Origin of the sequence: Azospirillum sp. B510, from assembly GCF_000010725.1 — a bacterium.
In the GTDB taxonomy this organism is placed as follows: Bacteria; Pseudomonadota; Alphaproteobacteria; order Azospirillales; family Azospirillaceae; genus Azospirillum; species Azospirillum lipoferum_B.
In genome coordinates, this window is record NC_013858.1 from 391,341 (window position 1) to 448,610 (window position 57,270).

The 57,270-nt window shown below is 62.9% G+C and carries 53 protein-coding genes and 1 tRNA gene (2 of these 54 running past the window's edge); 29 read left to right on the forward strand and 25 right to left on the reverse strand.

Features of this window, described 5'->3' with window-relative positions; translation table 11 throughout:
• The 9 genes in view from AZL_RS29140 to AZL_RS29180 are tightly spaced (at most 41 nt apart) and all read right to left on the reverse strand, a layout consistent with a single transcriptional unit that may run on beyond the window.
• Positions 1–1,245, reverse strand: partial view of a chemotaxis protein CheA gene (locus tag AZL_RS29140; protein ID WP_012977976.1) — the 5' portion only. It extends 981 nt beyond the left edge of the window; 1,245 of the gene's 2,226 nt are visible here — the first part of the coding sequence; it begins with the start codon at positions 1,243–1,245; its stop codon lies beyond the left edge, outside the window.
• Entirely contained in the window at positions 1,242–1,637 is a 396-nt protein-coding gene (locus tag AZL_RS29145; RefSeq protein WP_012977977.1) for a response regulator, read from the reverse strand. The genes AZL_RS29140 and AZL_RS29145 overlap by 4 nt, the downstream gene beginning before the upstream one ends.
• The gene (locus tag AZL_RS29150) at positions 1,634–2,509 is read right to left on the reverse strand and encodes a CheR family methyltransferase (protein ID WP_012977978.1); all 876 of its coding nucleotides are present in this window, start codon (positions 2,507–2,509) and stop codon (positions 1,634–1,636) included. Before AZL_RS29150 ends, AZL_RS29145 begins: the two co-directional genes overlap by 4 nt.
• A 6-nt stretch (positions 2,510–2,515) precedes the next feature.
• Complete coding sequence (locus tag AZL_RS29155; protein WP_012977979.1) at positions 2,516–3,181, reverse strand: HEAT repeat domain-containing protein; 666 nt, start codon at positions 3,179–3,181, stop codon at positions 2,516–2,518.
• A gap of 11 nt (positions 3,182–3,192) precedes the next feature.
• Complete coding sequence (cheB, locus tag AZL_RS29160; protein ID WP_148219713.1) at positions 3,193–4,314, reverse strand: chemotaxis-specific protein-glutamate methyltransferase CheB; 1,122 nt, start codon at positions 4,312–4,314, stop codon at positions 3,193–3,195.
• Positions 4,315–4,340: 26 nt separating this feature from the next.
• Positions 4,341–6,002, reverse strand: a complete 1,662-nt coding sequence (locus tag AZL_RS29165; RefSeq protein WP_247894510.1) for a chemotaxis protein CheW — start codon at positions 6,000–6,002, stop codon at positions 4,341–4,343.
• 41 nt (positions 6,003–6,043) lie between these two features.
• Positions 6,044–8,041 carry a methyl-accepting chemotaxis protein gene (locus AZL_RS29170; protein ID WP_012977982.1) on the reverse strand — a complete coding sequence of 666 codons (1,998 nt, stop codon included), beginning with the start codon at positions 8,039–8,041 and terminating at the stop codon, positions 6,044–6,046.
• A 40-nt stretch (positions 8,042–8,081) separates the two neighbouring features.
• Positions 8,082–8,747 carry a chemotaxis protein CheC gene (locus AZL_RS29175; protein WP_247894511.1) on the reverse strand — a complete coding sequence of 222 codons (666 nt, stop codon included), beginning with the start codon at positions 8,745–8,747 and terminating at the stop codon, positions 8,082–8,084.
• Between the two features lie 11 nt (positions 8,748–8,758).
• A complete protein-coding gene (locus AZL_RS29180; RefSeq protein WP_012977984.1) occupies positions 8,759–9,142 on the reverse strand; it encodes a response regulator transcription factor in 384 nt (127 codons plus the stop codon).
• A 227-nt stretch (positions 9,143–9,369) separates the two neighbouring features.
• On the opposite strand from AZL_RS29180, the gene AZL_RS29185 reads away from it, so the two are divergent.
• Positions 9,370–13,059, forward strand: coding sequence for a tetratricopeptide repeat protein (locus AZL_RS29185; RefSeq protein WP_042446170.1), 3,690 nt, complete (start codon positions 9,370–9,372; stop codon positions 13,057–13,059).
• On the opposite strand, the gene AZL_RS29190 is transcribed toward AZL_RS29185, so the two are convergent.
• The 5 genes from AZL_RS29190 to AZL_RS29210 are packed head-to-tail and all read right to left on the reverse strand — an operon-like array spanning position 13,031 to position 16,624.
• A complete protein-coding gene (locus AZL_RS29190) occupies positions 13,031–13,822 on the reverse strand; it encodes a MetQ/NlpA family ABC transporter substrate-binding protein (RefSeq protein WP_042446173.1) in 792 nt (263 codons plus the stop codon). The two genes, AZL_RS29185 and AZL_RS29190, sit on opposite strands and share 29 nt — an antisense overlap.
• 38 nt (positions 13,823–13,860) lie before the next feature.
• Positions 13,861–14,529 (reverse strand): methionine ABC transporter permease, encoded by a 669-nt coding sequence (locus AZL_RS29195; RefSeq protein WP_042446175.1) that lies wholly within the window; start codon positions 14,527–14,529, stop codon positions 13,861–13,863.
• Entirely contained in the window at positions 14,507–15,559 is a 1,053-nt protein-coding gene (locus tag AZL_RS29200; protein WP_012977988.1) for a methionine ABC transporter ATP-binding protein, read from the reverse strand. The genes AZL_RS29195 and AZL_RS29200 overlap by 23 nt, the downstream gene beginning before the upstream one ends.
• 43 nt (positions 15,560–15,602) lie before the next feature.
• Positions 15,603–16,394, reverse strand: coding sequence for a MetQ/NlpA family ABC transporter substrate-binding protein (locus AZL_RS29205; protein ID WP_012977989.1), 792 nt, complete (start codon positions 16,392–16,394; stop codon positions 15,603–15,605).
• 29 nt (positions 16,395–16,423) lie between these two features.
• Positions 16,424–16,624, reverse strand: coding sequence for a hypothetical protein (locus AZL_RS29210; protein ID WP_042446177.1), 201 nt, complete (start codon positions 16,622–16,624; stop codon positions 16,424–16,426).
• A 526-nt stretch (positions 16,625–17,150) separates the two neighbouring features.
• On the opposite strand from AZL_RS29210, the gene AZL_RS29215 reads away from it, so the two are divergent.
• The 5 genes from AZL_RS29215 (at position 17,151) to AZL_RS29235 (ending at position 20,996) form a co-directional block, all read left to right on the forward strand.
• On the forward strand, positions 17,151–17,792 hold the full coding sequence (locus AZL_RS29215) for a glycoside hydrolase family 25 protein (protein WP_052293802.1): 642 nt from the start codon (positions 17,151–17,153) through the stop codon (positions 17,790–17,792).
• A gap of 119 nt (positions 17,793–17,911) precedes the next feature.
• On the forward strand, positions 17,912–18,682 hold the full coding sequence (hisG, locus tag AZL_RS29220; RefSeq protein ID WP_247894542.1) for an ATP phosphoribosyltransferase: 771 nt from the start codon (positions 17,912–17,914) through the stop codon (positions 18,680–18,682).
• Complete coding sequence (hisD, locus tag AZL_RS29225; RefSeq protein WP_012977992.1) at positions 18,666–19,970, forward strand: histidinol dehydrogenase; 1,305 nt, start codon at positions 18,666–18,668, stop codon at positions 19,968–19,970. The genes hisG and hisD overlap by 17 nt, the downstream gene beginning before the upstream one ends.
• 50 nt (positions 19,971–20,020) lie before the next feature.
• Positions 20,021–20,506, forward strand: coding sequence for a UPF0262 family protein (locus tag AZL_RS29230; protein ID WP_012977993.1), 486 nt, complete (start codon positions 20,021–20,023; stop codon positions 20,504–20,506).
• 16 nt (positions 20,507–20,522) lie between these two features.
• Complete coding sequence (locus AZL_RS29235; protein WP_012977994.1) at positions 20,523–20,996, forward strand: low molecular weight phosphatase family protein; 474 nt, start codon at positions 20,523–20,525, stop codon at positions 20,994–20,996.
• A gap of 48 nt (positions 20,997–21,044) precedes the next feature.
• On the opposite strand, the gene AZL_RS29240 is transcribed toward AZL_RS29235, so the two are convergent.
• Positions 21,045–21,284 (reverse strand): hypothetical protein, encoded by a 240-nt coding sequence (locus tag AZL_RS29240; RefSeq protein WP_012977995.1) that lies wholly within the window; start codon positions 21,282–21,284, stop codon positions 21,045–21,047.
• A complete protein-coding gene (locus tag AZL_RS29245; RefSeq protein WP_148219714.1) occupies positions 21,281–21,976 on the reverse strand; it encodes a hypothetical protein in 696 nt (231 codons plus the stop codon). The genes AZL_RS29240 and AZL_RS29245 overlap by 4 nt, the downstream gene beginning before the upstream one ends.
• A gap of 250 nt (positions 21,977–22,226) precedes the next feature.
• On the opposite strand from AZL_RS29245, the gene AZL_RS29250 reads away from it, so the two are divergent.
• The 8 genes from AZL_RS29250 to AZL_RS29285 all read left to right on the forward strand — a co-directional run bounded on the left by AZL_RS29250 (position 22,227) and on the right by AZL_RS29285 (position 30,252).
• Positions 22,227–24,620: a hybrid sensor histidine kinase/response regulator gene (locus tag AZL_RS29250; protein ID WP_012977997.1), complete on the forward strand. Its 2,394-nt coding sequence runs from the start codon at positions 22,227–22,229 to the stop codon at positions 24,618–24,620.
• A gap of 112 nt (positions 24,621–24,732) precedes the next feature.
• Positions 24,733–25,932, forward strand: a complete 1,200-nt coding sequence (locus AZL_RS29255) for a lytic transglycosylase domain-containing protein (RefSeq protein ID WP_042446184.1) — start codon at positions 24,733–24,735, stop codon at positions 25,930–25,932.
• A 166-nt stretch (positions 25,933–26,098) separates the two neighbouring features.
• The gene (gene infA, locus AZL_RS29260; protein ID WP_012977999.1) at positions 26,099–26,317 is read left to right on the forward strand and encodes a translation initiation factor IF-1; all 219 of its coding nucleotides are present in this window, start codon (positions 26,099–26,101) and stop codon (positions 26,315–26,317) included.
• 25 nt (positions 26,318–26,342) lie between these two features.
• Positions 26,343–26,981, forward strand: coding sequence for a Maf family protein (locus AZL_RS29265; RefSeq protein ID WP_012978000.1), 639 nt, complete (start codon positions 26,343–26,345; stop codon positions 26,979–26,981).
• Complete coding sequence (locus tag AZL_RS29270) at positions 26,978–28,213, forward strand: ribonuclease E/G (RefSeq protein ID WP_012978001.1); 1,236 nt, start codon at positions 26,978–26,980, stop codon at positions 28,211–28,213. Before AZL_RS29265 ends, AZL_RS29270 begins: the two co-directional genes overlap by 4 nt.
• 30 nt (positions 28,214–28,243) lie before the next feature.
• Positions 28,244–28,486 carry a DNA gyrase inhibitor YacG gene (locus AZL_RS29275; protein ID WP_012978002.1) on the forward strand — a complete coding sequence of 81 codons (243 nt, stop codon included), beginning with the start codon at positions 28,244–28,246 and terminating at the stop codon, positions 28,484–28,486.
• A 118-nt stretch (positions 28,487–28,604) separates the two neighbouring features.
• Positions 28,605–28,680, forward strand: a tRNA-Phe gene (locus AZL_RS29280).
• Between the two features lie 318 nt (positions 28,681–28,998).
• On the forward strand, positions 28,999–30,252 hold the full coding sequence (locus AZL_RS29285; protein WP_042446186.1) for a tyrosine-type recombinase/integrase: 1,254 nt from the start codon (positions 28,999–29,001) through the stop codon (positions 30,250–30,252).
• A 48-nt stretch (positions 30,253–30,300) separates the two neighbouring features.
• Here AZL_RS29285 and AZL_RS29290 read toward each other — a convergent pair whose 3' ends face one another.
• Entirely contained in the window at positions 30,301–30,750 is a 450-nt protein-coding gene (locus AZL_RS29290) for a hypothetical protein (RefSeq protein ID WP_012978004.1), read from the reverse strand.
• Between the two features lie 196 nt (positions 30,751–30,946).
• On the opposite strand from AZL_RS29290, the gene AZL_RS29295 reads away from it, so the two are divergent.
• From AZL_RS29295 to AZL_RS29300, 4 genes are all read left to right on the forward strand, one after another.
• Positions 30,947–31,138, forward strand: coding sequence for a hypothetical protein (locus tag AZL_RS29295; RefSeq protein WP_042446188.1), 192 nt, complete (start codon positions 30,947–30,949; stop codon positions 31,136–31,138).
• Positions 31,139–31,149: 11 nt separating this feature from the next.
• Positions 31,150–31,611: a hypothetical protein gene (locus tag AZL_RS35955; protein WP_148219715.1), complete on the forward strand. Its 462-nt coding sequence runs from the start codon at positions 31,150–31,152 to the stop codon at positions 31,609–31,611.
• 351 nt (positions 31,612–31,962) lie between these two features.
• Positions 31,963–32,166, forward strand: coding sequence for a DUF6626 family protein (locus AZL_RS37725; RefSeq protein ID WP_371304258.1), 204 nt, complete (start codon positions 31,963–31,965; stop codon positions 32,164–32,166).
• Between the two features lie 73 nt (positions 32,167–32,239).
• Positions 32,240–33,580, forward strand: coding sequence for an IS1380-like element ISAzs3 family transposase (locus AZL_RS29300; protein ID WP_012973088.1), 1,341 nt, complete (start codon positions 32,240–32,242; stop codon positions 33,578–33,580).
• A 426-nt stretch (positions 33,581–34,006) separates the two neighbouring features.
• Here the strand turns inward: AZL_RS29300 and AZL_RS35965 are convergent, their stop codons facing one another.
• Positions 34,007–34,516 (reverse strand): hypothetical protein, encoded by a 510-nt coding sequence (locus AZL_RS35965; protein WP_148219717.1) that lies wholly within the window; start codon positions 34,514–34,516, stop codon positions 34,007–34,009.
• A gap of 124 nt (positions 34,517–34,640) precedes the next feature.
• Between AZL_RS35965 and AZL_RS37245 the strand changes: the two genes are divergently transcribed.
• The 3 genes from AZL_RS37245 (at position 34,641) to AZL_RS34935 (ending at position 39,332) form a co-directional block, all read left to right on the forward strand.
• Positions 34,641–36,494, forward strand: a complete 1,854-nt coding sequence (locus AZL_RS37245) for an ATP-binding protein (RefSeq protein WP_012978006.1) — start codon at positions 34,641–34,643, stop codon at positions 36,492–36,494.
• 7 nt (positions 36,495–36,501) lie between these two features.
• Positions 36,502–36,870, forward strand: a complete 369-nt coding sequence (locus tag AZL_RS29310; protein ID WP_012978007.1) for a response regulator — start codon at positions 36,502–36,504, stop codon at positions 36,868–36,870.
• Between the two features lie 188 nt (positions 36,871–37,058).
• Complete coding sequence (locus AZL_RS34935; RefSeq protein ID WP_012978008.1) at positions 37,059–39,332, forward strand: CHAT domain-containing protein; 2,274 nt, start codon at positions 37,059–37,061, stop codon at positions 39,330–39,332.
• A 30-nt stretch (positions 39,333–39,362) separates the two neighbouring features.
• Here AZL_RS34935 and AZL_RS34940 read toward each other — a convergent pair whose 3' ends face one another.
• A complete protein-coding gene (locus tag AZL_RS34940; RefSeq protein WP_012978009.1) occupies positions 39,363–39,794 on the reverse strand; it encodes a MarR family winged helix-turn-helix transcriptional regulator in 432 nt (143 codons plus the stop codon).
• A 656-nt stretch (positions 39,795–40,450) separates the two neighbouring features.
• Here AZL_RS34940 and AZL_RS34945 point away from each other — a divergent pair.
• The 4 genes from AZL_RS34945 (at position 40,451) to AZL_RS29320 (ending at position 44,094) form a co-directional block, all read left to right on the forward strand.
• Positions 40,451–41,443 carry a hypothetical protein gene (locus AZL_RS34945; protein WP_012978010.1) on the forward strand — a complete coding sequence of 331 codons (993 nt, stop codon included), beginning with the start codon at positions 40,451–40,453 and terminating at the stop codon, positions 41,441–41,443.
• On the forward strand, positions 41,440–42,579 hold the full coding sequence (locus AZL_RS34950; protein WP_012978011.1) for a hypothetical protein: 1,140 nt from the start codon (positions 41,440–41,442) through the stop codon (positions 42,577–42,579). The genes AZL_RS34945 and AZL_RS34950 overlap by 4 nt, the downstream gene beginning before the upstream one ends.
• A 2-nt stretch (positions 42,580–42,581) precedes the next feature.
• Positions 42,582–43,304, forward strand: a complete 723-nt coding sequence (locus AZL_RS34955; protein ID WP_012978012.1) for a hypothetical protein — start codon at positions 42,582–42,584, stop codon at positions 43,302–43,304.
• Between the two features lie 217 nt (positions 43,305–43,521).
• Positions 43,522–44,094: a tyrosine-type recombinase/integrase gene (locus AZL_RS29320; protein WP_012978013.1), complete on the forward strand. Its 573-nt coding sequence runs from the start codon at positions 43,522–43,524 to the stop codon at positions 44,092–44,094.
• Here the strand turns inward: AZL_RS29320 and AZL_RS35970 are convergent.
• Positions 44,091–44,852 (reverse strand): hypothetical protein, encoded by a 762-nt coding sequence (locus AZL_RS35970; protein WP_148219720.1) that lies wholly within the window; start codon positions 44,850–44,852, stop codon positions 44,091–44,093. The two genes, AZL_RS29320 and AZL_RS35970, sit on opposite strands and share 4 nt — an antisense overlap.
• Positions 44,853–44,927: 75 nt before the next feature.
• On the opposite strand from AZL_RS35970, the gene AZL_RS34960 reads away from it, so the two are divergent.
• The gene (locus AZL_RS34960) at positions 44,928–46,373 is read left to right on the forward strand and encodes a hypothetical protein (protein ID WP_148219721.1); all 1,446 of its coding nucleotides are present in this window, start codon (positions 44,928–44,930) and stop codon (positions 46,371–46,373) included.
• Here AZL_RS34960 and AZL_RS29335 read toward each other — a convergent pair whose 3' ends face one another.
• Both AZL_RS29335 and AZL_RS29340 read right to left on the reverse strand, forming a co-directional pair.
• Complete coding sequence (locus AZL_RS29335) at positions 46,374–48,056, reverse strand: hypothetical protein (protein ID WP_012978015.1); 1,683 nt, start codon at positions 48,054–48,056, stop codon at positions 46,374–46,376.
• A gap of 319 nt (positions 48,057–48,375) precedes the next feature.
• On the reverse strand, positions 48,376–49,716 hold the full coding sequence (locus AZL_RS29340) for an IS1380-like element ISAzs3 family transposase (RefSeq protein WP_012973088.1): 1,341 nt from the start codon (positions 49,714–49,716) through the stop codon (positions 48,376–48,378).
• A gap of 243 nt (positions 49,717–49,959) precedes the next feature.
• Between AZL_RS29340 and AZL_RS35975 the strand changes: the two genes are divergently transcribed.
• On the forward strand, positions 49,960–50,862 hold the full coding sequence (locus tag AZL_RS35975) for a HEPN domain-containing protein (protein WP_148219722.1): 903 nt from the start codon (positions 49,960–49,962) through the stop codon (positions 50,860–50,862).
• A gap of 817 nt (positions 50,863–51,679) precedes the next feature.
• Here AZL_RS35975 and AZL_RS29345 read toward each other — a convergent pair.
• Positions 51,680–52,723, reverse strand: coding sequence for a LacI family DNA-binding transcriptional regulator (locus AZL_RS29345; protein WP_042446196.1), 1,044 nt, complete (start codon positions 52,721–52,723; stop codon positions 51,680–51,682).
• Positions 52,724–52,904: 181 nt separating this feature from the next.
• Between AZL_RS29345 and AZL_RS29350 the strand changes: the two genes are divergently transcribed.
• A complete protein-coding gene (locus tag AZL_RS29350) occupies positions 52,905–53,831 on the forward strand; it encodes a dihydrodipicolinate synthase family protein (RefSeq protein WP_012978017.1) in 927 nt (308 codons plus the stop codon).
• Positions 53,832–53,997: 166 nt separating this feature from the next.
• Positions 53,998–55,413: an MFS transporter gene (locus tag AZL_RS29355; RefSeq protein ID WP_012978018.1), complete on the forward strand. Its 1,416-nt coding sequence runs from the start codon at positions 53,998–54,000 to the stop codon at positions 55,411–55,413.
• A gap of 136 nt (positions 55,414–55,549) precedes the next feature.
• On the opposite strand, the gene AZL_RS29360 is transcribed toward AZL_RS29355, so the two are convergent.
• Together AZL_RS29360 and AZL_RS29365 are read right to left on the reverse strand one after the other, a co-directional pair.
• Positions 55,550–56,974 (reverse strand): aldehyde dehydrogenase family protein, encoded by a 1,425-nt coding sequence (locus tag AZL_RS29360; protein WP_012978019.1) that lies wholly within the window; start codon positions 56,972–56,974, stop codon positions 55,550–55,552.
• 14 nt (positions 56,975–56,988) lie between these two features.
• Positions 56,989–57,270, reverse strand: the 3' end of a protein-coding gene (locus tag AZL_RS29365; RefSeq protein ID WP_012978020.1) for an MBL fold metallo-hydrolase. The gene runs 453 nt beyond the window's last position; only the last 282 of its 735 coding nucleotides appear in the window; the start codon falls outside the window, past its right edge; the stop codon is at positions 56,989–56,991.

Below are 57,270 nucleotides of genomic sequence, written 5' to 3' on the forward strand. Positions count from 1 at the left end.
CAGATCGCCGACCAGACCATCCAACCGGGCGGCGAAGAGTTTCAGGTCACGGGCGAGCTCGCCGTCCCCGGCGCGGCCGACCAGCGGCCCCAACTGTCCCTTCACCACCGACAGCTCGCCGACCAGCGCCATCAGGGCGTCCATCCGCTCCGGCTCGACCCGCAGGGCACGGCGCGGGACGGGTGTGGCGGCGGCGAGGGCGGCAGGAAGGGCGGCAGGAAGGGCGGCAGGAAAGGCGACGGACTGCGGCTCGGCCATGGCAGGCTTTTCCACCGGACCCTCGGCCAGGAAACGGCGCAACGCCGCGGCGTCGCCACAGGCGCTCACCACCGCGCCCCGGTCGGTCGGCCGTCCCGAGGCCGTCAGGATCGCGGCGACCGCGCGGGCCACCGCGGCGCGACGGGCCTCGCGTTCGGCGGTGCCGCCGGGCAGGTCGAGGATGCGCGCCTGTTCCTCCAGCATCGCCGCCGCCAGCGAACCCGGCGGCGCCGCCAGGGGGTTTGTGGCCGGGGGCGCCAGCGTCACGGCGCCGATCCGCACCTGATCGGGCACGCTGCGAAAGGCGGGCGCCACCGCCTCCACCCCGGCACCGCTCAGCGCGCGGAAGCGCAGGACACAGCGGTAGGGATCCAATTGCGCCAGGGGCGGCAGCGGTTCCGCCGGCTCGATCCGCAGCAGCCGCAGATCGGGAACCCGGCGGAACAGCGCCAGCGGGTCGTCGCCGGTGAAGAAGCACTCCGGGTCCGGCCGGTAGTCGATGGCGGTCAGCCGGCCGGCGCCAACCGTCTCCCGCTCCTCGCCGGTCAGCTCCACGACCCAGGGGAAAGCCTCCGCCGCGCCATGGGACGCCGGGGCGGCAGCCCCCACCTCCTCCCCGAACAGCCCGCGCCGCAGCCCTTCCGCCACCTCCGCCGCGTCGGCGGGCAGCGCGCCGGCCTCCTCCAGCGCCGCCACCCAGCGGGCGCACTGGTCGAGCACGCGGAACAGCCGGTCGGCCAACTCCGGCGTCATGACGCGCCGGCCGTCGCGCAGTTGCGACAGCGTGTCCTCCCCGGCATGGACCAGCCGGGTGAAGGGCGGCATGTCGAACAGGGCGCTCGCCCCCTTCAGCGTGTGGAAGGCGCGGAACAGCTCGTCCAGCGCCGCGCGGTCGGCCGGGTCGCGCTCCAGCGCCAGCAGGGCGGCGCCGGCACTCTCCAGCAATTCCCGCGCCTCGACGACGAACTGGTCGAACAGCTCGCTCACGGCGTCTCCTCCTGGACGGGAGGCCGTCCCGTCAGCAGCCGCGCCGCCTCCACCAGACCCTCCGGGCGGGGCGGCTTCACGATGTACCAGTTGGCCCCGGCCAGCAGAGCCTGGTCATGGTCGCTGTCCTTCGATTCCGTGCTGATCATGATGGCGGGCACATCGCGCAGGCTCGGGTCGCGGCGCAGGACGCGGAGCATGGTGTAGCCGTCCATCTTGCGCATGTTGACATCGACGATCACCAGATCGGGCGGGGCGGCCATGGCGCGTTCCAGCCCCTCGATGCCGTTCACCGCCTCGTCCACGACGAAGCCGTCGGCCTCCAGCACGCGGCGGCTGAAGGCGCGCACGGTCACGGCGTCATCCACCACCAGCACACGCGGCCCGCTCACGGCGTCCCTCCATCCGGCTTCTGGTAAAGAATGGCGTCGGGGAAGCGGCGCGGGATGAACAGCGAGGACATGCGGCTCATGCTTTCCGAATGGCCGAGGCAGATGAAGCCGCCCGGCGCCAGGGCGTCGTGGAACATGGCCGCCGCTTCCCGTCGGCCCAGATCGTCGAAATAGATCAGCAGGTTGCGGCAGAAGATCACGTCGATCCCACGGAACGCCCGCACCTGCCGCGGGTCGGCGATGTTGACCAGCGAGAAATCGACCGACTCCCGCAGCTCCTCCATGATCCGCCAGCGCGGCCCGCCGTCCTCATCCGCCCCGCGCAGGGGCTGGAAATATTTGACGCGGAGATGGGCCGGCAGCCCCTGCAAGGCGCGCTCGTCATAAACGCCCTCGCGGGCACGCTCCAGCACCGCGCTGTCGATGTCGGACGCCAGCAGCTCGATCTCGTAATCGTCCACCCGGCCCCACCTCTCCAGCAGCATGATGGCGATGGAATAGGGTTCCTCCCCGCTGGCGCAGCCGGCCGACCAGATGCGCAGCCGCGATCCCGCCGGCCGCCCCCGCACCAGCTCGTCGAGGACGGAATTCACCAGGCAGTCGAGCTGGTAGGTCTCGCGGAAGAAATAGGTCTCGTTCACCGTCATCAGGTTGACGAGCCGCTGGAGCTCCTCCCCCGACGCCTGGAAACGCAGCAGGTTCATATAGACGGTGAGGTCGGCCGCACCGACCGACCGCATGCGGGCGGCGACCCGGCGGTCGACGAAATAGCGCTTGGCCTCGGTGAAGGACAGGCCGGTGCGCTCCCGCAGGAATCCGCAGAGCGTCGCATAATCCTCCGGGGACAGGCCATCCGGCTCGGCGTCGATCACCTGGGATCACCTGTCCCGGAAGCTGGATCGGGCGGCATCGACGGCGAAGGCGACGAACGCGTCATCGGGAAAGCGGCGGGCGAGCCCCTCCAGGCTGGAGAGCGCTTCGGGACTGCCGGCCTCGGCCAGCGCCTCCACGGCGGCGAGGCCGACATTCACATCCCGATCCCCCTCCATCACCCGCGCCAGCCATTCCGCCCGCGCCGGATGGGCGAGGCCGCCCAGCCCCTGCACCGCGAAGATGCGCAGATCGGGGTCGGCATGGTCGAGCAGCGGCAGCAGCGCCGGGGCGGCGACCGCCGCCGGCATCTGTTGCAGGCTCTCCAGCGCCGCGTTGCGCAATGCCGCATCCTCGCGATCGAGGAAGGGAACCAGCGCCGCCGCCGCGTCGGGGGTGGCGATGCGGGCAAGCGCCGTCAGGATCGCCTCGCGCACGCCGGCATCCCCCTCCACCGCGAGCCGGCGGGCGAGCGCCGCTTCCGCTCCCGGCGGCGGCGCGCCCGCCGTCCCATGGCCCAGCGCGTGGGCGGCATCGCGGCGGACCGAAGACTCCGGATCCTCGAGCGATGCCAGCGGATCGCGCGGGCCATCGGTCGACACCGGGACGGGCGACACCGGGGCGGGCGCCTCAGGAACTGGCGCCGAACCGGTCTTCTTCTTCAGCAGTCCCATGGCGTCACTCCCTACTCCACACCGAAACGCCGCGCGGCGGGCGGCAGCCAGCGGGTCAGCTGGCCGGCGATCCGGTCCGACGGCAGCACGACACCGGCCCCGCCGCGCCGGATCAGCTCCTGCGGCATGCCGAAGACGACGGCGCTGTCCTCCGACTCGGCGATGGTGCGGCCACCGCGGGCGTGAAGCTCGGCCATCGCCGCCGCGCCGTCATTGCCCATGCCGGTCAGCAGCACCCCGACCAGCCGGTCGGGCGGCAGCAGCCGCAGGGCGCTGGTCACCAGCCGGTCGGCGTTGGGATGCCAGGGCCGCTCGGGCGAGGCCGGAACGCGGATCGCCTGCAAGCGGCCGCCACGCCGGGCCAGCTCCACATCGGCGCCGCCGCGGGCGATGCAGACCATGCCCGGCTCCAGCGCCACCGCCCGCTCCACCTCCACCACCCGCAGCGCGCACAGCTCGTCCAGCCGGCGCGCCAGCGTCGCGGTGAAGGCGGCCGGCATATGCTGCGCCACCACCACCGGCCAGCGAAGATCGGCCGGCAGAAGCGGCAGGATGTCCTCCAGCGTGCCGGGGCCGCCGGTGGACACGCCGACCAGCACCACCCCCTCGCTCTCCCGGCTCGCCGCCGCTGCCGCCGGGGATGGCGGCGCCAGGGAAGACGGCGCCGGCCGCGCCGGGGCGGCGAAATCCTCGCCGGCGATGCGGGCGCGGGCCAGCCGCAGCCGTTCGCGCAGGCCATGCACCCGGCGCGGGCGGGAGGACGCGGCGGCCCGCACCGTCTCCACCAGCTCCTCGCCGATACGGCCGATGGAGCCGGCGGCCGGCTTGCGCACCGCCTCGACCGCCCCCAGCCGCAGCGCCTCCAGCGTCTCCTCCGCCCCCGCCCCGGTGAGGGCGGAGACCATGACGACCGGCTTGGGATGTTCCACCATGATGCGGGCGAGGCAGGTCAGGCCATCCATGCCGGGCATGGTGACATCCAGCGTCACGACATCCGGATCGACGGCCGGCAGGCGCGCCAGGGCCTCCTCCCCCGTCGCGGCGGTCTCCACCCGGAATCCGGCCTCGATCAGCAGATCGGCGATGCGCCGGCGCATCAGCGCGGAATCGTCCACCACCAGCACCGTCGGCACGCCATCCCCCGATCCCGCCCCGGCCGTCACGGCGCAACAGCGGGCAGGGGCAAAGTGGGCAGGGAGAGGGCGGCCAGCCGGTCCATGTCGAGCAGGCCGTCCGCCTCCATCAGCAGGATCAGGCGGGAGCCGTCTCCCGTCCCCGGCTCCAGCGTCGCCACCCTTCGGATCAGCCGGCGCTGCGCCGCCGACACCGCCGGTGCCGGACCGATCCGCTCCGGCGGGACCGTCAGCAGGCCGGACAGCCCGTCCACCAGCAGCCCGACCAGCAGCCCGTCCCACCCGACCACCACCACCCGGCCGCGCTCCGGCCCGGCAGCGGACTCGGCGGGGGCCCCGGCGGCGCAAAGCCCGAGCAGCCGGCGCTGGTCGATCAGCGGCAGCACCTCGCCGCGCAGGGTCAGCAGGCCGGCGACGAAGTCGGGGGCGTTGGGCAGCGGCGTGACGCCGTCGGGCCGGCGCAACACCTCGCGCACGGCGGCGACCGGCAGGCCATACTCCGTCCCGGCAAGGCGGAAGACGACGAAGCGCTCCCCCGCGCCGCCGCCGCCCGCGGCCTGTCCCGGCTCCATCCCCTCCCCCTCTCCGCCCGCATCGCCGCCCATATCGCCACCCATATCGCCACCGAGCGCGATGCCATGGCGGAACAGCCGCTCCGCCGACAGCACCGACACCAGCCGCCCGCCAACCGCCGCGTCGCCACCCCCGACACGGGCGATGCCCTCCAGATCCTCGAATTCCGCTTCGCGGGCCAGCAGCGGCGGCACCGGGTCGATGAGGGCCGAGTCGAGCCGCAGGATCTCGCGGACCTCGTCCACCAGCAGCCCGACAGGGGCCTGACCGTCCCCGGACCGCACCACCACGACACGGCACCCGGCCGCCTGTTCGCCGCCGCCCTCCAGCCCGAACAGGGCACGCAGGCCGACCAGCGGCAGAAGCCGGTCGCGCACCGCCATCACCCCCAGCAGATGCGCCTTGGCCCGCGCCATGCGGGCGATGTCGCGCGGGGCCGGCAGAACCTCGCGCACCCGGTCCACCGGCAAGGCGAAGTCCTGCCCGGCGACCCCGAAGACCAGCAGGGCCCGCCGGTCTGCTCCCTTCCCGCCCCCGGCGCCCGCGTCGCCGCTCATCGGCGCCGCGAATCCGACAGAGGCCGGAGCGGAGCGCCGCTCCGCCTCCGCCACCTCCCCGAACTGGCGGTCGATCAGAACCTCCAGCCTCAGGATGCCGGCCGGCCCCCCGCACAGCGGGCCGTCGCGCAGCAGGCCGGCGAGCATGGCGGGGTCGATGCCGCCGCCCTCCGCCGGCGTCACCGGGTCGATGCGGTCGGGGGCGCTGCGCAGGATGCCGGCCATCGCGTCGACCCGCAGCCCAACCGTTTGCCCGCCGACCGTTTGGCCGCCAACCGTTTCACCGCGATGCCCGACCAGCACCACGCGGGCCTCCCGCGACGCGGGTGCCGTGCCCGCCGGCCCCGTTGCCGAGGCCCCCAACGCCCCGGCGAGATCGAGGACCGGCACCGCCTCGCCATGCCAGTGCGCCAGCCCGTCGAGACTGGGCGGCCCCAGCGGGACGCGCACCAGCTCCGGCGGCCGGATCACCGCGCGGACCACGGACAGAGGCAGGGCGAGCCGCAACTCGCCGACCGCCACCATGACGAAGGCGAGGGCGTCATCGGTCCCGGCCATCGCCCCCCCGGCCATCGCCCCATGGTCCCCGGCCACGGCGGTCAAACCGCGCCCAGCAGGTTGTCGGCCATCGCCGCGATCTCCTCGATCGCCGACGCCAGCTCCTCGGCCCCGGTCGCCTGTTCGCGGGCGGCCTTGGCGGCCTCGGATCCGGCGAGATTCGCCGCGGCGGCGGCGGCGGCCACCCGCTCCACCCCGACGCGGGTCTCGCGCAGGGCGCCGGAGGTCTCGCCGGCGGCGTCCAGGATCTCGCGGCTGCCGGCGGTGACCACCCGCAGTTCCTGCGCCCCGGCGGTCAGGGTGACGCCGAAGGCGCGGTGGCGCGCGATCTCCGTCACCGCGGTGGCCGCCCCCTCCTCGACGTCGCGGCGGACCCGCTGCATCTGGTCCTGGATGTCGCGGACGATGTCCTTCACCCGTTCGGCGCTGTCGGCGCTGTCGCCGGCCAGCTTGCGGATGTCGCCGCTGACCACGGTGAAGCCGCGGCCGAACTCGCCCGCCCGCGCCGCCTCGATGGACCCGCTGACCGCCAGCATGCCGGTCTGGATGGCGACGGTGGCGATGGCGTCGACCACCTTGTCGATGCGCCGGCCGATCCGCTCCAGCGCGTCCAGCCTCTCACCGGCCCGGCGGGAGGAATCCACCGCCTCCATCATGCCGTCGGCCAGCCGGCCGATGGTCTCGCGGGTCTCGCCCAGCAGCCCCTCCATCGCGGTACAGCGCTCCACCGACTCGCCGGCCCGGCCGGCGGCCAGCGTCGCCGCGGCGTCGATTTCGGCGATGGCGGAGGCGAGCTGGTGGGTGGCGGCGCTCTGCGAGCGCCCCCCGGCGGAGATCTGGCCGATGGCCGTCATGATCTGGGCGGCGGCGCGGTTGATCTCCTCGATGGCGGCGGACAATTCCTCGGCGGCGGATGCCAGCTCGTCGGCGGTGGCGGCGAGGTTGACGGCGCCGCCCGCGTCCCTGGCCAGATCCTCGGCCAGTTCCGACAGCTGCCCGGCGGCGCGCTGGCTCTGGCCCAGGGCGACGGCCTGCTCGCCGGCGGTCCTCAGCGCCTCCTCGGCGGCGGCGGACTGCTCCTCGGCGCTGGCGGCGATGGTCTCGGCCCCGCGCAGGGCCTCGCGCGCCGCCTGATCGGCTTCCACGGCGGCGCGGATGGTCTCCTGCGCGCCCTGGACGATCGACGTCATGTCCGACCGCACGCCCTCCAGCTGCTGGACGACCTCGCGCCCGCGCTCCACCTCCATCTTGGCCGCCTCGGAGGCGGCGACGATGCCGGCGGCGATCGCCGCGACCGCCTCCTGGATTTCGCCGACCATCGCCTGGATGCCGTTGGCGCTGCGCTCCGACCGTTCGGCCAGCGCCTGCACCTCGTCGGCGACCACGGCGAAGCCCTTGCCCGCCTCGCCGGCCCGCGCCGCCTCGATGGCGGCGTTCAACGCCAGCAGGTTGGTCTGGTCGGCGATGGCGGCGACGCTCTGCACGATGGCGCCAATCTCCCGCGCCTGCGCCTCCAGGTCGCGCACCAGCCGCACCGACGCCTCCTGCCGTTCGGCGGCGCGGACGATGCCGTCGATGGAGGACAGGATCTGGCCGCTGACATCCTTCAGCGTCGCCTGGAGCGCCTCGACCCGCAGCACCGCCTGCTCCGCCGTGCCGCGCGACCGGGCCAACAGTTCCGACGCGCGGGCGATCATCCGCTGGGACTGCTGGGTGGCTCCCGCCGAATCCTCGGCCCCGGCGGCGATCTGTTCCATCGCCCGGCGCAGCTCCTCCGCCGCCGCGGCCGCCTGGGTGACGCCGCCCGCCAGCTCGGTGGCGGCGGCGGCGATGCCGTTGGCGGCCTGGAGACGCCGGGAATCGGCCCGCGCCCGGCGGCGCTGCGGCGTGCTCCGCCTTTCCGGCGCGCCGTCCCCGGCGGGAGCTGTCCCGCCCGCACCAGCTCCGGCGGCGGCGGACCGGTCGGGACGCTCCTCGCCGCCGGACCCGGCGCGGGCGGTGCGCGCCGTGTCGATCCTGGTCTTCTTGATCAGTGCCATCTTTGTAACCCGCCTTTCCAGCCGGTTGTTCTCGTTGCCGTCACGCCACCAGCCGCCCGATATAGCGGCCGAGCGTCGCCCGCAGCGCCCCGGCGGAGCCGGCATCGAGCAGCAGGACCACCCGCCCTCCGATCTCGACCCCATCGCCGCCCGGCCCATCGCCGCCCGGCAGGCTGGTGCGCAAGTCGATGTGGAACAGAACCGCGGCCCCCTCCGCCGCCGCATCCGCGCATCCGCGCAGGATGTCAGCCGCCCCGCCCCGGACCACCGCCGGCAGACCCGTCTCCACCGGCTCGCCCAGCAGATTGGCCACCAGCGCCAGCGCGCTGTTCAGCACGACGTTGCCCAACTCCGCCAGAACCTCGTCCTCCAGCGCCGGCGCGTCGTCGGCCGGCACATCGGGCGGCAGGGCGGCGCGCACCAGGGGCAGGCCGCCGGCCTGGGGGAAGACCAGCAGGGCGCAACCGGCGAACAGCCCGCCCAGCCTTTCAAAGACGCCCACCAGCGGCGCCGTCAGCGCGCGGTCCAGCAGCACCGGCACCTCGGCCGGCGGCACCATCTCGACCGAGGGGACCGACAGGGTCACCAGCCCGCCCAGCATGCGGCCGAGCGCCGTCGATGCCCGGCCGATGCCGATGTTGCCCAACTCGGCCAACGCGTCACGCTCCAGCTCGCTCAGCATCGGCGGCTTGTCCGTGTCGGGCACGGGAGAGGCGCTCACCCCTGCGGCGCCGGGCTCGGCCGGCGCGGCGGCAGGGCGGTCGAGTTCAGGAAGCGGACGACCTGCGCCTCCTCCAGCGGCTTGGGCATGAAGGCGGCGCCGACCGCGCGGATGCCCGAAACCACCGCGTCCTGGGCGTTGGCGGTGATGATGGCGATGTGGATGCCGGGATGGCTGCGGCGCAGCTTGGCCGCGGTGTCGACCCCGTTGTCGCCGGGCATGTTGTAATCGATGATCGCAACATCGACCGGCGTGTCCCGCAGCGTGCTGAAGAGTTCATCGCCGTTCGCGGCCTCGACCACCGACCAATCCGGCTTGTTGCGCAAGACCATGGCCCGCACATGCATGCGCGAGAGCTTGCTGTCGTCGACAATGATCATAGTCTTACTCAAGATATACGCCCTTTGGATAGAGATCGACCGGCAGAGTTCATTTATTTGCAAATATACAGGATGAAGGATCGCACGCCAGCCCCCTTGATCGCCCCGGGAATTGCACGTTCAGGATTCTTTCCCTTTGGAATTGCCCCTGGGGGGAAATTGCCGGCGCACCGGCCGGCCAACTCATGCTATCGAAGCGGCAGCCCCCTCCGACCCGGCCCCGCTCCATGCCGCCCTCCGCAGCCCCCGCCAAACTGGCCGCCCTCCTGCGCGAGGCGCTCGCCCACCACCGCGCCGGCGATCTGGACGGGGCGGAGCGCGGCTATCGCGCGATGCTGGCGGCCCAAGGCGGGAACGCCGACGCCCTGCACCTGCTGGGTGTGCTGCACCACCAGCGCGGCCTCGACGGCGAGGCCGTCCGGCTGATCGGACAGGCCGTCGCCCGGCGCCCCGGCGTGGCGGAGCAGCACGCCAACCTCGGCCTCGCCCTCCATGCGCTGGGCCGGCTGGACGAGGCGGCGGCGGAGTATCGCCGAGCGCTCGCCCTGCGCGAGACCTATCCGGAGGCGCACAACAGCCTGGGCAGCGCTTTGCAGGAACAGGGCCGGCTGGACGAGGCGGCCAGCCACTACCGCCGCGCGCTCGACCTGAATGGCGGTTATGCCGAGGCCTGGGCCAATCTCGGCACGCTGCTGCGGGCGCGGGACGAATATGCCCAGGCGGAAACGGCGCTGCGCCACGCCCTGCGCCTCGACCCCGGCCATGCCACCGCCCTGACCAATCTCGGCGTCGTGCTGAAGGAGACCGGCCGCATCGCGGAGGCCGAGGCGGCGCATCTGGAGGCGCTGCGCCTCGCCCCCGACGATGCCGAGACGCTGGTGAACCTCGCCCTGCTGCGCGAGGCCCAGGATCGCGGCGAGGAGGCGGAGGCGCTCTATGGGCGGGCGCTGGCCCATGCCCCCGGCTTCGCGCTGGCGCGCTGGAACCTCGCGCTGCGGCTGCTCGGCCGGGGCCGGCTGGCGCAGGGATGGGAGGAGTATGAAGCGCGCTTCGCCTCCCGCCGCGTGTCGGCCGGGCGCAGCCTCTCCCTGCCGCTCTGGACCCAGCCTTTATGGGACGGGGCTGGCGCCCGGCGCCTGCTGGTCTGGCGCGAGCAGGGGCTGGGCGACGAGCTGATGTTCGGCACCACCCTGCCCGACCTCGCGGCGAGGTTGGGTCCGGACAGGCTGATCATCGAGGTCGATGCCCGTCTGGCCGGGCTGGTCGGCCGCGCCCTGCCCGGCGTGACGGTGCGGGCGGAGACCGCCGATCCCGGCGACGCCGACGCCCATCTGCCGATGGGCTCGCTGCCCCGGCTGCTGCGCCCCGCCCTGGCGGACTTCCCCGCCCGCGCCTCCTGGCTGGCGCCCGATCCGGCGCTGGCGGCGGCATGGGCGGAGCGGCTGGCGGCGCTGGGTCCGGGCTTGCGCGTCGGCATCTGCTGGGGCAGCCAGAACATGCTGGGCGAGCGCAAGGCCTCCTACACCGCTCTCGCCGACTGGGCACCGCTGCTGACCCTGCCCGGCCTGATCCCGGTCACCCTGCAATATGACGGGCGCGAGGCGGAGATCGCCGCCGTCGAGGCGCAACTGGACCTGAAGATCCACCGCTGGCCCGGCACCGATTTGAAGAATGACCTGGAGGGGGTGGCGGCGCTGATCTCCGGCCTCGACCTGGTGGTGACGGTGGCGAGTTCGGTGGGCGAGATGGCCGGCGCGCTCGGCGTGCCGGTCTGGCGCTTCGGCCCGCCCGGCGACTGGACGGCGCTGGGGAGCGCGGCGCGCCCCTGGTTCCCGTCGATGCGGCTGTGGAGCGCACGCCCCGGCGAGACCCTGCCCGATGTGCTGACCCGCATGGCGGCGGAACTGCGCCGGCTGCTTCCCGCCTTCCCCATCGAAGAGCGGCTGGCCGAGGCGCGCGGGCTGCACGAGTCCGGCCGCTGGCCCGAGGCGGAGAAAGCCTATCAGCGCATCCTCGACCAGGGCGGCGAGCTGCCGGCGGCCCTGGAGGGCTACGCCCTGCTTGGTCATCAGGCCGGGCGCCCCGACATCGCGGCCAGCCTGCTGACCCGCGCCATCGCGGCGGAGCCGACCGCCGACCGCCACAAGCGTCGCGCCCAGGCCCACCAGGAGATCGGCGCCCTGGCCGACGCCGAGGCCGACTGGCAGGCCGCCGCGAGGCTCGCTCCCGAGGATGTGGAGGCGCTGGGCAATCTCGGCGCCCTGCGACTGTCGCGCGGTGCGGCGGCCGAGGCGGCGGAGGTGACCGACAGGGCGCGGCGTCTCGCCCCCTTCCATGCCGGGCTCTGGGCCAATGCCGGGCTGGCGCGGCAGGCGCTGGGCGAAGCGGGGCAGCCCTTCTTCCGACGGGCGCTCGCCCTCGACCCCGCCCTGGCGGAGGCCTGGACCGCCCTGTCGGCGGAGGCTCTGCGCGACCCCGCCCAGGCCGCCGAGACGGAGCGGGCGGCCGTCCGGACGCTGCGCCTGCGCCCCGGCGACCCGGCGGCGCTCAGCAATCTCGGGCTCGCGACGCTCGCGCTCGGCCGCCCGGCCGAAGCGGTGGCGCATCTGCGCCTGGCGCTCCACGGCCGTTTGGGCGACCTCGGCACGCTCGGCAACCTCGCCCTGGCGCTGGAACGGGTGGGGGACGCCGCCGCCGCCGGGCTGGCGTGGTGGCGGGTGATCCTGTTCGCCCCCGGAGCCGGAGCCGGCTGGGCCGGGCTGGCCGACCTGCGGCAGCGGCAGGGCCGGCTCGACGCCGCGCTGAAGGGCTGGGGCCGGGCGCTGAGGCTGGAGCGCGGACGGGCGGACTGGCGCTACAACCAGGGCAACGCCCTCCACGCCGCCGGTCGGCCGGCGGAGGCCGACGCGGCCTATCGCCGGGCGGTGGAGGAGGATCCGGGCCTGACGCTCGCCGCCTTCAACCGCGGCTATGCGGCGCTGGCGCGCGGCGATCTCGCCACCGGCTGGGCCGGGCTGGAGGCGCGCTTCGCCGCCGGACAGGCCCAGCCCGACCGGCGCTTCCGCATCCCGGCCTGGGACGGCGGCGACCTGACGGGAAAGACGCTGCTGGTCTGGCGCGAGCAGGGGGTGGGCGACGAATTGATGTTCAGCGTCTGCTACCCCGACCTGATCGCGCGCGCCGGGCGGGCGATTCTGGAGTGCGAGCCGCGGCTGGTCGCCTTGTTCGCGCGCTCCTTCCCGCAGGCGACGGTACGCGCGGCGACCGGGGATCCGGCGGATGCCGACTGCCATGTCCCGGCGGGATCGCTGCCGCTGCGGCTGGGGTGGGGGCTGGGCGGCTTTGCGAAACAGGAGGGATGGCTGCGGGCGGATGAGGCGGCGGTGGAGCGGTGGCGGGGGTGGGTGGAAAGGGGGCGATCGTCGGCCCCAAACTCCACCCTCTCCATCGGCCTGTGCTGGCGCAGCGGCCTGCGCGGCGCCTTGCGCGACGCCAACTTCACAGCGCTGGCCGACTGGGCGCCGATCCTCACCCTGCCCGGCGTGCGGCTGGTCAACCTGCAATATGACGAGTGCGAAGCCGAACTCGCCGACGCTGAACAGCGCTTCGGCATCATCATCCACCGCCCGCCGCTCGACCTCAGGAACGACCTCGACGGCGCCGCCGCCCTGACCTCGGCGCTCGATCTGGTGATCTCCGCCGGAACCTCGGTGGCCGAGCTGGCCGGGGCGCTCGGCGTGCCGGTGTGGCGGATCGGACCGGCGGGGGACTGGACGGCGCTCGGCGCCGGCTGCCGGCCCTGGTACCCGTCGATGCGGCTGTTCGCGCCGCGACCGGGGGAAACGCTCGGCGACGCGCTGGACGCCGCCGGGCGTGCCCTGATGGGGCTCAGAACGCCGGAACCACCGCGTTCTTGAACTTGGTGAGGATGAACTCCTTCACCTCGGGGCTGTTGTAGGCCTTCACCAGCTTGGCGACCCAGGGCTTGTCCTTGTCGGCCTTGCGCACGGCGATGACGTTGGCATAGGGGCTGTCCGCCGATTCCCGCGCGATGGCCTCCTTGACCGGGTCGATGCCGGCCTCCAGCGCGAAGTTGGTGTTGATGGCGGCGGCGGTCACGTCATCCAGCGAGCGCGGCAGCTGGGCGGCGTCCAGCTCGACGATCTCCAGCTTCTTCGGGTTCTCGACGATGTCGATCGGCGAGGCCTTCAGGGTGCCGCCGTCCTTCAGCTTGATCAGGCCCTTGGCCTGGAGCAGCAGCAGGACGCGGCCGCCGTTGGTCGGGTCGTTGGGAATGGCGAACTTGGATCCCGCCGGCAGCTCCTCCAGGCTCTTGACCTTCCTGGAATAGATGCCGATCGGATAGACCACCGTCTTGCCGACGCTGACCAGATCGAAGCCGCGGTCCTTCACCTGATTGTCGAGATAGGGCTGGTGCTGGAAGCTGTTCGCGTCGAGATCGCCGCCAGCCAGCGCCTGGTTGGGGATGACGTAGTCGGTGAACTCGATGATCTGGATGTCCAGCCCGTCCTTGGCGGCGATCGGCTTCGCCGCCTCCAGGATCTGGGCGTGCGGGCCGGCGGTGACACCGACCTTGATCGTCTCGGCGGCAGCACCGAAGGCGAAAGCCATCGTGGCGGCGCCGGCCACCAGTGACGCCAGCGAACGGAAGCGCAGCATCTCGAACACTCCTCAGGGGTTTTGGATAGGGGTTTTGGTCAGGATTTCAGATTGCGCTTGTTGACGCGGCGGGCGATCAGGTCGCCCGTCGACTGGACGATCTGCACCAGCACGATCAGCACGATCACCACCGCCAGCATCACCTCCGGCAGGAAGCGCTGATAGCCGTAGCGGATGCCGAGATCGCCCAGCCCGCCGCCGCCGACGGCGCCGACCATGGCGGAATAGCCGACCAGGCTGACGGCCGACAGGGTCAGGCCGGCGACGATGCCGGGCAGGGCTTCCGGCAACAGGACCTTGCGGATGATCTGGAACGGCGTGGCGCCCATCGCCTGCGCCGCCTCGACCAGACCGCGGTCGACCTCGCGCACCGCATTCTCCACCACACGGGCGATGAAGGGCGCGGCGGCGACGGTCAGCGGGACGATGGCGGCGTTGGTGCCGATGGAGGTGCCGGCGATCAGCCGGGTGAAGGGGATGATCGCCACCACCAGGATGATGAAGGGGGTGGAGCGGGTCATGTTGACCACCGCCCCCATCACCTTGTTGAAGGCGAAATTCTGCAACAGCTCGCCCCGGCCTGTGACGGCCAGCATCACGCCGATGGGCAGGCCGATCAGCGTCCCGATGAGGCCCGACACCGCCACCATGTGCAGCGTGTCGACCAGCCCCTTGATCAGCAGGTCAATGATTTGCGGGGAGAGCATGGCCCAACACCTCGACACCCAGATTGTTCTCTTGCACCAGCGCCATGGCGGCCTCGACCTTGGCCGGATCGCCCAACGCCTCCACCACCAGCGTGCCGAAGGGGGCGCCCTGGATCTCGTCGATCTGGCCGTGCCAGATGTTGAGGTCCAGATTCAGCCGGCGGCTGATGGCGCTGATCACCGGGGTGGTCGCCTTGTCGCCGGTGAAGGTGATGCGCAGCACCGGGTTGCTCCCCAAGCCGGGCTGGGGCGACAGCCGGACGCGCAGGCTGTCGGGGATGCCGCGGTTGATGACGGGATCGACGAAGCTGCGGGTGGTCGGGTGTCCGGGGTGGGCGAAAATGTCGAAGACCGGCCCCTGTTCGATCACCCGGCCGCCCTCCATCACCGCCACCTTGTGGCAGATCTCCTTGATGACGGCGATCTCGTGGGTGATCAGCACGATGGTCAGGCCGAGCCGCCGGTTGATGTCGGCCAGCAGATGCAGGATCTGGGTCGTCGTCTCCGGGTCGAGGGCGGAGGTCGCCTCGTCCGACAGCAGCACCTTCGGCTTGCTGGCGAGCGCGCGGGCGATGCCGACGCGCTGCTTCTGGCCGCCCGACAGCTCCGCCGGGTAGCGGTCGCGCTTGTCGGCCAGCCCGACGAGGTCGAGCAGCGGCTCCGCCGTCCGTCGGATCTCCGCCCTGGCCATGCCGGCCAGCTCCAGCGGCAGAGCCACATTGTCGAAGACGGTGCGCGAGGACAGCAGGTTGAAATGCTGGAAGATCATGCCGATGGAGTGGCGGGCCCGGCGCAGCTCCGCCGCCGACAGGGCGGTCATCTCCACCCCGTCCACCGTGACGCCGCCCGAACTCGGGCTCTCCAGAAGATTGACCGTGCGCAGCAGGGTGGATTTGCCGGCGCCCGACCGGCCGATGATCCCGAAGATCTCCCCCCGGCCGATGGAAAGGTCGATGTCGGCCAGCGCCTGGACCGGCGCCCCGCCGCCACGGGCGGCGTAGGTCTTGCGAATGTTTGTTAGCGTTATCATCTTTTAGTCGGCAAAAGGGGACGTCCAGCGTCCCCCAGCCCCCTCACCAGGTCGGAATGATGGAACCGTTGAAGCGCGTTTCGATAAACTGCCGCACTTCGGGCGAACGATACAGCGCAATGAAGCGCTTGATCGTCGGGTCTTCCATGCGGTCCTTGCGGACCGCCCAGACAAGGTTCCATTTCGACTGGTCGTCCTCCAGCAGCAGGGCCTTCTTCGGCTCCAGCCCGGCCAGCACGGCATAGTTGAGGGTGATGACCGACGCATCGACGTCGTCGAGCGAGCGCGGCAACTGGGCGGCGTCCAGTTCCACCAGCTTGATGCCCTTCGGGTTCACCACGTCGGCGATGGTGGTGTTCAGCCCGGCTCCCTCCTTCAGCCCGATCACACCGGCCTTGGCCAGCAGGAACAGGGCGCGGGCGCCGTTGGTGGGATCGTTGGGGATGGAGATGCTGGCCCCCGGCTTCAGATCGGCCAGCGTCTTCACCTTGCCGCTGTAGACGCCCATCGGCACGACGACGCTCTTGGCGACGGAGACGATGTCATAGCCGCGCTGCTTCACCTGATTGTCGAGAAAGGGCTGGTGCTGGAAATTGTTGGCGTCGATGTCGCCGGCCTGGAGGGCCGCGTTCGGCATGTTCCAGTCGGTGAATTCGATCACCTGGGCCTCGATGCCCTCCTTGGCGGCCAGCTTGGCCGTGAACTCCAGGATCTCGCCATAGGGACCGGCCGACACGCCGAGCTTCAGCGGCGCGGCGAGGACGGCGGAGGAAAAGGCGGTTGCGGCGGAAAGCAGGCCGGCGGCGACCGCCACCGACATCAGGATGCGCTTCATCGGGACGTTCTCTTCTGATCGGCGGGTCTTCAGCGGCGGCGGTTGTCGGGTAGCCGGCTGTAATGCTGATGGGCGGCGCGCTGGGCCTGTCCGACATTGCGGAAGACGCGGCGGTCGAGATCACGGAAAGCCCAATCGGACACGAAGAAGGTGAAGCCGCCGCGCTCGGCGACGACGATGCCGGCGGAGCGGCCCTGGACTTCGATGGCGTAGGCGTTGGCGTGGGTCATGGCGAGAAACTCCCCTGGCGCGGCGGGCTCCCGGCTTCGGCGGGGCGGGCGGCGCGACGGCATTCGGATTGGGCGGATGTGGAACGGGCACTGTGTCTTGGGGCCGCGGGATCAGCGGCAACACAGGCCCGAACGCATCATGCAGGCCGGGAAGGCGGTCCGAAGCACGGCTGGGGGAGCGGGAACTCGCGAGGTCATTCCGGTCTCTCCTTCTTGAAGAGGTCCACGACCGGTATCGTGGCGCTTTAGCGTTTGGTGACGCGGCGCAAGCTGCAGGAGTCAAATTGCCGCGGGATACCCCGGCGGGGCGTCCGATGCTGATATCTCTATCTTGTTAGTCTGATTTAGACAAGCACTATATCGCAGCTTGTGTGATTTTTAATATATGACAAATTTTTGGTGTTCTTTTCCCTTTGGCTGCCGGCATGGGTGCCCGCTTTCTCAAGCGCGATTGACTCGAACAAATTGCAACCCTGATAGTTTTCTCTATCGCCATCATCGTCGACTGATTTCATTGGGGGGAATAATGGCAGTTCAGGGTTTCAACGGCGTCGTCGATATCTCCCACTATAATAGCGTCAGCAGCTTCTCCACAGTGAAGAGCGACGGTATTGTCGCCGTCATTCACAAGGCGACGGAAGGAGCCACTTACCAGGATTCGCAATATACCAGCCGGCGGACCGCCGCAAAGTCGGCTGGTCTGTTATGGGGATCCTATCATTTCGCCACCTCGTCCGCCGTACAGTCCCAGCTCGACAATTACCTTGGCTATGCCGATCCGTCCGCCGATGAGCTGATCTGCATCGATTACGAATCAAGCAGCTCCGGCACCATGTCGCTCGATCAGCTCGAAGACTTCGTCACCGGTATCCATCAGAAGCTCGGGCGATATCCTGTTGTTTACGGCGGCAGTCTTCTGCGTGAAAATCTTCAGGGCGTGACATCGACGGTTCTGTCGTCCTGCCCGTTGTGGTTCTCGCGCTACTCCAGCCAGCCGAGCGACATTCCCTCCGCCTGGTCGGACTGGACCCTGTGGCAATACACCGACGGCAGCAGCGGACCGGAACCCCACGCGGTGAACGGCATCGGAAACTGCGACCGCGACACCTTCAACGGCACCGCCGCCGAACTACAGGCGCAGTGGCCCCTCACCTCCCCGGCATCGTAACGGGATCGCCCAAGCCGTCTGCCGCGCGCCGCCCGCCGCCCGAACATCCTCCTCCCCTGGCCGGCTTCCCACGCCATGGAGAGGTGACGGGCGCGCGGAATGTGCTATCTATCGCCTCGATGGTTCATCCGGGACGGCCACACCGCCCCGGCGAGCGAAGCGAGGAGAGTGTTTTGTCCGCCGATCCCAGTCTCCAAGGGGTGACGGCCGCCGCGGTGGCCGCACCGGTCAACGACCAGCTGGTGCTGGCCCTGCCCAAGGGCCGCATCCTGAAGGAGCTGCGCCCGCTGCTGTCCCATGCCGGCATCCATCCGGAGCCGGCCTTCGACGACGACAAGAGCCGGCTTCTGCGCTTCGCCACCAACGTGCCGAACCTCAGCATCATCCGCGTCCGTTCCTTCGACGTGGCGACCTTCGTCGCCTTCGGCGCCGCCCATCTCGGCGTGGCCGGCAACGACGTGCTGATGGAATTCGACTATCCCGAGATCTACGCGCCGCTCGACCTCGGCATCGGCGCCTGCCGGCTGTCGGTCGCCGAACCGGCGGAGATGCTGGAAGGCGACGATCCGTCGCGCTGGAGCCATGTGCGCGTCGCCACCAAATATCCGGAGGTGACCAAGCGCCACTTCGCCGCCCGCGGCGTCCAGGCCGAATGCGTCAAGCTGAATGGCGCCATGGAGCTGGCGCCGACGCTGGGCCTGTGCCGCCGCATCGTCGATCTGGTCTCCACCGGCTCGACGCTGAAGGCCAACGGGCTGGTGGAGGTGGAGCATATCGCCGACGTCACCTCGCGCCTGATCGTCAACCGCGCCGCCTTCAAGACGCGGACGGCCGAGATTTCACAGTGGATCGACAAGGTCCGGGAGGCGGTGAATGCCCGTCAGGCTTGATATTCGCGACGCGGAGTTCGCCGCCGGCTTCGAGGCGCTGCTGCATGCCAAGCGCGAGGCCAGCGAGGATGTCCAGACGCTGGTCGCCGGCGTCATCGATCAGGTCCGCTCGCGCGGCGACGACGCCCTGATCGAGTTCACCGCCCGCTGGGACCGGCTGCCCCTGACGCCCGAGACCCTGCGCATCGGCCGGGACGAGATCGACGCCGCCACGGCCAAATGCTCGGCCGGGACGCTGGAGGCGCTCGACCTCGCCGCCGCGCGGATCGAGGCGTTCCACCGCCGCCAGATCCCGGAGGTCACCGATTACCGCGACGCCGCCGGCGTCCGGCTGGGGGCCCGCTGGACGGCGGTCGGCGCGGTCGGCCTCTATGTGCCGGGCGGCACCGCCTCCTACCCGTCGTCGGTGCTGATGAACGCGCTGCCGGCCAAGGTCGCCGGTGTCGAGCGCGTCGTCATGGTGGTGCCGACGCCGGACGGGGCGATCAACCCGCTGGTGCTGGCCGCCGCCAAGCGCTGCGGCATCGACGAGATCTACCGCATCGGCGGCGCCCAGGCGGTCGCGGCGCTGGCCCACGGTACGGCGACGATCCGGCCGGTCGACAAGATCGTCGGCCCCGGCAACGCCTTCGTCGCCGCCGCCAAGCGGCAGGTCTACGGCCTCGTCGGCATCGACAGCATCGCCGGCCCGTCGGAAATCCTGGTGGTGGCCGACGGGAAGAACGATCCCGCCTGGATCGCCATGGATCTGCTGTCGCAGGCCGAGCATGACAGCTCGGCCCAGTCGATCCTGATCACCGACGACGCCGCCTTCGCCGACGCGGTGGCGGCGGCGGTTGACCGGCATCTGGAGACGCTGCCGCGCCGCGGAATTGCCGGGGAGAGCTGGCGCGAGCATGGCGCCATCCTGCTGGTCGGCGACCTGATGGCCGACGCTCCGGCCCTGGTCGACCGGCTGGCGCCCGAGCATCTGGAACTGGCAGTGGAGGATCCCGACGCGCTGGCGGCCCGGATCCGCAATGCCGGCGCCATCTTCCTCGGCCGCCACACGCCGGAGGCCATCGGCGATTACGTCGCCGGTCCGAACCATGTGCTGCCGACGGCGCGCAGCGCCCGCTTCTCCTCCGGCCTCAATGTGCTGGACTTCATGAAGCGGACGACCTTCGTCGCCTGCGACGCCGACAGCCTGCGGGCCATCGGCCCGGCGGCGGTGACGCTGGCGATGGCCGAGGGGCTGGAGGCGCATGCGCGCTCGGTCGCCCAGCGGCTGCCGGGCTACAAGGACTGACGCAAGACCGGTACGAAGAAGCCAGAGAAAAAATCCGAGGGAGGCGGGGCGTGACGACGGCGAAAGGCAAACGGCGCATCACCCATGTGACGCTGGATGAGCGGACCGTCGTCCGCCACAAGCCGGAGGTGGAGCATGAGCGCGCCGTCGCCATCTTCGACCTGCTGGAGGACAACGAGTTCTGCCCCTGCGACTTCGCGGAGGATGGTCCCTATCACCTGCGCCTGTCGATCGAGGACAACCGGCTGGTCTTCGACATCCGGCGCGAGGACGGCAGTGAACTCGACCGGCTGATGCTGCCGATCACCGGCTTCCGCTCCATCGTCCGCGACTATTTCCTGATCTGCGAGAGCTATTACGCCGCCATCAAGCGGTCGACGCCGTCGCAGATCGAAGCCATCGACATGGGCCGCCGCGGTCTGCACAACGAGGGATCGGAGATGCTGCGCGAACGGCTGGCCGGCAAGGTGGAGATGGATCTCCAGACCGCGCGCCGGCTGTTCACGCTGATTTGCGTCCTGCATATCCGCGGCTGACGGCAAAGGGCGGCGCATGGCCATGGCGGCGACCCAGGTCCTCACCCCCCTGCCGGTGACGAGCGTCTTGTTCGCCTGCACCTACAACATGATCCGTTCGCCGATGGCGGCGGCGATGATGCGCCATTACCACGGCGCGCGCGTCTATGTGGATTCGGTTGGCGTCCGCGAGGGCGACGAGGTCGATCCCTTCGCCGTCGCGGTGATGGAGGAGATCGGCATCGACATCTCCAAGCACCGCTGCCGCACCTTCGAGGATCTGGAGGACACCAATTTCGACCTGATCGTCTCGCTGTCGCCGGAGGCCCAGCACCGCGCCATCGAGATGACGCGGACCATGGCCTGCGACGTGGAGTTCTGGAACACCTTCGACCCCACCCTGATCGACGGCACCCGCGACGCCATGCTGGAGGCCTACCGCGCCGTCCGCGACGGCCTGCTGGCCAAGATGAAGCAGCGCTTCCCCCTGACCCGCGGGCCGACGGTGTGACACCGACAAAGCCTTTGATCCCGGCAGGGCGGGATCAAAGGCCACTGGTCAGAAAGGAACCGGCAGGGCGGCGTACCGCTGGTCGGCCTCGGGCCAAACCTCGTCATGCTCGGCACGGAACCGCTCGATCCGGCCGATCTCGGCCGCCGAATCCCTGATCGCATCGGCCAGCAGCGCCTTCTGAATGCCGTTGGACCGGGCATACAGATCGTTCAGCCTGGCCTGCCATTCACGCCAGGGTTCGACATTCATGAAATCGGTGGGGGGAGATGGAACGCCGATGCTCATTTTCCGCTCCGCAGCGTTGTACGCAATTGCGTCGCCGATGCCGATATGAACGCGGTGCCGAGAAGCCCGGCGAAGTCATACCTGGGCCGGCACTCCGCATTCCCGTCGAAACGATAATCGATAATATCGGCGGCATGCAAGATCAGGCACATTATATGGGTGGTGAGCCACGCTGTGTCATTATGGCATGCCACCAACGGATGGGCGTTCGACCGATACCAGTCCGAAGCCATGCCCTGAACGGCATCCAGCGCCCTGTCCAGATTGCCGCGCTGACGAATCTCGGCCTGATAGCTGGAATCGTCGTGCCCATGGGCGAAGATCAGCTTGATCCCCGCGAAATGCGAGAAAATTCGCAGATCGGTGGCGCTGAAGGAAGATCCGTTGGGATGATTGTGGTGGAGAACGACAAAGTCCGAGCGATTGAGCAATCTCGGGTGAAAGTCCTCGGGAATCCAGACCTTGTCATCCAAGTGATCGGTATGGCGGAAAATCACCTTCTGCTCATTCCGCTCATAAGCATAGAGATGCTCGTGACCCGTCCTCCTCCCCTCAACCAGGACATAGGCTTTTGCGATACCGTCCAGAGTCGCATCGCCGCCACCCTCGCTCTTTTTCACCTGCATGACCATATGACGGGGAAGGGCACCGCGCGGCCCCTTTCCACTTTCCAGCGCGTGTTCTTCCGACACGGATTTTCCCCTGAGGCTGCACCCCGCCCGCACGGCCTATCACGAAAGTGGTGGTGATGGAAGGCTGGCGCTCCACTCGCCACCACACGGCCCGGTCGGCAACAAATTCGGCATTCCGCAACCCGCCGCGCGGCGCGCTGTTCACAGCGCACCCCGGCAAATGCTATTGAGCTGTGTCATCGCATCGTGCCGCGTGCCACCCTAGGCTCCCAGACGTGGACGACCATTCCCGCGGAGAGGCTCCCATTCCATGCCCGCCGGCCTGATGCCCCGCCTGCTCCGCGCCCTCAGCCCGCGCAGCCTGCGCGCCCGCCTGATGGTCGTGGTGCTGGCATCGCTGGCGCTGCCGCTGGCCGGCGCTCTCTATCTCGCCGATCAGCAGCTCGACGACCGCGTCGACGCCGCGCGCGAACTCGCCCAGCATGTGGCCGACGATGGGGTGCAGCGGCAGTTCGACCTGATCGGCGAGGCGCGGAACCTTCTGGGGGTGCTGTCGCTGGTGCCGGCGATCCGCAACGCCACGGCCTCCGATACCGACGCCTGCGTCGCCACCCTGGCGCCGATGCCGCGCCAGCACCGCTGGACCACCGGCGTCTGGCTGACCGATGTCGACGGCAACCTGATCTGCGACACCACCGGCCCCGGCGCCGGCATCTCCCTGCGCGAGCGCGAGTATTTCCAGCGGGTGCTGGACACCAGAAGCTGGGTGGTCAGCGACTTCATCATCGGCAAGCGCTCGCTGAGGCCGCTGATCATCGTCGCCAGCCCGATCATCGAAAACGGCCGGATCATCCGCGTCATGGGCGTGGCGGTGGATCTCACCTGGCTGACCGATCTGGTGAAGGTGCTGAAGCAACCGGACGCCCGGGTGATGGTCCTGGACCACAACGGCGTGATCGTGGCCCGCCAGCCCGATCCGGAAGGCTGGCTGAACCGCAACATCGGCCATATGCCCCATGTCCGGCAGATGCTGAGGGAAAAGGACGGCACGCTGGAATCCGAGGGCGCCGACAACCGCGACCGCATCTGGGCCTTCCGCCATTCGGACGAGACCGACACCATCTTCGCCGTCGGGGTACCGACCGGCCCGATCCTGGCGGAGGCGCGGCGCGACCTGTGGCAGAGCCTCGGCCTGCTTGGCATCGCCGCCCTGGTCAGCGTCACCGCGCTATGGGTTCTGCTGCGCGCCTCGGTCCTGCGCTGGGTGTGGGAACTGGGCGGGGCGGCGACGCGCATCGGCGACGGCGGCGGCGGCACCATGATCGAGGCCGACCGCGCCCCGGATGAATTCCGCGTCGTCTCCCATGCCTTCAACAACATGTCGCGCCGCCTGAAGCAGCGCGAGCAGGAGCTGCGCTCCGCCATGGAGGAGGCGCGGGCCGGCAGCCGCGCCAAGGAGGAATTCCTCGCCACCATGAGCCACGAGATCCGCACGCCGATGAACGGCGTGATCGGATTCGCCGAAATGCTGCTGGAAACCCCGCTGACGGTGGAACAGCGCCGCTACGCCTCGCAGGTGCGCGACGCCGGGCGGTCGCTGCTGACCGTCATCAACGACGTGCTGGACCTGTCGAAGCTGGAGGCCGGGCGGCTCGATCTGGTCAGCGTGCCGTTCCGGCTGGACGATCTGGCCGACCGCTGCGTCGCCATCGTCCGTCTGGCCGCCGAACAGAAGGGGCTGGAACTCCAGACCAGCATTTCCGCCACAGCCCGCGGCTTCGTCATGGGCGACCCCGACCGGCTGCGCCAGATCCTGCTGAACCTGCTGAGCAACGCGGTGAAATTCACCGACCGCGGGTCGGTCAGGCTGACGGTGAAGGCGGTCGAGGAGGAGGGCGGCAAGTCCGGGAACAGCCGCATCTGCACCTTCACCGTGACCGACAGCGGGATCGGCATCGCGCCGGACCGCCAGCGCGACCTGTTCCAGCGCTTCACCCAGCTGGAACGCGGACGCGGCGGCACCGGGCTGGGGTTGGCCATCTGCCGCCGGCTGGTGGAGCTGATGGGCGGCAGGATCGGCATGGAAAGCCAGGTCGGCAGCGGCAGCATCTTCTGGTTCTCCCTGCCGCTGCCGCCCGCCGGCAACGCCGCGGTCCAGCCCGACAGCCCCGTGCCGACCGATGCCGAGCCCGGCCGCGGCGGCGCGCGCATCCTGCTGGCGGAGGATCTGGCGATGAACCGTGACCTGGCGGTGACCATGCTGACCAGGGCCGGGCATCAGGTCGATGTGGTGAATGACGGCGCCGCGGCGTTGGCCGCGGTGCAGGACCAGCCCTACGATGTCGTGCTGATGGATGTTCAGATGCCGGTGATGGACGGGCTGGAGGCCACCCGCCGCATCCGCGCCCTGCCGGGACCGGTGGCCCGCATCCCGATCCTGGCCCTGACCGCCGGCGTGATGCAGGTCGAGGTCGAACGCTGCCTGCAGGCGGGCATGAACGCCCATCTGGCCAAGCCGCTGGAAAAGACCAAGCTGCTGGCCGCGATCGGCCGCTGGACCCGCATCGTTCATGCCGACGACCGGGATGAGCATTCCGAAGCGGGGCGGACCGGCCCACAAGCGGATGGAACGCAGGCGGATGGGACAAAGGCGGTCGGGACGCCGGCCGACGCGGCCCGTCCACAGTTGATCGCACACAGCTGACGAGTCGGTGTTATAGTGCCCGCATCCGTCCGGCCACGCTCACGCCGGTGATCCGTGGACGGCGGTTTTCCATTCCGGGCAGGCTCGGCCGCTCCTCAGCGAAGTGTACGCCATGAAGGTTGCACAGCCCCCTCTCGCTCCCGTTCCGGAGCGCAAGCCCGACGCTCCCCCCTCGCTGACCGACGGCGCCGGAGGGGAGGCGTCCTTCCGCGAGACGCTGGTCCAGACCAACCGGACCGGCGGGGCGGGCGTGCCCGTCGGCCGGGCGGCGAACGGACAGAAGCCGCCCCCCCTGCCGGCAGCCAAGCCGGCGGCGCCGATCCGGCTGGCCGACGGTACCCAGGTCCCTTTGCCGGCCGCCAAGCCGGTCACCCCGATCCGGCTGGCCGACGGCACGACGGTGCCGGTTCCCGCCGCCAAGCCGGCCGCTCCGCCTGAAGCGCCGGCCCTGCTGGCCTCCGACTCCGGCTCCGTCCCCGAAGGGCCGGAGGGAACGGGGGCCGCCCCGCCGCGGGCGCCGCTGCCCGGCCTGAAGCCGGCCGTCCCGCCTCCGGCGCAGAAGCCCGCCGCGAGCTCGCAGAAGGTGGCGGAGGCGGTGAAGGCCGTCACCTCCGACGACCCGGCGGCCAACCGCGTGCTGGTCGCCTCGCAACAGGTCGCCGGACTGTCGGGCCACAGCTTCACCGCGATCCTGGCCCAGGCCACCCAGGAAAGCGGGCTGGACAGCGCGGCGAAGAACAGCAACAGCTCCGCCGCCGGCCCCTTCCAGTTCCTCGAATCGACCTGGCTCGACCTGTTCCGCCGCCACGGCGCCGCCTATGGCCAGGGCGAACTGGCCTCGCATATCCAGATCCGCAACGGGGTGTCCAGCGTCAAGGATCCGGCCATCCGCCGCCAGATCCTGGATCTGCGCCATGACGTCGACCTGTCGGCCGGCATGGCCGCCCGCTATCTGGCCGAGGGGCGCGAATCGCTGGAGAAGCGGCTGGGCCGCAAGGCCAGCGAATCGGAAAGCCGCATGGCCTATGTGCTGGGGTCCGGCGGGGCGGCGAAGCTGATCCGCGCCGCCGAATCGACGCCGGGCGCGGTCGCCGCCGATCTGCTGCCCAGTGCGGCGAAGGCCAATCACAACCTGTTTCATGACCGCTCCACCGGCCGCGCCCTCAGCGCGGCGGAGACGGTGACCCGGCTTACCCGTCGCATGGAGATCGACCAGCGCGAGATGTTCGCGGCGATCGGCAAGGCGATGGACCAGCCGCGCCGCTTGGAAGAAGGCGGCGCCTCCCCGCTCAACCCCTATCAGTCGGTCTGACGCGAGGGGAAACGGCGGGCTCAAGCGCCGGATCCGGCGCACAACGCGGGGCTGCCCCGCGCGGACCGCTGCGGCTGAACGCATCGGCGGTGGGAATCCCCCTTGACCCGGCGGCTTTGGAAGGTCAGTTATTGCCGCGAAACTTTTAGGACGGACATAAGGGCCTATGGCAAAGGAAGATCTGATCGAGTTTTCCGGGACCGTCGTCGAATTGCTTCCGAACGCGATGTTCCGGGTGAAGCTCGACAACGATCATGAGGTTTTGGCGCATACCTCCGGCAAGATGCGCAAGAACCGGATTCGCGTCCTGGCGGGTGACCGCGTCAATGTGGAAATGACGCCGTACGACCTGACCAAGGGCCGCATCACCTTCCGGTTCAAGTAGCATTCCTGCTGCATCGCGGTTCCCCGTGACGATCCCGTCCAAGGCGCCCCGACTGGTGCTGGCTTCGGCCTCGCCCCGTCGGCTCGACCTGCTGCGCCAGATCGGCATCCTGCCCGACGCGGTCGACCCCGCCGATCTCGACGAAACGCCGTTGCGCGACGAACTCCCGCCCCAGCACGCCCTGCGTCTGGCGGCGGAGAAGGCGTCGTGCGTCGCCGCGCGCCATCCCGACTCGTGGATCCTCGCCGCCGACACCGTGGTCGCCTGCGGCCGGCGCATCCTGCCGAAAGCCGAACGGGAAGAAGAGGCGCGGCGCTGCCTGTCGCTGCTGTCCGGCCGGCGCCACCGGGTGCTGGGCGGCATCGTCCTGCTGGTTCCGGGGCCCGACGGCCATCGCCGGATCGACCGGCTGGTCCGTACCGACGTCACCTTCAAAGTGCTCGACCGGGCGGAGACCGACGCCTACATCGCGTCGGGCGAGTGGCGGGGCAAGGCCGGCGGCTATGCTATCCAGGGCCGGGCGGCGGCGTTGGTGCGCTGGATCGGCGGCTCCTACAGCAATGTCGTCGGGCTGTCGCTGCACGAGGTCGCCGGCATGCTGCATGGCGCCGGCTTCCCGCCCCCCTCACCGTCCGACCATCCATCCGCCCCATCCGAACAATGAGCAGGCTCGAGCTGCTGGTCGACCGCGACGGCCCGCTGACGCGGGCGGCGGTTCTGGCCGACGGCCGCCTGACCGATCTCTACATCGACCATGCTGACCGTCCGTCGCTGCTGGGCGCCATCATCCTGGGCCGGGTGGAACGGATCGCCACCGGCCTGAACGGCGCCTTCATCGATCTCGGGAACGGCCTGCCCGGTTTGCTGCCGGCGGCCGACGTGCGCCGCCCAATCCTTGACGACGATTCCTCCCCTTCCCGCCCGCCTCGTCCGGGCGCCAAGCCTGCCCCCATCGGCGCGCTGCTGCGCACCGGCCAGCCGGTGCTGGTTCAGGTGAAGGCCGACGCCGTTGGATCGAAGGGTCCGTCGCTGACGATGGACATCACCCTGCCCGGCCGTTTCCTGGTGCATGCGCCGCTCGGCCGTGACATCGCGGTCTCCAAGCGCCTCGGTTCCGGGCCGGAGCGGGCCGCCCTTGCCCACCGCATCGAAGCGCTGGTCACCGGTGCCGGCTGGATCGTCCGGGCCGGCGCGGCACAGGTGTCCGATGCTCTGCTGGCCGCCGAATCGGAGGCGCTGCATCTTCAGTGGCGCGCCATCCGCGACGAAGCCCGCGCCGGCTCCGCCCCCCGCCCGCTGCATCCCGGCCCCGACGCCCCGACCCGCGCCCTGATCGAGCAGGGAGCCGCCGTTCCCGCCACCATCCTGGTCAACGACCCCGCCCCGCCCGGCCGGATCGCGGTCGGCGATGGACCATTGCTGTCGGGCCTGCGCGGCTGGTGCGGCCATCACGCCCCTGATCTGCTGCCACGGCTGGACGGCCACCGGGAGACGCAGCGGCTGTTCGACCTGCGCGACCTCGACAGCGCCATCGCCGGGCTTCTCGACATCCGGGTGCCGCTGCCGCTCGGTGGATCGCTGGTGATCGAGCGGACGGAGGCGTTGACGGTGATCGACGTCAATGCCGGGGAGCGCGGCAATCCGCTGGAGGTCAATCTCGACGCCGCGGCGGAGATCGCCCGCCAGCTTCGCCTGCGCAATGTCGGCGGCATCGTGGTGGTGGATTTCGTCAACATGCGCGGCCGCGGCGATGCCGAGCGGGTTCTGGCCGCCTTGTCGCAGGCGGTGGACAGCGACCCGGTTCAGACCCAAATTTACGGCATGTCCAAATTGGGCTTGGTCGAACTGACCCGCGCCCGCCGCGGCACGCCGCTGGCAGCCCTGCTGCGACCCTGACCGCGCATAGTCCGTTACGGAGGCCTTTCCTTGTCCGATCCCCAATCCTCTGGCGCCCCACAGCGCGCCCACACCCCTGCCGGCACCAAGGCGGGCACCAACTGCCCGATCTGCGGCCGTCCGACCGAACCGGCGACCCGCCCCTTCTGTTCCAAGCGCTGCGCCGACATCGACCTGTCGCGCTGGCTGGGCGGCGTTTACCGCATCGAGAGCCCAGAAAACCAGGAAAACCCGGCCGATCCGGCCGGATCCGACCCCGATGAGAGGGTGTGAGACCGGCCGGATTTTTTTGTGAATTTTTCTCTGGACAGCCCGTCCGAACCTCTCTAAAAAGCGCCCCACACGACGCGCCGCACCGACCGAAACGGTCACCCACCAAGCGGCGCCGGATGCCCAGGTAGCTCAGTTGGTAGAGCAGGGGACTGAAAATCCCCGTGTCGGCGGTTCAATTCCGTCCCTGGGCACCATTCTCCCTTCTGTTTCAAAGGGTTAGTGGTGCGCTAGTTGCTTACTGTGCTTAGCACAGTGCTAGCACAGCGACACAAGATTAAATTCCTACATCTGCTAAGCTGCTGTTTTTGCTCGCTCCGCGCGCTATACGTTATTGCGTAATAGCACAGCGTAAGCACAGCCCTCCGAGCGGTGTGATTGCATGTGGGCGACGCTTTCAGCACGCCCTTCAAAGCGCGCACATGCCTGTCTCCCCCGCTGCTGCGCCGCCCCTCCACAAGTAGTTTAGCCATCAGTAAACTGCTACTTTAAGTGATGAGAGCGTGGGAGCCTCCATGACCGAGTCGTTCCAACTGTTCCAGCGTGCAGGCAGCAGCAAATGGTGGGTGCGCTTCAGTATCAAGGGCCAAGGGCAAATCCGAAAGTCCCTGGACACCACCGACCAGAACGAAGCGCACCAGCGGGCACGCAAGGCGTTTTATGAAGCCTCCTACCGGGCTGAGAACGGGCTGACAGCGACCGTCGTCAAGTTCGCCACGGTGGCGGAGGAGTTCATCGCCAAGATCGAACGTGAGGTGAAACGCGGCGAACGGAACGTGGCGCAAGGGCAGAAGGCTCCTGCCATCATCCGGCGCTACTTCGTGGGCTATTTCGGCGACCGCCCGGTGGACGGCATCACCGACCGTGACGTAAGCGCCTACATCGAGTGGCGCAAGGACTACTGGACGACGGGTCCGGGCAAGGACGTCGCGTTCATCCCCTACATGCGGGCTGGCAGGCAAATACGCCGCCCTGTCAGCAAACGCGATGTGCCCAGCCTGTCCCGCCAGCGGAATGAAAGCGTCCTGCTGCGGCAGTTGCTGCGCTTCGCTGCCAAGCAAGGCTACATCAAGCAGGCGGCAATGCCGGAGATCGAGGTGACGAAGGCGCCCGACGTGCCCCGCCCCAGCTTTACAGCTAATGAATTCGGCAAGCTGACGGAAACGTCCCTGGCGCGCATTTCCGAAACGTCCAACGACCGCGTCCGACGCGACCGTGCCATTCTGCACGCCTACATGATGATTGCAGCCTTCACAGGCTGCCGTCCGACGGAAATGAAGGGGCTGAATTGGGGCGACGTGTTGGGCTACCGTGACGGGCGTGAGAAGCCCTTTGCTGAACGCGACATCCGCGTCCGTGTGCGTGGCAAAGGCAAGTTTCGCACCTTCATTCCGCTGGAGGCGGCGCTACCCTCCTTCGACCTGCTGTGGACGTTTGCTAAGAACGCCCTGGGGCGGGAGCCGATCGACAGTGACCCCGTCTTTGTAACCACGCAGGGGAAGCGGCTGGACAGCGTGAAAAGGAGCCTGAGCGAGCTGCTGAGCGCATGCGACCTGCTAACCGATCATCGCGGCGTGCGTCGCACCTCCTACTCCTTCCGCCACTTCTACATCAGCCAGCAGTTGATGGCGGGAGTGGACATCTTCATCCTCGCGCAGAACACGGGCACGAGCAGCGACATGATCCACCGTTTCTATGCGGACGTGAAGCTGGAGTTGATGAAGGACCACCTGCGGCCGGAGTGGCAGAAGCTCCACGCCACAGTATGACGCACAGAGGCGGGCAAGGCGTCCAGCCCTACCCGCCTGCCCTCTCTGTCACTTCTTCACCGCAGTGCGCGGCTTCTTGGTCGGCTTGTTCTTCTGGTTGGCCTTCAGCGCAGCGTCCAGTTCGCCGGCGTTCACGGCCTGCACCAGCGTGTCGATCACGGCGGGAAGCGCATCCAGTGTGCCGACCTCCACGACCTTCTGACCGTTGGCGATCACGACGGGCGTGTTGCAGTAGCTCATCTGGAAAAGGTAGGCACCATTGACACCCTTCCAGAACCATTTCCGGGGCTGCTTGGAACGCTGAACCAGCACCCGCTGCCCATCCTGCTCCTCGTAATGGCGGACCATTACGGTGTGCTGCCGCCCCTCCAGTTCAGCGCGGACCATTTCCGCCTGCTGATGGAGGGACGCAATGACCTTTTCGCGCATCCGTCCTTCGGCGGAAACTTCCCGCTTCCGAGCCACGTTCACCAGCTTCAAAGTATCCAGCGCGCCCATGTTGTTCACCCTTTGTTTGCGTTGCTGGTCAACGTCTAACACGGGCAGGCCATATGTCTATCGATTTGATCGGAATATGGCAGGAGTTGGATAATCGAACTCGCCCATGGGGCGGTTGCTTATCTCCATGGCTTTCCCGATTGGTCATAAATAAAGACGGGTGCTAACGGGTTAGCTTATAATGGAGACGTTCTGTATGCGCTGGGTAGACATAGTTGGTTACGACATTTTTGAAGATATACAGGCGTTAAGGCATCAAGAGGATGCCATCAAGCGCCAACAACGCCAGATCAATATTCGCAAGAAGCAGGTTTCTGCCGCAAAGGCCAAAGAAGCCGCAACGCGCAAGCAGAAGGAACTATCGGACATTATGAGCAAAGGGATTTAATGATAGAGACTATGGGTGCCTTTAAAGGTCAGGGAGAAACGGAGCTGCAAAAGGCTTGGGTTCAATTTCTAAAAGAGCAACACCACAACATAGCAGTTTATCTGACCTTTAACGATTATATAAAGGCGGAAGCAGCGACGGAAATATTGCGCAGATACATGGCGAAGGTGAACGGTTTGATTGTCGGTCGCAATTGGGATAAGCGCAGCAACACACGCATAAAGGGCTTCTTTGCTATAGAACACATGAATAGCAACTTGCATTTCGGCGGAAGCGTACGTGTCACAGGAAGAGACGTATGGGAAGCTGCACGCATTATGTCAGCGGCTTGGACGGAAATGGTCCCAAAAGGCAGCAGCAACATCGGTCCGATCCGTGATGAGACAGCTTGCCATTTATACAATACGAAAGAGCTGCGCTCCGCGAGCGCACGCGACAACTGGATTGATACGGAGGTGTTTTGGATCAAATAGGCAGAAGGTAGTCTGCACTTACGCGAAGCGTTGCAGGCGGAGCGCTGCTGTTGTGGTAGTGGTTGCTGTGGGTTTTAACCCATAGCAACTTTTATCATGCAAAAAGATAACAAGAACTTCATTACATACAAAACCACCTATCACTCCACACAGCCCATAGGCAAATCTGTTACATATAAGCCCATCACCTACTATCTCGTACTGAAGCCCATTCCACAGAATCCATTGCCTACATGACAATTCGAACTGAGGGAATGGCTTTATAGAGATGCACTACGGGCTAAACAAACACCAACGAAGTTATTTTTGCTCCATACATAAACTAATTTACTTCATATAGGGAGATAAGGCATGTCGCTAATTGATTTTATATATGCAGAAATGAAGAAGCTTGGCTTAATGGAAAGCCAAAATGCATTCAGCGAGATATTCTTGGGGAAGAGCAAGCGTTATTACTCATTCTTATTAGCAACAAGGCGAGAGCCGCCATTGCATGTGCTAATTTCCCTGGGACTACGCCTAGCCGGGAAAATTCATGAGGGTTGGCGGGTGTAGCGGCATCCGTTGAGCGGCCGTAGGATTTGGGTGCTGACGCCAACTCCTGCCGTTTCCGGAGCGCCCACCCGCCATGGTTGATCATACCCTGCCGCTGCCCGGCCTGTCACCCGTTGCTGGAAAGCCGGTGATCGGGCGCTTTGATGGCGGCCGCCTGTCCTCCGATGGCGGGCTGCTGGTGCTGCGGGAGGTGGCGAAGCGGCTGCGGATTGCCGATCGGCTGGCCGCCTGTATTGAGGACCCGCGCGATCCAACGCGCACCGTGCATTCGCTGGCCGACATCATCGGCTTTCGCCTGCTGGCCATCGCGGCGGGCTACGAGGACGGCAACGACGCCGGCAGCCTACGCTCCGACCCGCTGTTCAAGATGGCCCTGGAACGCCTGCCGTCCGAGCGTGACCTTTGCTCGCAAGCCACCATCTCGCGCCTGGAGAACCTGCCGGATACCCGCGCACTGCTGCGCATGGGCCGAGCCATGGTCGATCTCTACTGCGCGTCCTTTCGCCAGGTGCCCAAGCGCATCGTGCTGGATGTAGACGACACCTTCGACACGGTGCATGGCGGTCAGCAGTTGCGCCTGTTCAACGCCCATTATGACGAGTACGGCTTCCAGCCCATCGTTGTCTTCGACGGCAACGGCCGCTTTGTCACCGCTGTGCTGCGCCCAGCCAAGCGGCCCAAGGGGACGGAGATCCGGACCTTCCTGCGTCGCCTGCTCCGCGCCATTCGGGCAAACTGGCCCAAGACCGAGATCCTGCTGCGCGCCGACGGCCATTACGCCTGCCCGGAGGTGCTGGACTGGTGCGAGGCGGAGGGGCTCGACTACGTGCTCGGTCTGCCGACCAGCAGCACACTGCGCCGTCACGTCACCACGCTGGAGGCCAGCACCGCGGCGCGCTTCCAGGCCATGCCCGGAGCCGACAAGGTGCGCCGCTTCAAGGAATTCTATGACGGGGCCAGCACCTGGAGCCGGGTCCGCCGCATCGTCGCGCGCGTCGAGGCAGGAGACCAGGGCACCGACAGCCGCTTCATCGTCACCAACCTACGCCACGGCACGGGTCGCTGGCTGTATGCCGGCCTGTATTGCGCGAGGGGACAGGCGGAAAATCATATAAAAGCCTGGAAATCCCACCTTGCCGCAGACCGGACCTCCTGCACCAAGGCGACGGCCAACCAGTTCCGCCTGTTCCTGCACGCCGGGGCGTACTGGCTGCTGTGGAGCCTGCGCTCGCTGATGCCGAAACGCTCCCGCTGGCGCACGGTGCAATTCGACACCTTGCGGCTGCGCTTGGTGAAGACCGCCGCGCGTATCGTGGAGATGAAGACGCAGATCAAGGTGCACCTGCCGACCAGCGCGCCTGATCAGGCGATCATCCACCTCGCCCTCGGCCGCATGCCCCGGCTCATCTGCTGAGCACCGGGGCAGCGTGCCCCAGCCGTCACCCAATCCCCTCCACCACCAACTCCGACACCGTCACGCCGCCGTCAGCGCGGCGGCCGACGACGCGCGCCCATACAGCCCAACGTTGATCATCTCAACGCGGCGACCAGACCGCTCGCCACCCTGGTGAATAAAGGCGGCTAGAGAGATTGGCCGAGCAGCTTGACGTTCATCAGCAATGGATGAGGGAGCACTTGAGAATGATGGCAGGAGAAATCCGCCGGGAAGCTGATCGACGCAGCTTGCTTACCATCCCCTGCCGCCGCCACAGCTCGCCACCTGTCTCGATGAACGCCTGCCCGCTATGCCAGTAGCTCCACCAGAGTCAAAGCGTGCCCAGGCGCTTGCTACGGCCCTGGGCGTGCTATGGGAGTTGGATAATCGAACTCCTCTTCCGGGCTACCCTCTCAAAAGAGCCAGCATGGGGAAAAGCACGGAGGCAGAAGCAATAACCAACACCATGATTGCCGATCGCCTTAGAATTTGGTCCTTGGGCAACCAATCAGCACTTACCCACATCCGAATGGCGTGCGCGACGATAGCTGGAGCGCCATACATCTGGATACCGATAACGAGTAGCTGAGCGTGGAAGTTTGGACTTGGCGTGCCATAGACAGCCCAGACCGTAGCAATTGACTGACTGGTTACAAACCCAACAGCTCCTCCGAGAAGACTATTGGTAATCGGTGCAAGGGCATGGCTGCTACGTAAAGCCCGCCAAATGCCTGCCGGAAACATGGTGAGAAGGACAGCGCCGCAAAGCAAATACCAAGCGAATTCGTTTTGCGGTTCCTTCACAAAAACTCCAAAGATCACTGTGATAATCAATGGCGGACCATAGACGGCCACCTCATCTCCCCAATGGCTCTCCTTGTTTACAACCTCTTTCATGGCATCCATGAACTGCATAATTCACCCTCCATTAAAGTGAAACGCTTGTTCAGGTGCTGACATACATGCCGCAAGTGGAAGATTAACACTTTGGATATAGATTTCCGATAAGGATCTGCAACTCAGCGCGCCGGAGCATACTGTGCCAGTCAACCGTTCACGCCTGTTATCGTTGCTGCTGGCTGCCCTTGTATATCTGGCGCTGAAAGCACTGCTCTACAGGGTCGCAGGTTTGTTCGATGTCGCCCCAAATGCCAGTGCCTGGTATCCGCCCATCGGGTTGATGTTGGCCTTCGCCCTTCACAGCGGTTGGGCAGCAATCCCGTTCTTGTTCGTGCCGTCCGATCTGCTCGCCTATGGCGTGATCAACAGCTTCAGCCTGCTTATCATCCCACAAGCCATTATAGTGGGCGCAACCGGGCTGGTCCTTCGACGTTGGTTCGCTTCCGACGTGTTCAGCACGTCGAAAGGCGTTGGAACGTTCATAACTGTAGCTTTAATTTCCGTATCTGCGCTGTTCGTCATTTCGACGGCAACGGTTCAGGTCATCACCGCCCGCCATATCTCTATTACTGACAACATCAACTTCGCCTATTGGCTGGGAGACATGTCGGGTGTGTTGCTCTGCACGCCCGTCTTCCTAGCGCTCTTTCATCTCTTCAACCGCCAACCCACTTGGAAATCAACCTCGTGGCTTCCGCTGACGGCCTCGACCCTGATGCGGTCCGCCGGATTGGCCGCTGCCGCTTTGCTGATATGGTTCCTGTTGCGAAACCTGCTGTCCAGCCCGGCCAGTTCGTTCTTCCTTCTCATCCTGCCCATTGCGGTCGCTGGGTTCCTATGGGGCTTCGGCGCTTCGACGTTGACCGCCTTTCTGGTCAATCTTGGGCTTGTCCTGCTTGTGCGTGGAGTTTTGGACACCCGCGATGTGGTCGATCTCCAGGTGTTCATGCTAGCCGCTGGGGCGACGGGCTTGCTTCTGGGTGCCTTGGGCAGCACGCGCATGGAACTGCTCGGGAGAAACGCGCATTTGGTCCGTGCCATAGAGGAAGCCCCGTTGGGCATTGCCCTATTGCAGCATCAACCCGCCAAGCTGAACGTTGTTTTCGCCAATCCCATCTTTTTACGCTTCATCCCCGACGCAACGACCATTCTCCAGCGGCTTCAACAAATTCACGAATTTGAGGGAGACGTGCCAACGAGTGAGCGGATGTTGCACTGGACCATCAAGCCCGCCTCTGCCTCACCGCAAGGAGAGACGCTGATTGCTATTGTGCGGGACGTGACAGAGCAACGTCGGAGGGAGCACGCGGAGCAGCACCAACGCCGCATGGTCGCCATTGGGGAAATTGCCGGTGGAATGGCCCACGAACTCAACAACCTCCTTCACCCCATCATCAATCTCAGCCAGCAAGCCCGCAAAGACGCCATCGCCAAACCGGAGCGGCTTGGGAAGGCCCTCAGCATCATCGAGGAAAGCGCGCGTGGGTCCGCCCAGTTGGTTCGTCAGGTGCTGTCCTTTGCCCGCAACGACGAAGAGATCGGGGGAGGCACGGAACTGGTCGCCGCTCTGCGCGACTCGATTGCGCTGCTGACATCGACGCTCCCGCCCACCTTCACTATCACGTTGACCCACGACGTGCCGTCAGCTTTGGTCAACCTGACGCGGACGGAAATCAGCCAGATCGTCACGAACCTCGTCGTCAATGCTCTGGATGCGACCGACCAGAGAGGCCGTCTCACCATTCATGTCGGTCAGCTTGTCGATGGTTCTGTGACTGCAACCTTCGAGGACAATGGCCCCGGCATCTCCGCAGAGGACGCGGAGCGCATCATGGAGCCGTTTTTCACCACCAAACCTCATGGGCGCGGGACGGGCTTGGGGTTGGCGGTCGTGCGTGACCTCCTGTTGCGTCGTAATGGCTCCATCAAGCTCGTCACCCAGGCTCCCCAAGGCGCATGCTTTGTGCTATCTATTCAGAGCACTGCTGAGTGAAGGCGCCATGAAGATTCTGATTGTCGATGATGCAGAGAACGTTCGCTACTCGCTGCGCACCAGCCTGGAAGATGCCGGATACACTGTGGAGGAAGCGGTTGACGGCGAAGAAGCGCTCACCCGACTTGACTCCGATGCCTTCGATCTGGTGATCGCTGACGTGTGGATGCCGCGCCTGAATGGTATCGACCTGCTCCAAAAGATGCGCGCTATCAGCCCAAATACGCCCGTCCTCATCATTACTGGGGGCGCCGCCCGCATCCCTATTGAAAGCACAGCAGCTATGGCTCGCACTTGGGGTGCTGATAAGGTGTTTTACAAACCATTCGATAACTCGGAACTGATTAAATTCATTCAGAGACTCGATAACAGATAGGATAAAAACGAACAGAAAGGCACACTCACCCGGTTAACGGCTACCTCCACCAGACCTAAGCTATCAGCGCACATTCATGAATTATACTCACAAGGTTCACCAGCAGCAAAATATCACCGCAGCTCCTCTGAAACAGTCCATATTTTCATCAAAATGATGGACGATAATCGTTAGCCGAGGACAAGATCATGAACACCACTGACGATTTTCTACCTTTTATTAGCTCCCCTTCGATTTCCGGTAATTCTAGAACAAAGCAACCAATAAACTTTGACATTCACTACATCATCGTGGTTCCTGATGGAAACCCTTCGCAAGCTTCGCCTATGCAGGGATTTTCTCCAAGCCTTTGCTCAAACCACTGGATGGTTAGAGGCATCACCCATATGCCTTCGACAATCATTGACCTAACACCAGACGGCCAGGAAACCTTGCTCGCGCGGCGAATGGGAGGCACAAATCCAATAAATTGGTACGGACAAACACCACGGGCTGTTCTTTCTCAACCTCTACCGCCGATGATCCCCTTCAATGTGATACTTATAGGTTCAACAGAGCGCCTGAAGGATTATACTGCATGGGCAGCCTCATGCGCTATTCCGCCTGTTTTAGTTGCTGATAAGAACGCCGACTTAAGTTTCGAGCAACTTACTGCCGAGAATCTGCGTCAACTTTTTCTTGCTAGATGTGACTTATTCCCAGATTATATTGATCCTGAATACATTGTCTCTGCAAAGAATACGCTTTCATCCTGGGTTCCACAGAAAAAACGGGAGCTCGGCTATCAAGTTGGCGGACACAACTCCGTTAGCCCGAACCTTTTAGTCTTGGCCTCCGCTGGTTACGAAAATATAAGTAATGGCCCTTTCCAAGATATAGGTAAGGGAATTAAGCCTTATGTTGACCAGATTGTTCAAACAACAAAGAGTGTGCTCACTGAACGCAATGCTATTGGAGAGCGCGATCTCCATCGCATTTTTCGTCCAACGTTCGATCTGAACCTATTTGCACCCGCAGTCTATCCGCATTTTCTACAAATGCCCGTGCCAAGCCAGCTAAACAAACAAGAACAAAAAGATTTTATGCTCGTCAGAAAGGCTCTAGAACGTCAGGAAGGCTATTCATTTGACCTGTCAAACCCTGCCCAGTTCAAGGCTTTGTTTGGTTTTTCGCCGGAAAATAGCGACAGTAAATCACCAAAGCCTCATCCTCTTTTGGCTGTAAGAGCTCAAGAACTTACCCTTGCTACTGAAGCTATATCTTCCTTAGCAGTTTCAGAATTTTCAGCAGTTATTAGGTTACCCAACGATGTAAACAGAACCGCAGGAGCGATTCGCTCGTTTGCTGCTCAATATCGAGGCCATAAGCCCAACTCACAGAAGCGGCTTCTAGGATTCCGCGAAGTTCAACGCCGCCTCTCTGAGGCAGTACCGGCCGAGTTTCTAGAGCTAATACGCTCCTCTAAGACTGGCGTACGTATTGTCGCAGACGCCCATCTTGAGTGGCTTGATATTGACGGATTACCACTTGGAATTCGCAAAAATGTAACGCGAATTCCAGTTACTCCTGGCAACCTATTCATTGGTGAAGTTGGTCCACACAATCACCTAATGCTTGCTGTTGAGCAGCTTACGCGTATTCTAGTCATTAGCGCACTGAAGCGCGACGACCCAATTAAAGGAATGTTCGAGGCAGCATTCGAGCATTTTGGAAAGTTGTGGAGAGAGAAGCTAAATATTGATTTCGTAGAGGTCGATAATGAGCAGAAGTTTGTTGATGCAATAAATAGGTTTGATGGCCATATCCTTATTTTCGATGGACATGGCTCACACCGCACCGATGCAGCAGCGAGTCTCTATTTAGAAGACAATGCAGTTGACGTTTGGGGACTGCGTGACAAGATCACCAGAATGCCTCCAATAGTTGTCTTAAGTGCCTGCGATACCCACGCAGCCGACCGCAACCACGCTACAATAGCAAATGGCTTAATCGCCATCGGCGCAAGATGTGTCCTCGCCTCGGTATTCCCCCTACAGGCATCGGATGCTGCAATATTCGCTGCACGATTGCTGTTCCGCATTTCCGATTTCGTTGGCCCAGCAACCCGGAGCTTTGGTCGAGCTCTTTCTTGGGCAGAGGTAGTATCAGGAATGATCAGAATGCAGCTTCTAACGGACTTTCTAAGGCATCTAAAGGATTCTGGCCAAATTACGAAAGATGCATACTTTTCTGTCCATATGGAGGGTAACTCTGCCATTAATGGAGATTTTCCTGATCCTTTTAAGGAAGTCATAAATGCATTAGAGCGATCTGGCATGGACCCCGATAAAGCACGGAGTCAGCTTTCTTTCACTATCGCGAACTCCAGCGCAGTTAGCTATCTTCACATCGGAAGGCCAGAGACGATACTAATAGATGACACTGACCGTGTCCGCAATCAACTTGATAAATTCGATTCATAGGATTTCACCCGTCAACTTTTGAGCAGAATCCTATTTCCCTTTTCTTATTTCCAGAAGATTTTGAAGGAGTTTAGTTGCCGTACGTGCGTAGGCTTCAATGTCTTCTTCCGAAACTTCGGCCAACGCACGTTCCAGTACAAGGCGCGGATCGTGTTTCAGCAGCTCACGCCCCTTCTCGGTAAGCTCCAGCAGATCAGCCCGTGCATCACGTGGATTCGGCAGCTTAGTCAACAGCCCCTTGTCCACCAGCGTGACCACCGTGCGCGCGACACTGGCAATCGCTAAATCCTGATAACGAGCAAGCGCCGATGCTGTGCGTTGAGCTTCCGATACTTCAGCGAAATAGCGAAGCGCCACCCACTGTGCTGGATAAAGTCCCTCAGAGTGAGCGGAGGCGTGCAAGAGACGAGAAGTATTTTCGACGACCGACGCAAGGCCAGGAATTGACACGCTCCGTGCCATCGTGATTACACCACCCTATTGCTTATGCCTTTATCATACTATCTGACACATTCCGACAGCGCCATACGACATCGCCGGGCGCTCGAATCTCCAATGGGGCGGGATAAAAAAATGCGATGTGCGGAGTGCGAGCCACATTTTACTACATCCAGCCAATCCTCCACCGCCGCTATAGGCCCCTAGATCCATTCTACAATAAGTACGTGGTCAAAAACACTGGGCGACAACGAGGCCCAAGCCCACTCCGGGGTGGTCGAACGCTGTGAAAATGCACGATACCGACAACCTGCGGCTGCTCTACAGCCAAGCCCATGCCCGGAGTGTCTGACCACGTACCATTCTACATTATAACTTCATTGAAGTTGGTGTTCCCCGGGCACTTGCTACGAGCCTTGACCCAACATGGGAGTTGGATAATCGAACTCGGGAGAACAAACCACCATTGATCCGCGGATGCTGGGAATGGAAGTGACTTGGGCTTGCACCACGGTCGCCGCCATACAATTATATGCGTATTTTCCGGCGTGCTTCCACCTCGACGTCGCACCTGAAGGCGTGGTACTTTTACAATGCGCTTCTTAGAGGACGCTTTTTTACAGATCCTTCTCCTTATTGGCTTCTCCTTATTGGAGAGGCGTTGAAAGAGAGCTTATTACATGGCCGAGAATGATCACATTGCTGCGCAAGCTGAGTTGCTAGCAAGCGAACTTTTTGAAGAGTTTTTTTGGCAAAAGACTGGGCCTACTAACCATGATTGGCCATGCGAGGATCAAGCTCGACATGGCGCAAAAACACATCCTTGCGATGTCGTTTATTATTACGATGAACCATACGATCCCGCACGAACTTATGTTCATTGCGACCTGAAAAGCTACGCAAAGGGGTCCATCAGTGCGAATGCAGTGAAGGCAGCTGTTCACAGCTTGGCTAAACAGATAGCTTGTGCTGAGAAGAGCAACGATTGGCGCGACAAGCACGTACACCGTGACGCCAATGCCTGGATTTCTGGACTTCTGTTCGTATACAACCACGATGGTGAATATGATAAGAATTTTCAGGATACTCTCCTGGATATTCAATCAAGTGCCTTGGATATCCCGAAGGGATCTAAGTTGGTTGTTCTAGGACCAAAAGAAATATTCTGGTTAGATAATATAAAATATGAGCTTCTGCGGATGCGAGGTAAGAGCAATCCAGATTTACCTCCCCATGATCACTGCTCCTTCTTTTATCCAGAATTAAGTCGACGGGCGCGACTTCGTGTCAAGACTGCAAGGTCTGCGACTCTGGAAATGCTGACTTCACCGATAATTACCCTCAAATATCAATTTCCCAAGCTCAGTCACAAGAAAGGTTTTGTGGTCTTTTATTCCCGGAAAGGTGAAACAGAAGATGAATTTATGTATTTGATCGATATCATCAGAAAAAATGACCTTTTCGGAGAGCAGTCTGACGTCATTATTAAAACATTGAACCCCTCAGAGAACTCGTCTCCTAATTTTCAGAAAGCTCAAAAAAGGTATATAGAGAGTCTACCCATCGGCGCAGAAGCAACACCTCTAGCTGAATACGTTAACGCAATACGGTACGAACCTATTTCTCAAATAAAAACATCGTACTCGCCAATTGATCTAGGAACTTGGTCATGATAAAGAATCTCGAATACCTCAGCGCGTCTGACAGCGATATTTTTGATATTTTATTATCATCAAAGCAGCGCATAACCGATACGGTCCTTCATAATTTGGCGCGGGATCGCGGAATTTTTTATTCGCCCCACGAATCACGAGAAGAATTGGCTGCTCGAATATCACAGCTTCCACATGATTTTCATGATTTAGAAACAATCGTTAGTCGGCGAGAGCCACTTCATAAACGGGAACGCGCAACATCAGTTCGTCTGAACGATAAGATCTCAAAGGACGAATTGAGGCTTGCTGCTGAGCAATATATCACTGCGGTGGGAAATACTGAAAACGTTGTTCATCGCCCAACAGAAAATGGTTACAAAATAGTTGTAGGATACGATGAGTACAATCATTCACGAGCTCGGCTCCTACAGCGTGAACGTCACGAAGCAGTTATTGAGGTTATTCATCAGGACGGGGAGACACTCTTCAGGTGCCCTGCTACTGAAAAAGCAAAAAGGATTGTAGCTACGATCAAGAGGAATATTGAGCGCGAGCGTACTCAAGCTATCCCGATAGAATCCATTGAATTAACGGGACTGCCTTCTCCGGAACTTCGGCTACAGTTCTTCATCCGTCTTATTTCCACTATGAAGGGATTCAAGTTAACTGATGTGATGAATTTGCGGTTCACGTCACGGGATTCTGACCTGATCGATGCCGAATATGATCTGGACCTCGACGTTAGCGATACACCTGAGGATGATCGACAGAACGCGATAGATGAGATTATCGGAACTGTCCATAGTATGGCACTCAGCGGGCAAAATCTTGTTCGCTCAAAAGAATATATTGAACTTACTAGAAAAGGATTTTACATCACATCGATTTCCTGGCGTGCGGAAAGAGACGCAACTGATAACGACATATATCAGTTTGACGCCGGCTTCGAAGATCGAAAACTAGGTTCCGGATTTAAATATTCGGTTCAAGGAGTTTTCCGAAAGTACAAAGATCGACATAGGAAGACAATTACCCACGTGGATGGGCTGGAAAAGACTGACCTGCTCTCCCTTATAGAGGATACAGCAAGAGTCATATTAAGAGACCTCCGGTCAGCTGATGTGGAAAGCGAACATGCCGATTCGGAGGCTTGAAAATGAGCAAGTATAGATGGCTACGTGCTGAGTGGCCTATCTCAATTCGGGTACTCGCTCATAAGATCCAAGGCAATCTCTTTACACAAGACTCTCGCCAGGGCTTCGTTATTGACCGTGTTAGGGAGAATTATATCGAAGCGCGCTACATAGAACGGATCAGTTATACCGATGTAATAATCGATCCATTTGGAAGTGAACTCTCATTCCCAAAAGTTGAATTTCGACAGAGCCAATTTCGTGCTTCATCCCAATCACCTGGCCTCGAACTTATTAATCCGCCGCGCAGTGTTGCAGCACTGATGAACCGATTGTCTGAAGTGGCAGATTTTGGACTAGCCATCAGTTCGATTGGCGTCGATGTTACTGCTTGGGCAGAACTGCTACAGGCAGAGGCATTTACTGATGCAACAATTCGATCTCTGCAAATCGGAGCCCTGAATATCGAGACAGGAGTGAGTGCGAGAGCCGTGATAACAGGAAATCATGATGTCCGATCTGCGTGCCAAGCTCTAGTGCAGGATCGTTCGTTCGTAGTTGAAAAGATCCAGCTCGATATTTTTGCACCGCAGCGTTGCGCTGTTATTCTCGCCAATAATGCCTCTGCGAAAATTGCTACTAACGATCAAGCCGACGCTATCGTAGAAGCTCTAAGAGTAGCTCTGGAGAAGACTTTTACCAGCACACCTCCCAGACCTGTCTCTGCAAAGCGATCTCGCCTTTAATAGCCCAGCCAATCGCTGCGAGATCACTATGCGCGATATCAAATGCTCGTTATTTCATTTTTTTGGACTCGACTGTTCGAGGAACATAAGAAAAGCAACATTCTGTTAGGTTTCCTGCTAAGTCCTTCTACTACAACGCTTCCCAACCCTCCTAGGCAAACCGGGCAGCCGCAAACATAATCATTTCCACCAATACGTGGATTTGATGGAGTTTGCGATGAAACAGGCTCGGGTGCTTACGGAGCAGGAACAACGGCGCTTGCTGGCGGTGATCGCGGACACCCGCTACGCCGCCCGCAACCGCATAGCGTTCATGCTCAGCTATATGGGTGGGCTGCGGGTGGGCGAGATCGCTGCACTGACGGTCGGCGATGTGCTGGATGGACAGGGAGGCGTCCGCGAGCAAATCCGCCTGTCAGCTGAGATCACCAAGGGCGGGCATGCGCGCACAGCTTTCGTCAATGACCGGCTGCGCAAGGAGGTTGAGCGCTACACCGCTGGGCTGAACGCCAAGCAACGGGAGCCAGAGCGCCCTTTGCTTGTTACGCAGAAAGGCAAGCCCTTTACGGCAAACGTGCTTTGCCAGCTTATGGGCGGGCTTTACAAGCAGGCTGGATTTGATGGGGCGAGTAGCCATAGTGGGCGTCGCTGGTTCATCACCAAGCTCGCCCATAGCGGCGTCTCTGCCAAGGTGATTATGACGTTGGCAGGTCACAAGCACCTCAGCACGACGCAGCGATACATTGATGTAAACGACGACATGCTGCGTAAGGCTGTGGCTGTGCTTTAGTTTTCAGCAAGCTCAGGAGTACGATCCTCGAACTCCTGACGCAACAGGCTTGCGACCTCAACGCCGTGCAGTTTAGGAAGGCTTGTCATTGCAAATGTGGCGATGGCTTCACACCAAGTCCGCAGAAAGTGGGGAGCATACGAAGAAGTCATGATCTGCGCTTCGGAAAGAACGTCTATCAACTCTGCAAACTGACCCGTTAATTCAAGGCAGCTTTCTCGAATTTGGGACTGAAGCGAAACCGATTCGACCTCATCATGCTCCAATTTCCTGATAACGGGCGCCAGTAAGGACGAGTACTCTGGAATCTGCGTGTCAGCAATCTTCAGGTAGACGAGTGCCTGATTTTTCTTCCACCATGCATTCTCTTGATCAATCTTCCTTTGCACAATCTTTGCGCAACGTTCCTCAAGCTGACCGAACAGCCCCATCGCCTGAGTTCTTGTTGAACCGTGGAGAGGCTTAATTACTCCCAATCCTTCCTCGAGGTTCAAAACTGCTTTTACCTTCGCTGCCGTCTGAGACGATGCTGCTTCTACAACAATAAGTTCCTTGTGTCGCTCCAATGCACAAAGGTAAGGAATCACAAGGCGATGGAGAAACTCGCTGCCGAGTCCGTCGTTAAGATCGTGAATAATGATCGAGTTCGGCCGCGTTACAATTGAAAGTCTCTCTTTAAAAGCAGCCCGCTGCGTTCGGTCAATTGGCGCTCTTACAAAGAGAAGCACAGAATTATCGTAGCTAGACGATGCGTTCATTTTAACTTCCTTCTGGCCTCCTGACTACTTCCACGATATCATATATCAGCAGTGATGAGCAAATAGGGAACGCCCATGAGCACTATTGATTTGTCCAGCATGAACTCGCTGAGCAAAGATCCCGCCGAAAAGAATGGCTATGCCATTTTCATTCCATCAATATCTCCTGTTTATCTTAAAAACATTGGCAGGAAGAATGAGGCATTCCGAGACGGATGTTTGCCGGCGTCAATTGATGGCACGCTAAGAAACTTAAATTTTCTGGATAGCCAGTGCGAAAACTTCTTCTACAAATGGGGACTATATTCGGCAGGACATACTAAAGGCGACTTCACAGCAGCTCTTGGGGACGAGCAGGTACTCCGTAACAGACAGACTGGTCAGTCTGTCATCATGGCCGACAGCGGAGGCTTTCAGATCGCCCGCCAACAGTGGCAGATCGACGTTACCAACCCTGAGGCGTTGTTTCGGGCACGTGAATCCGTTCTAAAATGGGCGGAAGGTTTTGCAGACATTATCGTACCGCTGGATTTTCCGACCAACGAAGCAGTGATGAGGCAAGAGAACTTCGATTTTGCATCATGCCTACGTTACACCGAAGACAGCCTCGAATTCATGGTCAATCAACGAGATCGGACTACGAAGGCATTGTATCTAAACGTGTTACAAGGTGCTGACTGGGGGCAGGCCAAGGAGTGGTTTAGCGTAGTTAAGCGTTTTGACAGCTTGGATGGCTGGTCGATTCCCTGGCGCTTTCATGAGAACCTGCACAGTCTCCTACAGTTTCTTCTTATTATGAAACATGATGGTGCTTTGGATAACTGCCGCTGGCTGCACTTCTTCGGAGTAGCCCGCCTCAACTTGGTTGGTGGATTGACGTTGCTCATGCGGGCGCTACGCGAGCATGTTCGGCCAGATTTGGTAGTCAGCTACGACGCAGCGTCGCCCTTCATTTCCGGCGGACGAGTGCAACAGGCGTACAGTGGCTTGAGCTTCCGTCGTGACGGTGAAGTGGTGTTCGAGCCATGCCGGGTGCCCAACAGTGCGCACCTCGTTCATTCCAACAAGCCGTTTCCATTCGCGACCAGTCCAATCGGACGAGAGATGAAGCTTGGGGATTTGTGTGCACTTCCAGAAGGAAAGCGCCGGCAATCGGACCGGCTGTCACATTGGGATACGTTGTCTTCCCTTATGTTGATGAATCACAATCTCTATGTCCATATTGATGCCATCAATCAGCTAAACCGCATTGTCGATGTCTCGTCGGAATTCGATATGGGACTTCAATTACCTAAGCAATACCAAAAGCTAGCGGAGGTTTTGGATCGTATATTTGCAAGGGGACAAAGCCGCGAGCAAGCTAACCAGATTGTGCTCGACAACAAGAATGTACTGGAGTTTTTTGATCGGTCTTCTTATGTCACCGTCGCTCAACTGATTCAGGGGGAACGGCCCGATTGGTGGAACACCGACCTTGAGCCGTTCCCCTATTTCTCGGAAGTGCCTTGGTTCGAAGAATAATTACTTCTTCGCGTTTTTCGACTTTGCGGAGGCGCCGGACCTTGATGCTCCTGGCGCCTTCTTTGTTTCTGTCGTCTTGCTCTCTGCCTTTATGCAAATGCGGTATAGATCGCCGCGAAGCTGTGTCTCGACATTAATTACGTCCTCGCTGAGTGACCATCTGGTGCTGGCAGCCCCGTACTCCTCATAAAGAACCGAGAGCTTTCCGAGCAGGGTTCCCTTCATGATGCGCTTTACGGCAGGCAGGTCTTTCTGAGCCTCGACCACCAGAAGCGGCTTATCCTGATGTCCTTTGCAGAAGAACTTCACCAGCCCGCTTTTCTGATCGATTACGAGGTCGAGAGGGTTTTGCTTTTTCTGCTCTGCGGTATCGTTCTTATGAGTCTTGCGCTTCTCGTCCCAACTGGATCGAAGCTCAATCCACTGCGCGGCTGATAGTGCAACGCCAATTCCAGTGTTTTCCTTTGCTTTTACTGTGATTGGCTGGATGTTCACGTTGCTTCCCTGATCCAGATCAATGGCCTTCTGACCATCGACAGCATCAGCAAGCAACTTTATGCGACTTGTATCGCCACCAAATTCATCCTTCTCCTCGGCATCCATTCGCTCAAAACGCCAATTTCCGGCTGTTTTTTCATTACCAAGTGTTTCATATAGCGCAGCAAGATTATTCCCGTTCAGCAGATATCGGGTATTCGGCGGCAGACCTTCGATTGGCTTGGAAATGTGAGTCAGGAGAAACTTTGTCGGCTTCTCTGTGTCTCCGGTAAGGCTGGCACAGGCCCACGCATCCTCGTCGCCCGCCTCAATGACAATCTGCCTCGCGTCCTTAGCCGCACGATCAAAAAAGGTTTCGGCAAGCTGAGCACAACGAATGACTGGTCCAGCCTCCGACTTCTCCAGCCGCGTAACGGCTGATATGCCGTAGGCCAAGTCCTTCAAAGTGTCACTGCTTACGTATGCCTGTCGAAGTAATTGCCCTTGCTTCTTGCCATCCACCTCTTCAACCTTCACTAAGAACACGGCGACGCCCAGGCCCATGTCCTGAATTTCTTCACCATCAAAAACTAAATTGGCAGCGCCTTCGAATTCCTTCAGCTCAGCAATTGCCTGAACGCGCTCAGCTTCTTTGGCTTCATCGGTTTTCGGATTAGAGGCAGGTTGCGGGTCGACGAATTTGTCCCGCATTTTGCGAACGCCATCTTCTTTCAACCTCTGCTTCAACTCGTCAGGTGTCAGCTTTTCCTTTAGCGCCTGATGCAGAGCCATTGAATAGGTATTTGCCCGCTGCGGAATGTAATCGGCTTCGATCTCAGCTTTTGGATCGTTGCTTTGATTGCTCTGCCGCTTGTGTAGCAACGTCGCTTTCAGCAGGTTTGAGAACCTGTTCCCAGACGGCTCCTTTTGAATGTCGAACTCTTGCTTGCCAAGGCGCTTGCGTACCAAATCGTTGACGAGTTGAACGTGTTCCTTCGAATTATTCGCGCACAACAGATACAAATGGTAGAGCGACACCAGTGCTTCATATAGCACCATGTCGGTCCCGCGAAGCTGCACAAGAAAGTCGCGCGAATTCGCTTCCGACGTATCGAGCAGCTTTTGCGCTTCGATGGTCGAAACCGCCTTACCGCCGAGAATAACGATCTTGGTTTCGCTTGTTAGACTCGCAACTTCACCGGACATCCGCTCTCTCCTACTCGAAGGGAGTACGAGTATCGTACTCCCAAGGGAGGCGATCAAGCGGATTAATAAGCAGTGATTAGTATGTAGGCTGCACGGGGTTGCTGACGCGCCTACATCGCTCTTTCACCTCAAGGGACTTGGAGAAATACTAACCGCCTTTATTCACCAGGGTGGCGAGCGGTCTGGTCGCCGCGTTGAGATGATCAACGTTGGGCTGTATGGGCGCGCGTCGTCGGCCGCCGCGCTGACGGCGGCGTGACGGTGTCGGAGTTGGTGGTGGAGGGGATTGGGTGACGGCTGGGGCACGCTGCCCCGGTGCTCAGCAGATGAGCCGGGGCATGCGGCCGAGGGCGAGGTGGATGATCGCCTGATCAGGCGCGCTGGTCGGCAGGTGCACCTTGATCTGCGTCTTCATCTCCACGATACGCGCGGCGGTCTTCACCAAGCGCAGCCGCAAGGTGTCGAATTGCACCGTGCGCCAGCGGGAGCGTTTCGGCATCAGCGAGCGCAGGCTCCACAGCAGCCAGTACGCCCCGGCGTGCAGGAACAGGCGGAACTGGTTGGCCGTCGCCTTGGTGCAGGAGGTCCGGTCTGCGGCAAGGTGGGATTTCCAGGCTTTTATATGATTTTCCGCCTGTCCCCTCGCGCAATACAGGCCGGCATACAGCCAGCGACCCGTGCCGTGGCGTAGGTTGGTGACGATGAAGCGGCTGTCGGTGCCCTGGTCTCCTGCCTCGACGCGCGCGACGATGCGGCGGACCCGGCTCCAGGTGCTGGCCCCGTCATAGAATTCCTTGAAGCGGCGCACCTTGTCGGCTCCGGGCATGGCCTGGAAGCGCGCCGCGGTGCTGGCCTCCAGCGTGGTGACGTGACGGCGCAGTGTGCTGCTGGTCGGCAGACCGAGCACGTAGTCGAGCCCCTCCGCCTCGCACCAGTCCAGCACCTCCGGGCAGGCGTAATGGCCGTCGGCGCGCAGCAGGATCTCGGTCTTGGGCCAGTTTGCCCGAATGGCGCGGAGCAGGCGACGCAGGAAGGTCCGGATCTCCGTCCCCTTGGGCCGCTTGGCTGGGCGCAGCACAGCGGTGACAAAGCGGCCGTTGCCGTCGAAGACAACGATGGGCTGGAAGCCGTACTCGTCATAATGGGCGTTGAACAGGCGCAACTGCTGACCGCCATGCACCGTGTCGAAGGTGTCGTCTACATCCAGCACGATGCGCTTGGGCACCTGGCGAAAGGACGCGCAGTAGAGATCGACCATGGCTCGGCCCATGCGCAGCAGTGCGCGGGTATCCGGCAGGTTCTCCAGGCGCGAGATGGTGGCTTGCGAGCAAAGGTCACGCTCGGACGGCAGGCGTTCCAGGGCCATCTTGAACAGCGGGTCGGAGCGTAGGCTGCCGGCGTCGTTGCCGTCCTCGTAGCCCGCCGCGATGGCCAGCAGGCGAAAGCCGATGATGTCGGCCAGCGAATGCACGGTGCGCGTTGGATCGCGCGGGTCCTCAATACAGGCGGCCAGCCGATCGGCAATCCGCAGCCGCTTCGCCACCTCCCGCAGCACCAGCAGCCCGCCATCGGAGGACAGGCGGCCGCCATCAAAGCGCCCGATCACCGGCTTTCCAGCAACGGGTGACAGGCCGGGCAGCGGCAGGGTATGATCAACCATGGCGGGTGGGCGCTCCGGAAACGGCAGGAGTTGGCGTCAGCACCCAAATCCTACGGCCGCTCAACGGATGCCGCTACACCCGCCAACCCTCATGAATTTTCCCGGCTAATAAACCTTCAGGCTTTAGAGATATCCTACTATGGGCGTTTACCCGCCGCTTACTAGCCAAATTTGATGTTCCAACCTCGTGAGTTGCGAGATATAAAGGTTTAAATGTTTGTAGATTCTCATGTGAGTTGAGTTATGTCCGAAGCGTTTGCACGATACACGCCCCTGGTTGAACGCACATTTGCCCTACGCGCGTTTAACGAATGCGAAACCGAAATCAATCAACACTTTTGGTCCTTCAAAGTAATTTCAGAGTATTCCCGCTTTATAGCGCGGGCCGAACAAGCGAAATCACCCAACACGCCTACATCAGTAGTTTTTCACGCGACTGGTCCCGATGCGTGCAGAATACCGCCGACTGTAAGTGATTGGCTTAGCGCTAGTGATGAACTCGAGAATTGGCTCCGCCTTAGTGCGTTGGTTTCCGCATCGTCCTATTTAGAGGTTTATCTTCGGCAAGTCGTCCGCTCTGCACTAATGTCAGACCCTCTTTGTCGGTTCAGTCTAGCAAGGACCTTGGATGGCACTAAATTACTTAAAGCCAACCGAGAAATGCCTTATGAGAAGGAACTTGAGAGCGTTACCAAGGGCAGCTGGGAGTCGCGGTCGGCAGCTTTTAAATCTTTGTTTGGATCCGCCCCTCACATCCTCACGTCGAAGGCTAATCTATCGAAGTTAGAGAAGATAAGAAATATGCGCAATGATTTTGCGCATGGATTTGGGAGAAGCTTAGATGTGGCAAGCCCGACAAGCTCCTCAATTGGGCCATCCAGCCGCCTCACACAAAGAAAGTTTATTGAATACGTCGCTGCCCTTTCGAAAACAGCGATGGGGATAGATCGTTTCCTGATCGATAATTTTATCGGCAATTTCGAATTCATTGTGTTTTATCACGAGTGGAAGTCGAAACCTATTCTAGCAGAGGACCGGAAGTACACTGCACCCCGTGCACTTCAGCGTGCTTTCAACCGCGACGCAAGATGCCCCACTAGTACCGAATTTTGTGCCGGCCTCATCAAATTTTATGATGAGATATGATCGATAATGTGTGTGAAAATCTAGGCAGAGTTGCGTACGCCGGTGAGGTCTACCTATGTTCATGCGCTCCGCGCCAACTACGTCACCTGACAGCTCGATGAACATCGCCCATGTTGTATACGTATCGGCTGCGCGCCGTCGAGCTGTATGGTGCGGCTATAGCCCTAGCTCAAGCCCCGCACTTGCACCGTGTAAGAACGTGGAGCATCATAGGGGGACAAGCAAACGCACAATATGATGTATAGGAAAATAATCCTATAGCGCTAACTGTTTAGCACAACCTTAGCACATACTGCTTTGCATTCTATATAAAACAAGCACTTAAGCTAGCTCGATTGCAACTGAAAATCCCCGTGTCGGCGGTTCGACTCCGTCCCTGGGCACCATTCTCTTCAAGCACTTGGAGAGTGGTGTGTGATCTGCTTACAGAGCACGGTAAGCCGACGGTAAGCAACAGACATCTTACCAATCCGAGCATCAGGATCGATCCCCAGCATCACGCAAGATTGGCTTGCCAAACCTGAGAAATGGTTTGAGATGCCCTGACCCGCCTTTCGATCTGCCAAAATCAAGTTTCTTAAATAAATTCCAATCAGTTAACTGACTTTCCAAAACATCTTACAAATCATGTTCGCTTTGTCAGCTCTTAAAGCAATGCCTTTACTGTTTCTGTAACGCTCGTACTTTCGTAAATTTCGCCAGCGGAAACGGAACCTCCGCGAAGTCGAATGGCTGCGTCCAGCCCTTTGGGACCACGGACTTCAAAAACCGGTATCGATGACGACACCTCGAAAAGTTTTCCTTTGTAAGGCGGCGGTCAAAGCCCCTCGCCGGATCGGCAGGGCGCCGATGACGCACGCGGAATGAGCGTCGGCGGGGCAACGCGGATGCGGTCGTTGGCGGACGACACCCCCCGCGACAGCAAATCCAGGGCTTCCGCCGCGATGCGGTCGAACGGCACGCGCACCGATGTCAACGGCACCGACAGGCGGCTGACGATTGGGATGTCGTTGTAGCCGACCAGGGAAACTTCCTCCGGGACCGACAGCCCGAGCTTCACCAACGCCGACAGCGCGCCGATAGCGGTGTTGTCGTTCATGGCGAAGATCGCGGTCGGGCGCGCCGCCGCACCCATCAGGCGCTCGGCCGCGTCAGCGCCGGAATCGATGCCGAAGGTCGATTCGACAATCCAGTCGGGATCGACCTCCGCCCCCGCCTCGCTCATCGCCCAGCGATAACCGGCCAACCGGCCTCGGCTGCTCGACGCATAGCTTGGCCCGGCGATGATGCCGATCCGGCGATGGCCGAGATCCAAGAGATGGCGCGTGGCCAGATAGCCTCCCAGCCGGTCATCCCCGACCGACGACATGCTGTGCCCGTCGCTGCGCAATGCCAGCACATAGGGAATGCCCCGCTTCTCGAGCCGGACCGGGAAATCGTCGCCCTCCCTGGCCGTCGACAGGACCAGACCGTCCACGCCCCGCTTCAGCAGGCTTTCCGCCGCGCCCCGGTCGGCCTCCGGCTCGTCGTCGGTCGTCGCCACGATGGCGAAGCGCCCGGAGCGGGTGCAGGCATGCGCCAACGCCTCATAGAGCATCGCCATCACCGTATCCGTCAGTCGCGGCACGATCACCCCGATCGTGTTGGTGTTGCCACGGCGCAGGCTTGCCGCCGCGTCGTCGCGCACATAGCCGAGTTCAGCGGCGACCTGACGCACCTTGCGGGCCGTCTCGCTCTCGGACCTCGGCAAACGCTCGTCGAGAATTCGCGACACCGTGGATTTCGATACGCCCGACGCCGCGGCGACGTCATGCAGCGTCACCCGCCCCTGTCTCTCTTGCGGATCGTCTCTGCTGAACACCGGCCGGCCCCTCGGGAATTGTCGCAGCCCCAAGATAATGGTTGACACCCAAATTATTCAAGACTTACGTTGGGAACGTTCCCGGCAACGTTCCAAATATCGTTCCCGGAACATCGCTGGACCGTAGCACGGCCCGGAAAAACCCTCACATTTCATAATGATCCTGGAAGGCATCGGAACCATGGCCATCGATTGGAAGGGACTGAACCCCGCGCCCGTTACGCTGTTCAAGGACAACGGCGATGTCGATTTCGACGGCAACGCCCGCCTGGCCAAGTGGCTGGCCTCGATCCCCGGCGTGAAGAGCCTGGTCATTCTCGGTCATGCCGGCGAGGGCACCTTCCTCACCCATGACGAACAGATCGAACTGATCCGCGTCTACAAGGACGCGACCCCGCTGCCGGTCGTCGCCGGCATCACCGGTGAAGGCACCAAGGTCGCCGAGTTGGAGGCGAAGGAGAAGTTCGAAGCCGGCGCCACCGGCGCCCTGGTCTACCCGAACCATGGCTGGCTGCGCTTCGGTTACCAGAAGGGCGCCCCGGTCGACCGCTACAAGGCCGTCGCCCAGTCCGGCCTGGAATGCATCCTGTTCCAGTATCCGGCGGTGACCAAGGCCAACTACGACCTGGACACCCAGTTGCAGATCGCCGCCATTCCGGGCGTCACCGCCACGAAGAACGGCGTGCGCGACATGAAGCGCTGGTACAACGAGATCCCGGCGCTGAAGAACGCCTTCCCGGACCTCGCCATCATGTCCTGCCATGACGAATGGCTGCTGCCGACGATGTTCGACGTCGACGGCCTGCTGGTGGGCTACGGCAACATGGCGCCCGAACTGCTGATCGAATATCTCGCCGCCGGCAAGGCGCAGGACTATCCGCTGGCCCGCAAGTATCACGAACAGCTTCTGCCGATCACCCGCGCGGTCTATCACCGCGGGTCGCACATGGAGGGTTCGGTCGCGCTGAAGCATGCCCTGCGCGCCCGCGGCCTGATCGACAACGTCAATGTCCGCGAGCCGCTGAAGCCGCTGGGCGACGGTGCCGACGAGGAAATCCGCGCCGCGGTGAAGGCGTCCGGACTGACCGTGATCAAGAACGCGGCCTGAAAGAGCGGGGCCACCCAAAAGGTGGCCCCTCTTTCGTCCCGCGATCCTTTCGGCGGCGATGCGGACTTTGCCCGACCGCCGCCGGGGAGCCAAACTGGGAGGGCCTCCGGCAGCCACGGGCTTCCGGCAATAAGAAAAAACATCATCAGGCTTGAGAGGAAACGCCATGCTCATGCAGACATCCGGGGATGCCGCCGCCTCCGGGCGAGACGCCGCGGCTGGACAGAGCGCCAGCCAATTCGATGGACAGGCGGACATCAGCGCCCGGCTTGAACGGCTTCCGATCACCAAACGGGTCTTCTGGACCCGCAACATCATCGGCGCCGCCACTTTCTTCGATGGCTATACGGTGATCGCCATCGCCTATGCGATGCCGGTTCTGGTTCGCGAATGGGGGCTTGGCCCGGAACAGACCGGACTGATCCTGTCGATGGGCTATCTGGGCCAGCTCATCGGCGCCGTCTTCTTCGGCTGGCTGGCCGAACGGATCGGCCGCCTCAGCGTCCTTCTCTTCACCATCCTGCTGTTCGTCAGCATGGATTTCGCCTGCCTGTTCGCCTGGGGTGCTGCGTCGATGATGGCGTTCCGCTTCATCCAGGGCATCGGCACCGGTGGCGAGGTGCCGGTCGCAAGCGCCTACATCAACGAATATATCGGATCGAAGGGACGCGGCCGCTTCTTCCTGCTCTACGAGGTGATGTTCCTGCTGGGCCTCGTCGGCGCCGGCCTCATCGCCCGGGCCCTGGTTCCGGTCTATGGCTGGCAGGCGATGTTCCTGGTCGGCATCATTCCCGGCATCATCCTGATCCCGTTCCGCTTCTTCATGAAGGAATCGCCGCGCTGGCTGGCCTCCAAGGGCCGTTACGCGGAGGCCGACCGGATCGTCGGCCAGTTGGAGGCGAGCGCCACGGCCTCGGGACATCAGCTTGAGACGCCGAAGCCCATCCCGACCCGGGCGAAAGCCAGCTCCAACTGGAACGAGCTGTTCTCCGGCTTCTATCGGCGCCGCACCTTCACCATCTGGGCGATGTGGTTCTGTTCCTATCTCGTCGCCAACGGCATGATCACCTGGCTGCCGACGCTGTACCGGCAGACCTTCAATCTGCCGCTCGAAACCAGCCTGATGTACGGTCTGCTGACCTCGGTCGCCGGAGTCATCGCGTCGGTCGCCTGCGCGCTGCTGATCGACAAGGTCGGGCGCAAGCGCTGGTACATGTGCGCCTTCTTCGCCGCTCCGCTGCCGCTTCTCGCCCTCGCTTTCCTCGGCGCCACCTCGCCGGTGGAGGTGCTGGTCCTCGCCGGGCTGGCCTATGCGATCCTGCAAACGATCACCTTCTCGCTCTACCTCTACTCGGCGGAGCTGTATCCCACCCGCATGAGGGCGCTCGGCACCGGGCTTGGCAGCGCCTGGCTGCGCCTCGGCTCTTCCACCGGTCCCATTCTGGTCGGCATTCTGATGGGGTCGGCCGGCATCCAGTCGGTGTTCGCGACCTTCGCCGCCGTCTCGCTGGTCGGCGCGGTCATCACCGCCCTCTTCGCCGTCGAGACCAAGGGCAGGGTTCTGGAAGAACTGTCGCCCTGACCGTCCCGGGCCACGGCGCGGGCGACGCCCGCGGAGACAAGCCAGACGGTTGCTCACCCCCCGGGCGATGCGCGCGGTTTTGTTGGCCAGAGCCACGGCAGCTCCGTCGCCCAACCGCGGGAAAGAGAAGCAGGCCTTATGGACGGTGAAGCGTCTTGACCTCCAGAAAATCCTCCAGGCCGAACCGTCCGCCCTCGCGTCCGTTACCGGATTGCTTGTAGCCGCCGAACGGGCTGCCGTAGCGGTGCGGCGCGCCGTTGATATGCACCATGCCGGCGCGCAGCCGGCTTGCCACCCGTTCCGCGCGGGCCGGATCGCCGGTCTGGATATAGGCGGCAAGACCATATTCGGTGTCGTTGGCGATCTCGATCGCTTCCTCCTCGCCGTCGAACGGGATGATCGCCAGCACCGGCCCGAACACCTCCTCGCGCGCGATGCGCATGCTGTTGTCCACGTCGGCGAAGATCGTCGGCCTGACGAAATAGCCGGTCTCGAAGCCGTCCGGCTTTCCCGCCCCGCCAACGAGCGGCCGGGCCCCTTCGGCGATCCCCGCTTCGATCAGCGCCTGGACCCGGCCATATTGGACGTCGCTGACCAGCGGCCCGACATGCGGACCTTCCTCGGCGGGATTGCCGACCTTGACCTCTTGACCAGCACGTCTGGCGATCTCGACAGCCCGGTCATAGACCGACCTCTGCACCAGAAGACGGGTCGGCGCGTCACAGGACTGGCCGGAATTGTTGAAGCATTCCAGGACGCTGGCGGTGATGCGGTCTTCGAGGTCGGCGTCCTCGAACAGGATGTTCGGCGACTTGCCGCCAAGCTCGAGCGTCACGCGCTTGACGGTCTCGGCGGCGTCCTTGCTGACGGCGATGCCGGCGCGCGTCGATCCGGTGAAGGACATCATGTCGACATCGCGATGCCTCGACAGCGCGGCCCCCACGCTGGGACCATCGCCGTTGACGAGGTTGAAGACGCCGGCGGGGAAGCCGGCCTCCTCGATCATCTCCGCATACAGCATGGCGTTGAGCGGCGTCAGCTCGCTCGGCTTCAGCACGCAGGTGCAGCCGGTCGCCAGCGCCGCGACGACCTTCAGGGCGATCTGGTTGATCGGCCAGTTCCACGGCGTGATCAGTCCGCAGACCCCCACCGGTTCGCGCAGGATGACATCGCCGTTCGGCAGCGCCTCGCGCATCGGCAACCGTTTCAAGGCATCGATGTAGCCTTGGAGATGGCCGACGCCGACATCGGCCTGCTGCTCCCGGCTCATGCTGATCGGCGCGCCGAGTTCGAGCGTGATCGTCTGCGCCATCTCCTCGTAGCGGCGCTTGTAGACCGCCAGCAGAGCCTCCAGAAGCGCCAGACGCTCCTCGACACTGGTGCGGCTGTAGGTGACGAAGGCGGTCTTCGCGGCGGCGACGGCGCGGTCGATATCGGCGGCCGTTCCCATCGAGATCACGGCGACCGGCTGCTCGGTCGCCGGATTCAGAACCTCCCGGTCGTTCGCCGCAAGCGGGGCGACCCATTCACCATTGATATAGAATTTCCGCCGGTCGATCATTGCTTTCCCTCCCGCTACAGATGCTTCTGTTTGTCGTTCAGCCAGTCGGTGATCAGTTCGCGAAAGCGCTCGCCACCGAAGCTGGGGAAATGCCCGCCATGCACCACCCGCACGGGGAGCTTCAGGAGCCGTTCCATCGACGCCAGATAATCCTCGGCGTTCGAATGATAGGTGTCCTCGATCAGCGGCCCGTCATAGAGGATGTCGCCCGAAAACAGCGTCGCCGTGGCATCCTCCCAGATCGCGATGCCGCCGGGGGAATGGCCGGGCGTATGGATGATCTCGAAGCTGCGGTC

What these genes read in the sequence shown, in the direction of transcription:
- AZL_RS29195 (WP_042446175.1), bottom strand. Translation starts at nt 14,529, where the DNA reads ATGCTCTCCCCGCAAATCATTGACCTGCTGATCAAGGGGCTGGTCGAC.
- AZL_RS35975 (WP_148219722.1), top strand. Translation starts at nt 49,960, where the DNA reads ATGTCCGAAGCGTTTGCACGATACACGCCCCTGGTTGAACGCACATTT.
- AZL_RS29300 (WP_012973088.1), top strand. Translation starts at nt 32,240, where the DNA reads ATGGTTGATCATACCCTGCCGCTGCCCGGCCTGTCACCCGTTGCTGGA.
- AZL_RS37725 (WP_371304258.1), top strand. Translation starts at nt 31,963, where the DNA reads ATGTCGCTAATTGATTTTATATATGCAGAAATGAAGAAGCTTGGCTTA.
- infA (WP_012977999.1), top strand. Translation starts at nt 26,099, where the DNA reads ATGGCAAAGGAAGATCTGATCGAGTTTTCCGGGACCGTCGTCGAATTG.
- hisD (WP_012977992.1), top strand. Translation starts at nt 18,666, where the DNA reads ATGCCCGTCAGGCTTGATATTCGCGACGCGGAGTTCGCCGCCGGCTTC.
- AZL_RS29190 (WP_042446173.1), bottom strand. Translation starts at nt 13,822, where the DNA reads ATGCTGCGCTTCCGTTCGCTGGCGTCACTGGTGGCCGGCGCCGCCACG.
- AZL_RS29360 (WP_012978019.1), bottom strand. Translation starts at nt 56,974, where the DNA reads ATGATCGACCGGCGGAAATTCTATATCAATGGTGAATGGGTCGCCCCG.
- AZL_RS29200 (WP_012977988.1), bottom strand. Translation starts at nt 15,559, where the DNA reads ATGATAACGCTAACAAACATTCGCAAGACCTACGCCGCCCGTGGCGGC.
- hisG (WP_247894542.1), top strand. Translation starts at nt 17,912, where the DNA reads ATGGTTCATCCGGGACGGCCACACCGCCCCGGCGAGCGAAGCGAGGAG.
- AZL_RS29250 (WP_012977997.1), top strand. Translation starts at nt 22,227, where the DNA reads ATGCCCGCCGGCCTGATGCCCCGCCTGCTCCGCGCCCTCAGCCCGCGC.
- AZL_RS29335 (WP_012978015.1), bottom strand. Translation starts at nt 48,056, where the DNA reads ATGTCCGGTGAAGTTGCGAGTCTAACAAGCGAAACCAAGATCGTTATT.
- AZL_RS34960 (WP_148219721.1), top strand. Translation starts at nt 44,928, where the DNA reads ATGAGCACTATTGATTTGTCCAGCATGAACTCGCTGAGCAAAGATCCC.
- AZL_RS29170 (WP_012977982.1), bottom strand. Translation starts at nt 8,041, where the DNA reads ATGGCACTGATCAAGAAGACCAGGATCGACACGGCGCGCACCGCCCGC.
- AZL_RS29255 (WP_042446184.1), top strand. Translation starts at nt 24,733, where the DNA reads ATGAAGGTTGCACAGCCCCCTCTCGCTCCCGTTCCGGAGCGCAAGCCC.
- AZL_RS34950 (WP_012978011.1), top strand. Translation starts at nt 41,440, where the DNA reads ATGATAAAGAATCTCGAATACCTCAGCGCGTCTGACAGCGATATTTTT.
- AZL_RS34945 (WP_012978010.1), top strand. Translation starts at nt 40,451, where the DNA reads ATGGCCGAGAATGATCACATTGCTGCGCAAGCTGAGTTGCTAGCAAGC.
- AZL_RS29180 (WP_012977984.1), bottom strand. Translation starts at nt 9,142, where the DNA reads ATGATCATTGTCGACGACAGCAAGCTCTCGCGCATGCATGTGCGGGCC.
- AZL_RS29355 (WP_012978018.1), top strand. Translation starts at nt 53,998, where the DNA reads ATGCTCATGCAGACATCCGGGGATGCCGCCGCCTCCGGGCGAGACGCC.
- AZL_RS29295 (WP_042446188.1), top strand. Translation starts at nt 30,947, where the DNA reads ATGCGCTGGGTAGACATAGTTGGTTACGACATTTTTGAAGATATACAG.
- AZL_RS35970 (WP_148219720.1), bottom strand. Translation starts at nt 44,852, where the DNA reads ATGAACGCATCGTCTAGCTACGATAATTCTGTGCTTCTCTTTGTAAGA.
- AZL_RS29215 (WP_052293802.1), top strand. Translation starts at nt 17,151, where the DNA reads ATGGCAGTTCAGGGTTTCAACGGCGTCGTCGATATCTCCCACTATAAT.
- AZL_RS29165 (WP_247894510.1), bottom strand. Translation starts at nt 6,002, where the DNA reads ATGGCCGGGACCGATGACGCCCTCGCCTTCGTCATGGTGGCGGTCGGC.
- AZL_RS29290 (WP_012978004.1), bottom strand. Translation starts at nt 30,750, where the DNA reads ATGGGCGCGCTGGATACTTTGAAGCTGGTGAACGTGGCTCGGAAGCGG.
- AZL_RS29235 (WP_012977994.1), top strand. Translation starts at nt 20,523, where the DNA reads ATGGCCATGGCGGCGACCCAGGTCCTCACCCCCCTGCCGGTGACGAGC.
- AZL_RS35965 (WP_148219717.1), bottom strand. Translation starts at nt 34,516, where the DNA reads ATGCAGTTCATGGATGCCATGAAAGAGGTTGTAAACAAGGAGAGCCAT.
- AZL_RS35955 (WP_148219715.1), top strand. Translation starts at nt 31,150, where the DNA reads ATGGGTGCCTTTAAAGGTCAGGGAGAAACGGAGCTGCAAAAGGCTTGG.
- AZL_RS34935 (WP_012978008.1), top strand. Translation starts at nt 37,059, where the DNA reads ATGAACACCACTGACGATTTTCTACCTTTTATTAGCTCCCCTTCGATT.
- AZL_RS29205 (WP_012977989.1), bottom strand. Translation starts at nt 16,394, where the DNA reads ATGAAGCGCATCCTGATGTCGGTGGCGGTCGCCGCCGGCCTGCTTTCC.
- AZL_RS29185 (WP_042446170.1), top strand. Translation starts at nt 9,370, where the DNA reads ATGCCGCCCTCCGCAGCCCCCGCCAAACTGGCCGCCCTCCTGCGCGAG.
- AZL_RS29320 (WP_012978013.1), top strand. Translation starts at nt 43,522, where the DNA reads ATGAAACAGGCTCGGGTGCTTACGGAGCAGGAACAACGGCGCTTGCTG.
- AZL_RS29310 (WP_012978007.1), top strand. Translation starts at nt 36,502, where the DNA reads ATGAAGATTCTGATTGTCGATGATGCAGAGAACGTTCGCTACTCGCTG.
- AZL_RS34955 (WP_012978012.1), top strand. Translation starts at nt 42,582, where the DNA reads ATGAGCAAGTATAGATGGCTACGTGCTGAGTGGCCTATCTCAATTCGG.
- AZL_RS34940 (WP_012978009.1), bottom strand. Translation starts at nt 39,794, where the DNA reads ATGGCACGGAGCGTGTCAATTCCTGGCCTTGCGTCGGTCGTCGAAAAT.
- AZL_RS29285 (WP_042446186.1), top strand. Translation starts at nt 28,999, where the DNA reads ATGACCGAGTCGTTCCAACTGTTCCAGCGTGCAGGCAGCAGCAAATGG.
- AZL_RS29350 (WP_012978017.1), top strand. Translation starts at nt 52,905, where the DNA reads ATGGCCATCGATTGGAAGGGACTGAACCCCGCGCCCGTTACGCTGTTC.
- AZL_RS29340 (WP_012973088.1), bottom strand. Translation starts at nt 49,716, where the DNA reads ATGGTTGATCATACCCTGCCGCTGCCCGGCCTGTCACCCGTTGCTGGA.
- AZL_RS29240 (WP_012977995.1), bottom strand. Translation starts at nt 21,284, where the DNA reads ATGAGCATCGGCGTTCCATCTCCCCCCACCGATTTCATGAATGTCGAA.
- AZL_RS29270 (WP_012978001.1), top strand. Translation starts at nt 26,978, where the DNA reads ATGAGCAGGCTCGAGCTGCTGGTCGACCGCGACGGCCCGCTGACGCGG.
- AZL_RS29155 (WP_012977979.1), bottom strand. Translation starts at nt 3,181, where the DNA reads ATGGGACTGCTGAAGAAGAAGACCGGTTCGGCGCCAGTTCCTGAGGCG.
- AZL_RS29210 (WP_042446177.1), bottom strand. Translation starts at nt 16,624, where the DNA reads ATGACCCACGCCAACGCCTACGCCATCGAAGTCCAGGGCCGCTCCGCC.